The 57,671-nt window shown below is 30.8% G+C and carries 49 protein-coding genes (2 of these 49 cut by a window edge); 5 read left to right on the forward strand and 44 right to left on the reverse strand.

All coding sequences use genetic code 11. The annotated features are described in order from the left end of the window. The 13 genes from ACJDT4_RS15755 to ACJDT4_RS15815 form a co-directional block, all read right to left on the reverse strand. A protein-coding gene (locus ACJDT4_RS15755) for an ABC transporter ATP-binding protein (RefSeq protein WP_406788532.1) crosses the window boundary here: on the reverse strand, positions 1–531 show its start. Its footprint begins 1,221 nt before the window's first position; 531 of the gene's 1,752 nt are visible here — the first part of the coding sequence; it begins with the start codon at positions 529–531; the stop codon falls past the left edge of the window. Positions 532–605: 74 nt separating this feature from the next. Further along, positions 606–1,229, reverse strand: coding sequence for a TetR/AcrR family transcriptional regulator (locus tag ACJDT4_RS15760; protein ID WP_406788533.1), 624 nt, complete (start codon positions 1,227–1,229; stop codon positions 606–608). Positions 1,230–1,362: 133 nt separating this feature from the next. After that, positions 1,363–3,075: an ABC transporter ATP-binding protein gene (locus tag ACJDT4_RS15765; RefSeq protein WP_406788534.1), complete on the reverse strand. Its 1,713-nt coding sequence runs from the start codon at positions 3,073–3,075 to the stop codon at positions 1,363–1,365. Further along, a complete protein-coding gene (locus ACJDT4_RS15770) occupies positions 3,069–4,835 on the reverse strand; it encodes an ABC transporter ATP-binding protein (RefSeq protein WP_406788535.1) in 1,767 nt (588 codons plus the stop codon). Before ACJDT4_RS15770 ends, ACJDT4_RS15765 begins: the two co-directional genes overlap by 7 nt. Positions 4,836–4,949: 114 nt before the next feature. After that, positions 4,950–5,537 carry a TetR/AcrR family transcriptional regulator gene (locus ACJDT4_RS15775; RefSeq protein ID WP_406788536.1) on the reverse strand — a complete coding sequence of 196 codons (588 nt, stop codon included), beginning with the start codon at positions 5,535–5,537 and terminating at the stop codon, positions 4,950–4,952. A 275-nt stretch (positions 5,538–5,812) separates the two neighbouring features. Further along, complete coding sequence (locus tag ACJDT4_RS15780; RefSeq protein WP_406788537.1) at positions 5,813–6,295, reverse strand: hypothetical protein; 483 nt, start codon at positions 6,293–6,295, stop codon at positions 5,813–5,815. 172 nt (positions 6,296–6,467) lie between these two features. After that, the gene (locus ACJDT4_RS15785) at positions 6,468–7,856 is read right to left on the reverse strand and encodes an ABC transporter ATP-binding protein (RefSeq protein WP_406788538.1); all 1,389 of its coding nucleotides are present in this window, start codon (positions 7,854–7,856) and stop codon (positions 6,468–6,470) included. A gap of 118 nt (positions 7,857–7,974) precedes the next feature. Then, positions 7,975–8,652 (reverse strand): energy-coupling factor transporter transmembrane component T, encoded by a 678-nt coding sequence (locus ACJDT4_RS15790; protein ID WP_406788539.1) that lies wholly within the window; start codon positions 8,650–8,652, stop codon positions 7,975–7,977. Continuing rightward, positions 8,653–9,231, reverse strand: a complete 579-nt coding sequence (locus ACJDT4_RS15795; RefSeq protein ID WP_406788540.1) for an MptD family putative ECF transporter S component — start codon at positions 9,229–9,231, stop codon at positions 8,653–8,655. It lies immediately after the preceding gene. Positions 9,232–9,418: 187 nt separating this feature from the next. Beyond that, entirely contained in the window at positions 9,419–11,164 is a 1,746-nt protein-coding gene (locus ACJDT4_RS15800) for an ABC transporter ATP-binding protein (protein ID WP_406788541.1), read from the reverse strand. Then, positions 11,157–12,917 (reverse strand): ABC transporter ATP-binding protein, encoded by a 1,761-nt coding sequence (locus ACJDT4_RS15805; protein ID WP_406788542.1) that lies wholly within the window; start codon positions 12,915–12,917, stop codon positions 11,157–11,159. The genes ACJDT4_RS15800 and ACJDT4_RS15805 overlap by 8 nt, the downstream gene beginning before the upstream one ends. Positions 12,918–13,025: 108 nt before the next feature. Then, a complete protein-coding gene (locus ACJDT4_RS15810; RefSeq protein WP_406788543.1) occupies positions 13,026–13,976 on the reverse strand; it encodes a helix-turn-helix domain-containing protein in 951 nt (316 codons plus the stop codon). 27 nt (positions 13,977–14,003) lie between these two features. Continuing rightward, complete coding sequence (locus ACJDT4_RS15815) at positions 14,004–14,372, reverse strand: metal-dependent transcriptional regulator (RefSeq protein WP_406788544.1); 369 nt, start codon at positions 14,370–14,372, stop codon at positions 14,004–14,006. A 233-nt stretch (positions 14,373–14,605) separates the two neighbouring features. On the opposite strand from ACJDT4_RS15815, the gene ACJDT4_RS15820 reads away from it, so the two are divergent. Then, complete coding sequence (locus ACJDT4_RS15820) at positions 14,606–15,298, forward strand: hypothetical protein (RefSeq protein WP_406788545.1); 693 nt, start codon at positions 14,606–14,608, stop codon at positions 15,296–15,298. Between the two features lie 34 nt (positions 15,299–15,332). Here ACJDT4_RS15820 and ACJDT4_RS15825 read toward each other — a convergent pair whose 3' ends face one another. After that, entirely contained in the window at positions 15,333–16,058 is a 726-nt protein-coding gene (locus ACJDT4_RS15825) for an ABC transporter ATP-binding protein (protein ID WP_406788546.1), read from the reverse strand. Beyond that, a complete protein-coding gene (locus ACJDT4_RS15830; RefSeq protein WP_406788547.1) occupies positions 16,051–17,208 on the reverse strand; it encodes an ABC transporter permease in 1,158 nt (385 codons plus the stop codon). Before ACJDT4_RS15830 ends, ACJDT4_RS15825 begins: the two co-directional genes overlap by 8 nt. A 591-nt stretch (positions 17,209–17,799) precedes the next feature. Here ACJDT4_RS15830 and ACJDT4_RS15835 point away from each other — a divergent pair. After that, the gene (locus ACJDT4_RS15835; RefSeq protein WP_406788548.1) at positions 17,800–18,450 is read left to right on the forward strand and encodes a hypothetical protein; all 651 of its coding nucleotides are present in this window, start codon (positions 17,800–17,802) and stop codon (positions 18,448–18,450) included. Positions 18,451–18,559: 109 nt separating this feature from the next. Here the strand turns inward: ACJDT4_RS15835 and ACJDT4_RS15840 are convergent, their stop codons facing one another. The 11 genes from ACJDT4_RS15840 to ACJDT4_RS15890 form a co-directional block, all read right to left on the reverse strand. Then, complete coding sequence (locus ACJDT4_RS15840) at positions 18,560–19,084, reverse strand: methyl-accepting chemotaxis protein (protein ID WP_406788549.1); 525 nt, start codon at positions 19,082–19,084, stop codon at positions 18,560–18,562. A gap of 174 nt (positions 19,085–19,258) precedes the next feature. Continuing rightward, the gene (locus ACJDT4_RS15845) at positions 19,259–21,868 is read right to left on the reverse strand and encodes a winged helix-turn-helix domain-containing protein (protein WP_406788550.1); all 2,610 of its coding nucleotides are present in this window, start codon (positions 21,866–21,868) and stop codon (positions 19,259–19,261) included. A gap of 77 nt (positions 21,869–21,945) precedes the next feature. After that, entirely contained in the window at positions 21,946–23,370 is a 1,425-nt protein-coding gene (locus ACJDT4_RS15850; RefSeq protein ID WP_406788551.1) for a HAMP domain-containing sensor histidine kinase, read from the reverse strand. Next, positions 23,367–24,053, reverse strand: a complete 687-nt coding sequence (locus ACJDT4_RS15855) for a response regulator transcription factor (protein ID WP_406788552.1) — start codon at positions 24,051–24,053, stop codon at positions 23,367–23,369. The genes ACJDT4_RS15850 and ACJDT4_RS15855 overlap by 4 nt, the downstream gene beginning before the upstream one ends. Before the next feature lie 16 nt (positions 24,054–24,069). Then, positions 24,070–24,966 (reverse strand): DegV family protein, encoded by an 897-nt coding sequence (locus ACJDT4_RS15860; protein WP_406788553.1) that lies wholly within the window; start codon positions 24,964–24,966, stop codon positions 24,070–24,072. A gap of 157 nt (positions 24,967–25,123) precedes the next feature. Then, the gene (locus ACJDT4_RS15865; protein WP_406788554.1) at positions 25,124–25,888 is read right to left on the reverse strand and encodes an ABC transporter permease; all 765 of its coding nucleotides are present in this window, start codon (positions 25,886–25,888) and stop codon (positions 25,124–25,126) included. After that, a complete protein-coding gene (locus tag ACJDT4_RS15870) occupies positions 25,885–26,802 on the reverse strand; it encodes an ABC transporter ATP-binding protein (protein ID WP_406788555.1) in 918 nt (305 codons plus the stop codon). Before ACJDT4_RS15870 ends, ACJDT4_RS15865 begins: the two co-directional genes overlap by 4 nt. After that, positions 26,802–27,002, reverse strand: a complete 201-nt coding sequence (locus ACJDT4_RS15875) for a PLDc N-terminal domain-containing protein (protein WP_406788556.1) — start codon at positions 27,000–27,002, stop codon at positions 26,802–26,804. Before ACJDT4_RS15875 ends, ACJDT4_RS15870 begins: the two co-directional genes overlap by 1 nt. A 2-nt stretch (positions 27,003–27,004) precedes the next feature. Next, complete coding sequence (locus ACJDT4_RS15880; RefSeq protein WP_406788557.1) at positions 27,005–28,123, reverse strand: helix-turn-helix domain-containing protein; 1,119 nt, start codon at positions 28,121–28,123, stop codon at positions 27,005–27,007. Positions 28,124–28,289: 166 nt separating this feature from the next. After that, entirely contained in the window at positions 28,290–29,492 is a 1,203-nt protein-coding gene (locus tag ACJDT4_RS15885; protein ID WP_406788558.1) for an FprA family A-type flavoprotein, read from the reverse strand. A 19-nt stretch (positions 29,493–29,511) separates the two neighbouring features. Further along, a complete protein-coding gene (locus ACJDT4_RS15890; RefSeq protein ID WP_406788559.1) occupies positions 29,512–31,419 on the reverse strand; it encodes an acyl-CoA dehydrogenase family protein in 1,908 nt (635 codons plus the stop codon). A 389-nt stretch (positions 31,420–31,808) separates the two neighbouring features. On the opposite strand from ACJDT4_RS15890, the gene ACJDT4_RS15895 reads away from it, so the two are divergent. After that, positions 31,809–32,438, forward strand: coding sequence for a class I SAM-dependent methyltransferase (locus tag ACJDT4_RS15895; RefSeq protein ID WP_406788560.1), 630 nt, complete (start codon positions 31,809–31,811; stop codon positions 32,436–32,438). A gap of 459 nt (positions 32,439–32,897) precedes the next feature. On the opposite strand, the gene ACJDT4_RS15900 is transcribed toward ACJDT4_RS15895, so the two are convergent. The 9 genes from ACJDT4_RS15900 to ACJDT4_RS15940 form a co-directional block, all read right to left on the reverse strand. Then, positions 32,898–33,605 carry an ABC transporter ATP-binding protein gene (locus ACJDT4_RS15900; protein WP_406788561.1) on the reverse strand — a complete coding sequence of 236 codons (708 nt, stop codon included), beginning with the start codon at positions 33,603–33,605 and terminating at the stop codon, positions 32,898–32,900. Next, positions 33,598–34,755: an ABC transporter permease gene (locus ACJDT4_RS15905; protein ID WP_406788562.1), complete on the reverse strand. Its 1,158-nt coding sequence runs from the start codon at positions 34,753–34,755 to the stop codon at positions 33,598–33,600. Before ACJDT4_RS15905 ends, ACJDT4_RS15900 begins: the two co-directional genes overlap by 8 nt. A gap of 342 nt (positions 34,756–35,097) precedes the next feature. Then, positions 35,098–35,358: a YkuS family protein gene (locus ACJDT4_RS15910; RefSeq protein ID WP_406788563.1), complete on the reverse strand. Its 261-nt coding sequence runs from the start codon at positions 35,356–35,358 to the stop codon at positions 35,098–35,100. 115 nt (positions 35,359–35,473) lie between these two features. Further along, positions 35,474–35,701 carry a small acid-soluble spore protein Tlp gene (gene tlp, locus ACJDT4_RS15915; protein ID WP_406788564.1) on the reverse strand — a complete coding sequence of 76 codons (228 nt, stop codon included), beginning with the start codon at positions 35,699–35,701 and terminating at the stop codon, positions 35,474–35,476. A 217-nt stretch (positions 35,702–35,918) separates the two neighbouring features. Further along, on the reverse strand, positions 35,919–36,518 hold the full coding sequence (locus ACJDT4_RS15920; RefSeq protein ID WP_406788565.1) for a hypothetical protein: 600 nt from the start codon (positions 36,516–36,518) through the stop codon (positions 35,919–35,921). 20 nt (positions 36,519–36,538) lie between these two features. Continuing rightward, positions 36,539–37,243, reverse strand: coding sequence for an LrgB family protein (locus tag ACJDT4_RS15925; RefSeq protein WP_406788566.1), 705 nt, complete (start codon positions 37,241–37,243; stop codon positions 36,539–36,541). A gap of 2 nt (positions 37,244–37,245) precedes the next feature. Beyond that, on the reverse strand, positions 37,246–37,590 hold the full coding sequence (locus ACJDT4_RS15930; RefSeq protein ID WP_406788567.1) for a CidA/LrgA family protein: 345 nt from the start codon (positions 37,588–37,590) through the stop codon (positions 37,246–37,248). 230 nt (positions 37,591–37,820) lie between these two features. Further along, complete coding sequence (locus tag ACJDT4_RS15935; RefSeq protein ID WP_406788568.1) at positions 37,821–38,996, reverse strand: class I SAM-dependent methyltransferase; 1,176 nt, start codon at positions 38,994–38,996, stop codon at positions 37,821–37,823. Between the two features lie 290 nt (positions 38,997–39,286). Next, positions 39,287–40,687: a tetratricopeptide repeat protein gene (locus tag ACJDT4_RS15940; RefSeq protein WP_406788569.1), complete on the reverse strand. Its 1,401-nt coding sequence runs from the start codon at positions 40,685–40,687 to the stop codon at positions 39,287–39,289. Positions 40,688–40,882: 195 nt separating this feature from the next. Here ACJDT4_RS15940 and ACJDT4_RS15945 point away from each other — a divergent pair, with 195 nt between their 5' ends. Then, complete coding sequence (locus ACJDT4_RS15945) at positions 40,883–41,056, forward strand: hypothetical protein (RefSeq protein WP_406788570.1); 174 nt, start codon at positions 40,883–40,885, stop codon at positions 41,054–41,056. Positions 41,057–41,080: 24 nt separating this feature from the next. On the opposite strand, the gene ACJDT4_RS15950 is transcribed toward ACJDT4_RS15945, so the two are convergent. Together ACJDT4_RS15950 and ACJDT4_RS15955 are read right to left on the reverse strand one after the other, a co-directional pair. Continuing rightward, positions 41,081–42,832 carry an ABC transporter ATP-binding protein gene (locus tag ACJDT4_RS15950; RefSeq protein ID WP_406788571.1) on the reverse strand — a complete coding sequence of 584 codons (1,752 nt, stop codon included), beginning with the start codon at positions 42,830–42,832 and terminating at the stop codon, positions 41,081–41,083. Next, the gene (locus tag ACJDT4_RS15955; protein WP_406788572.1) at positions 42,832–44,559 is read right to left on the reverse strand and encodes an ABC transporter ATP-binding protein; all 1,728 of its coding nucleotides are present in this window, start codon (positions 44,557–44,559) and stop codon (positions 42,832–42,834) included. Before ACJDT4_RS15955 ends, ACJDT4_RS15950 begins: the two co-directional genes overlap by 1 nt. Positions 44,560–44,998: 439 nt before the next feature. Between ACJDT4_RS15955 and ACJDT4_RS15960 the strand changes: the two genes are divergently transcribed. Then, positions 44,999–45,826 (forward strand): MerR family transcriptional regulator, encoded by an 828-nt coding sequence (locus tag ACJDT4_RS15960; protein WP_406788573.1) that lies wholly within the window; start codon positions 44,999–45,001, stop codon positions 45,824–45,826. A gap of 282 nt (positions 45,827–46,108) precedes the next feature. Here the strand turns inward: ACJDT4_RS15960 and ACJDT4_RS15965 are convergent, their stop codons facing one another. The 7 genes from ACJDT4_RS15965 to ACJDT4_RS15995 form a co-directional block, all read right to left on the reverse strand. Beyond that, on the reverse strand, positions 46,109–50,602 hold the full coding sequence (locus ACJDT4_RS15965) for a hypothetical protein (RefSeq protein ID WP_406788574.1): 4,494 nt from the start codon (positions 50,600–50,602) through the stop codon (positions 46,109–46,111). Next, positions 50,586–51,350 carry a DUF6063 family protein gene (locus ACJDT4_RS15970; protein ID WP_406788575.1) on the reverse strand — a complete coding sequence of 255 codons (765 nt, stop codon included), beginning with the start codon at positions 51,348–51,350 and terminating at the stop codon, positions 50,586–50,588. The genes ACJDT4_RS15965 and ACJDT4_RS15970 overlap by 17 nt, the downstream gene beginning before the upstream one ends. A 2-nt stretch (positions 51,351–51,352) precedes the next feature. After that, positions 51,353–52,858 carry a hypothetical protein gene (locus tag ACJDT4_RS15975; protein ID WP_406788576.1) on the reverse strand — a complete coding sequence of 502 codons (1,506 nt, stop codon included), beginning with the start codon at positions 52,856–52,858 and terminating at the stop codon, positions 51,353–51,355. Between the two features lie 4 nt (positions 52,859–52,862). Then, positions 52,863–53,933: a Wadjet anti-phage system protein JetD domain-containing protein gene (locus ACJDT4_RS15980; RefSeq protein ID WP_406788577.1), complete on the reverse strand. Its 1,071-nt coding sequence runs from the start codon at positions 53,931–53,933 to the stop codon at positions 52,863–52,865. Positions 53,934–54,080: 147 nt separating this feature from the next. Beyond that, positions 54,081–55,796 carry a methyl-accepting chemotaxis protein gene (locus ACJDT4_RS15985; protein ID WP_406788578.1) on the reverse strand — a complete coding sequence of 572 codons (1,716 nt, stop codon included), beginning with the start codon at positions 55,794–55,796 and terminating at the stop codon, positions 54,081–54,083. 726 nt (positions 55,797–56,522) lie between these two features. Then, the gene (locus tag ACJDT4_RS15990; protein ID WP_406788579.1) at positions 56,523–56,906 is read right to left on the reverse strand and encodes a (deoxy)nucleoside triphosphate pyrophosphohydrolase; all 384 of its coding nucleotides are present in this window, start codon (positions 56,904–56,906) and stop codon (positions 56,523–56,525) included. Positions 56,907–57,147: 241 nt separating this feature from the next. Then, positions 57,148–57,671, reverse strand: the 3' end of a protein-coding gene (locus ACJDT4_RS15995) for a glycoside-pentoside-hexuronide (GPH):cation symporter (protein WP_406788580.1). The gene runs 874 nt beyond the window's last position; the window shows 524 of its 1,398 coding nt (coding positions 875–1,398); its start codon lies beyond the right edge, outside the window; it ends in the stop codon at positions 57,148–57,150.

The raw sequence follows: 57,671 nt of genomic DNA on the forward strand, positions 1-57,671 counted from the left end.
AATCATGCCAATTGGTAATGTAGCAATTGATATAAGTGCCAGCCTCCAATCAATTGTAAAAAGAAAAACAAGAAGTATAATGGGTGAAAGAATATTGGAGGTCATTTCAGGTAACAAATGGGCTAGTGTTGCTTCCATACTTTCAATTTGATCAACTAAAATACTTTTCCATCTTCCTATAGATTGATTTTGCAAGGTCCCCATTGAAAGATTCGATAGTTTATGTATACATTTGTTTCTTATTTCAGCTAATACCGTAAAGGTTGCTTTATGGGACTGTGAAGTTGAAAAAGTTGTAAGTAGTACTTTTCCTATGCTCCCTGCAAGAGCTAAAATAAGCCATGGGATGCAGCTATTCATTTCTGTTGTACCATTTAAGAGCATAATAATAATTTTTCCAGCACAAAAGTACGGTATAAATCCTAGCATAACTCCTAAAACTGCTAGTACAATAGCAAACTTAAGCCTTTTGTGTTCTGACTTTGCCAGTGTCCATATTCTCTTTAATGGACTTTCTTTTTTTTGATTCATATATCCTCCCTTTGGTTAGCTATTGCTAACCTTTAAACTTAAAAATTGCAGGTATCCCCCGCTTTTTAGCCTTTTTATTTTTGCCAGTTGTAAATTTTCGCAAAACCAGCATAATAAAACTCTCTAAGCTGTTTTGCATAGAGCATGCCAGCTTCTTTTTCCATATTATGACGCACAATTTCAAATATTCCAGAGAAATAAGCACTATTTACAATATGTAGAAATTCTGAACTTATGTTTCCACTTCTAAGAGCATTATCTCCAGTGACCTCCATATACTTAACCGTATACTCCATTTCAATGTTAACTAATTGATCTACAAAATCAGAGAACTCTGTACCTTCAGAACATTCTAAAAGTAATTTAAAAACATCATAATGCTTATAAATATACGCTACAAATTCTTCTGCATGTATTCCATTATACTCAAGCATATTCTTTTTTTGATAATCAGCATCTTTCTTATGAAAGGATTCCTGAATACTTAAAAACCAATTTTTTAGTTCCTCCACTACCGGAGAAACTATAGAATAAAACAAGCCCTCTTTACTATGAAATCGAGTATAAATAGACCCTGTACTGGTACCAGCCTCTTGTGCAATTGTACGTAAAGAAGCATCTTTAAAGCCTTTACTTAAAAATTCTTTTTTAGCACATTCATAAACTTTTTCATAAACTCCCTCAATTTGTTTTGCCATAACTTACTCCTTCCATATTCAAAACAGTGTTTCATAACATTGTTTTGAATATAGCATATATTTATTCTGATGTCAATATTTAATTTTAGAGGATACATTATTATTATGCTCCATAAAATATATTTTGCTGCATTTACATACTAATTTGCCAAAACTTTTGATACGCTCCCTGATTTTTTATGAGCTCTTCATGTGTTCCTGATTCAACTAATTTTCCATCCTGCATTACTAAAATTTGATCAGCTTCTCGTATTGTTTTTAAACGATGTGCAATTATAACTAATGTTTTATTCTTAACCAGTTCATTAATGGCCTGTTGTATATATACTTCATTGTCCGGATCAATTGCAGAAGTAGCTTCATCTAGTAAAACAATAGGTGCATCTTTTAAAATTGCTCTTGCTATAGAAATTCGCTGTTTTTCCCCACCTGACAAATGAGAACCACTTTCTCCTACTATAGTATTATAGCCATCTGGAAGTGCTGTGATAAAGTCATGACAGCTGGCTTTTTTAGCCGCAGCTTCTATTTCTTCCTTTGTTGCATCCGGTTTTCCATATCTAATATTAGCTTCTATTGTGTCATTAAAAAGATATACATTTTGAAAAACAATTGAGATATCCTTTAGCAATGCATCACACGTAATATCTTTTATATTTACTCCACCAATTTTTATGCTTCCTGACTGAACATCCCAAAAACGGGCTATTAATTTTGCAACTGTGCTCTTTCCAGAACCAGAAGCTCCAACAATAGCTGTCATTGTGTGTTCTGGTATTTTGAATGATACATCTTTAAGGATCTGTTTTCCATCTTCATAGGAAAAATAAACTTTATCAAAAATCATATCATGATGCTCAAGTTTTAAAGCTTTACTATTTTCATCAATGCGAGGAAAGTCACTAATTTCTTTCATTCTATTTATTGTATTTTCAATGGTGCGGATTACGTTTGCAGCACCTGACAACTCTTCAATAGGTTTAAAAATTTGAAATCCTGCCAAGATCATTAAAACGCCCGTCTCCATAGGAATGATTTTATTCAATGTAAGTATCGGTACTAGCAAAATAACAGCTGCCATACCTATGCGCAAGGTCAAATCCAATAAAACATTCCATGGAAATACTTCCATCTCCAAATCATAAGCTGCATCACAATAATTTCTATAAGCCTTCTTAGTTCCTTTGGCATTTTCTCCTCCCATTGAAAACAATTTAAAAACAGTAATGCCACGTATAAATTCCAAAGTAGCAGAAACAGCATCGGCTTGGGCCTTTTTGTGTAATGTGATTACCTTAAGCCCCTTATTTTGAATTACACTCATAATTAACAAAGCTAATATCGTAATGAAGAAAAATACAATACCTATATGCCACTCAAATATTAAAAGTACAATGCAGGAAACCACTGCTGAAATTATTCCATTAATGATCCATTCTAAAAGAACATTCGCCGTATGCTCATAATTTGAAATATCATTTGTTAATACAGTTGTTACCTCTCCCAAATTCTTTTCTTGAAAAAATCCCATTGGAACACTTTTCAAATGATCCCCAAGGTAAATTCTTTTTGAAGCTGCCACATCATTTCCTGCACATTGCTGTAATCGCATTGTAATTGTTTTTGTAATAACTCCTCCAAGTAGTCCAACTGCAAATATTCCTGTACACATCCATAATGTTTCTACAGATAATTGTTTATTTACAAGATCTTTAAAAAATAAGTAAATCCCCATGTATGGAAATGAAATAAAAATAGAATGCAAAAATGCTGTAATTACACTATATTTTATGCTGCTTTTATTCTTTCCTGCCAATTTCATGATTTTCTTAACAATTCTTAGCATGAAATCACCTCTCCCTTAATACTCCAACCTTCTGCTCCAATATGATTATTCCACATAGTCTCATATACTTTACAATCTTTAAGTAATTGTTCATGGGTTCCTCCATCTATTTTATTTCCTTTTTCCATTACAATAATCTGGTCTGAATCCTTAATGGTAGAAAGCCTATGTGCTATGGTAACTAATGTCTTTCCTTTTGTTAATTCTCTAATGGCATCCCCAATTTTCTTTTCATTTTCAGAATCTATGGAGGCAGTTGCTTCATCCAATATCACAATTGGCGAATTTTTGATAATAGCTCTAGCAATTGCAATTCGCTGCCTTTCTCCACCAGATAGTAAACTTCCAGCATCTCCAACATTCGTATCATATCCTTTTGGCAATCGTGCAATAAACTCCTCGCAGCATGCTTGTCTAGCTGCAAGCATCACTTCTTCATCAGAAGCTCCCGGTTTTCCCATTTTTATATTTTCTTTGATTGATGTATTTGCTAAAAAGTTGTCCTGTGAAACGAAACTAATCTGATTCATTAATGTTTTTAATGGAATTTCTTTTATACTCACTCCACCAATCTCAATTTTCCCCGCATTTACATCCCAAAAGCGTGCAATGAGTTTTGCTATGGTGGATTTTCCACTACCTGAAGCTCCTACAATTGCAGTAGTAGTAGCTGGTTTTACATCAAAGGATATTCCATGTAAAATTTCGGTATCACCATATCCAAAAGATACATTTTTAAGGGAAATTCTATTATCTGCAATTTGTTTATGATTGTCAGCTTCAAAAATTTCTTTGGCACCAAGTATTTCCTGTATTCTGGTATTGGCGGCACCTATCTCAGTAATATGATCACTAAAGGTTATTACCTTCATAAGTGGAGCCACAATACCAAGAGAAAGAACCATACACATTAAAAATGTTTCAAGAGTTATAGAACCGTGCATTAGCAATATTCCACTAACCGGAAGTTCAAAACAAATAGTTGCCGGTGTAATAACACTATATATACTCAAGTATGGATGACAATGGCGATACCAGTTTACTAACACATCACGATAATGTGTAACAGCTCCTTCATAATTCTTCATAGAAGATGCTGTCTCATTATATGACTTTATAACTTCCATTCCATTGATATATTCAACAATTGTTTCATTCATTGCTCGATTGCCGTCTTGAGTTAATTTAAAAATCTTCATGGCATCTTTGCCAAGCATAAATTTCCATGCCATAATACCAATAATAATTGAAACCATAGAAACCAAAGCTATTCTAAAATCAAGTATAAAAAGGAAAACAATTACTACTAAAGGTAAAATCAAATTTGGTATGAGTTCTGGAATCATATGTGCCAAAGCCTCCTCCAATTGATCCACCTGATCAATTACCGTTTCTTTATATGCTCCAGAGGTTTTTTCTCCTATGTATCCCATGGAGGCATTCTGTATTTTATCTGTAAGTGCACATCTTATATTACAAAGTATCCCAAAAGCTGCTTTATGAGACAACCTTGTTGATAAACCTGAAAATACTTTTTCAAGTATAAGTGCTGCTGCTACCACTAAACTTTTTAATGTAATTTGCTTTATTGACGTATTGAAAGACAACATAAGTATTAATATTTTTCCAATTACTATGTAGGGAATAATTCCAAATATTGCTGCAAAAGCAGAAAGTATAGTGCTTCCAATCATTTTTTTCTTTTCCTCACCTGCGAAGTGAAATATTTCAGAAATTGGATTTTTATTTTTCTGTTTCATTTTTAATCACGTCCTCTCTAAATTATAGAAACCTTAGTTCATATATTTTACAAGTTAGTTTTGGCTAACTACATGGTTTAATTAAAGAGTCCCCATAGGACCCATTAACAAATATTACTCTTTTTCAAAAATATAGGAAAATAAAAGTTCAAGTACTGCATCTAGCGTTTTCCTAAAATCTTCTTTATGAAATGCTTCTCTTTCTGTCTGCATTACCGCAAGCATTTTCATCAAATTAGCTATTACTCCATACTCTAAATCAGTTTTAACGCCTTCCATGTGAACTATAAGTCCATTAATTGTTTTTATTTCTCTCTCCATGTCTGGCACAAATGCCTCCGGAACAATTTTTGATAAGTCACTGCTATCCTCCAAAGTAAGGTACTTATAAATAGTTTCTTCACCAGTCATCAAATACCTTAAATAATCCTTTGCTTCTGAAACAGTCATTTTTTCTCTGCCATTTAAAATTTCAAGTAAGTAGTTTTTTCCTTTTTCTCTTTGATAACGTATTATTTCAAAAATAAAATGTTCTTTGGTCGAAAAAAAATTATAAAATGTTGTTCTTCCAATTCCAACTGCTTCTGTAACCTTGTCCACAGAAGCATGGGTTACACCATACTCACGAATTAAATTAAATCCAACTTCTAACATTTGCTTCTTAAGTGCTTCTTTTTCTTCCTTAGAAAACAATATTGGCATGTAAATATTCTCCTTTCTATTTTTAGCGACAGTTTTTTAAATAATTGTCGCATAATCTTTATATCATATCTATAATACAAATGTCAAGTTTTGCTATGTTTAAAAAAGGAAGATGCCAATTTCTTAATTACAATTAGCATCTTCCTTTAAAACGTTGCGTTACCACACATTAATTTAAATATTTTCCTTATAAAAAAATGGCAGTATTAAATATTTATAATTCATACATACCTGTTAACTGCAAAATACAAATATATATTTCATTCTCTCACCTATTATAAAGATAAAATTAATGCATCAATTAATGCGACAATTATAAAAACAATAATTCCCTTTAAAAATGATCTAATATGCTTTTTAGGATTTCTATACACAACATCTAATTTTTCCGTTCCTTTAAACCTTATTCGTTTTGTATTTCTCCACCAAATCATATCAATAAAAATGAGATCAAAAGCGTTAACAACTTGTCCTAAAATTAGAATATTTATAAAATTTTGCTTAAAGCTATTAGTTTTTATAATAACCCCAAATAAACATAGCACTATAGAAAATACAAAAATATTTGATATAAAAGACATAGTTGAACTTTTCCTTATAATTTTATTTTTCAACCTATCATCATTAATTATTAATTGTTGTATTTCATCTGGATATGAATCAAAACTTCTTATATTTTTTTCATCGCTGCCAGTTCCTAAGAAACAAATTGCAAAAAAAATCAAACATAAAACAATGTTTTCTATCAGCAATTCCATTACATAGCCTCCCAGTTATATTAAGTTAGCTTAATCTAACTCAATATTATAGCATATTATTAAAAAAAAGCTATTAAATCTCTATCTTGTGTAATTAATAAAAATTGCAAAAATGTTACTTCAATAGACATAAAAGACACTTAATTGATTTTAGTTGTTAATTTTTTATTTTTCACAATTTATTCATAGTAAACATTTTTGTGCAGGTAAGATTTAAAAATTCTGTATCATGACTTATAATTAAAATTATATGCCCATCCTTTGAAAGCTTCTTAATCATTTTACTTACCTCACCCATCTGACAATAATCAAGTCCACTCGTAGGTTCATCAAATATTATAACTTTTTTCTTGCTCAAAACTCCAGTTGCAACAGCCAATCGCTGCTTTTGTCCACCAGAAAGGGCCATTGGATGTAAATCTTTAAAATCATATAAATTAAATATTTTTAGCACATTTTCAATATCTTCATTGCAAGTTTTGCCCATTGAAAGTTCACATTCTCCCCATACACTATCGCTAAAGAGCTGATGATTAACATCCTGCATTATCATATAACAAAGTTTATTTCTTTTTTTACAGTTCATAGTTTTTCCTTTAAAATATATCTTTCCTTTTACCTCTTTAATAAGCCCAGAAATACACCTTACTAAAGTTGTTTTTCCAGCTCCATTATGACCTATAATGCCAACTATATCACCTTTATTTGCAGAAAATGAAATATCATCAAAAATCACATTATTATTAAATGCACAAGATAAACTTTCTATGCACAAATCATCAGTTCTATTACAAATAACCTTTTCTCTTTCTATTAATTTTTCCTCTAGAGTAGTTCTAAGTCCCATTTTTACTCTATTTTCATCACTAATAGCTAAAAATTCTTCTCTTGTAAACTTAAAAGTAATTTTACCATTGTCCACATAAAATACTCTATCTATTAACTCTGATAAATAATAAATTCTATGTTCCGCAATTAATATGGTTTTTCCTTGAGCTTTTATATTTTGAAGCTGTTTTTTTAAAACTTCAACAGCCTTTAAATCTAAATTTGCTGAGGGCTCATCAAGCACATACACATCGGGATTTATAGCATATACTGAGGCAAATGCAAGGCTCTGCTTTTCTCCACCAGACATATCAAATACACTTCTGTGACGGAGCTTTTTAATTTTTAAGCTTTCTGTAGTCTCATCAATTCTATTCCTAATAAAATCGTAACTTGCACCTTCATTTTCCAATCCAAAGGCAAGCTCGCTATCTGAATCAACATTAAAAAACTGCGTCTTTGGATTTTGAAATACAGAACCTATTTTTTTTGACAATTCATATATTGGAGTATTTTGTGTATCCATATTCTCTACTAGCACTTTACCAGAAACAAATGAATTTTCAGCAAAATATGGTATAAGACCGTTTATAAGCTTTGTAATAGTGGTTTTGCCGCATCCACTTTTTCCACATAATAAAATACATTCCCTTTGCTTCATATGAAAATTTATATCTTTTAAAATCTCTTTATCTTCTGTATACCCAAAAGATACATTTTTAATATCAATCATTATACTTAACCTCACATTATAGATAAAACGCTTCAACTATTGAAATTCATGTGCACCATAATTCCAAGAAAATGGCATTTTGGTACAAATAAATTTCAAGTTTCAAGGTGGTTTATCTTTAAAAAATAAATATTGCTAAAACAAATGCTAATCCAATAAAAATACACACGTAATCAATCACTTTAAACCTTAAAACAATATAACTAGTTTTTGCACATGGATTTTCTATACCTCTAGTTACAGCAGCTGCTGAAAGCTCATCGGAAGCCGCAGCTGCTAAAACTATAACTGAAACTATAATTCCTTCAAGCTTTTTAATTCTGCCAATATTTCTAAGTTTCATTGCATCTTTTATATATTTTATTTCTCTTTTAACTGTAGGAAAATACCTTAAAGTAATTGATAATGGCACAATAATTTTCCAAGGTATTTTACATTTTTGCATAGCTGTTACTAAATATTTTGCTGGTATCCTCTTTATCATTAAGGAAGCTGCCATAAGGCATGGAAAAAACTTTCTAAAAAATATAGGCATAAATAAAAGCAAATTTTCTATAACTTCTGGAAGCATAGGTATAATGTAATATTGAAGAATCATAACTACTGCAAAGCAAATTATCCACTTTAAAGCTGTCATCTCACATTTAGAGTATACAAGTAATACAGCAAGTGAAAAAATAATAGCTATTTCAACATAAATAGATTTATTAAAAAATATAGCTGTATTAGCTGCAAATAAAATAATAATTCCTGTCCTCGGATCAATAGGCACTTCCTTTTCAAGTTCCTGTATCATTTATACTATTCCTGCCTTTTCAAAGTGCTTTTTAAATAAAAATTTTGCAATGAGCGAGCCTATAATACCTCCCACAACTGGTGCCGCAAACATAACTATAAGCATGGTTGGAGATGAAATTGATTTAAGTGTACTAACATAAGCCTCAGGCATACCCTGCTTAGAAATTCTAGTAAAAAAACTTTCTTTAAATAACCATATTGGAAGTGGTGATCCTGTCATTCCTAATGAAAAAAACACAAACGCTGCTGTATTTCCAGCAAAACTTTTATATTTTGTAATAAATCGTGCTGCTTCAGCAAAAATACAAGCCAAAGTAAAGGTTAAAATAATCAAAGCACTAATTTGACCCGTTGCAAAATATATAAAAGCAGTAATAAAGCCCATAATGAAAACTGCAAATGGTTTTTGAACCTTAGATACCATTATCATAAATGGAATTCCTGTAAAAAGCGAAAGAATTCCCGGATACAGTATCCATATATACGGTGACAATCCTGATGTAATCATAAAAGCAAAATTAATAACAAAATAAATAGCTGAGAAAATTCCTATTGTTATTAAATCTTTTCCCCTCAAAGATTTTTTTCTTTTGATGTTGATACCATAAATAAGTACCCTCCTAAAATTAATTTATTATTTCTAATAAAATACCGGTAATTTATATAGTACGTAGTTAGCTTCAGCTAACTACGTACTATATTACTATCAATTTTACATATTTTTTATTCCAATCAGCCGTAATTGTTCCATTTAGACAACATCTTTAAATGTTCCAGCTTTCAGCTTTTTCTCTAATACCTATAAATCTTCTGTACAACCCTTTTTCCTTTATAAGCTCTTTATGAGTACCTCTTTGTACAATATTTCCCTGCTCAAGCACTAAAATTTGATCTGCATTTTCAATAGTAGCTAACCTATGTGCTATGATAATTATAGTTTTACCATGAGTTAATGCATTAATAGCCTGCTGTATATAATACTCATTTTCAGGATCAACACTTGCTGTAGCCTCATCCAAAATTACTATTGGTGCATCCTTAAGTATAGCTCTAGCAATGGATAATCGTTGTTTTTGTCCCCCTGAAAGTGAAGATCCTCCTTCTCCAATTACTGTATCATAACCATTTGGGAGTTCCATAATAAAATCATGACAGCAGGCTTTTTTTGCTGCTTCAACAACTTCATCATAACTAGCTTTTGGATTGCCGAACTTTATATTGTTAAGAATAGTATCATGAAACAAATATACCTTTTGAAATACCATACTTATATTAGAAAGCAGACTTTCACAGGTTATATTTGATATATCCTCCCCTCCAATTAAAATTTTGCCACTGTTTGGATTGTAAAACTTAGACATAAGACTATAAATTGTAGTTTTTCCACTTCCAGATGGTCCAACAATTGCAGTAGTTGTATTTTGAGGAATATTAAAAGAAACATTTTTTATTATAGTTTTTTCATCGTATCCAAATGAAACCTTGTGAAATTTAACATCATAAGCTTTCAATCTTACATCCCTGCTATCTTCATCAATAAACTTGGTATTTTTTATAGACTCAATTTTGTCCATAGTATTATCTATAAGTTCTAATACATGAGTTGCATCATTTACTGTTTCTACACTTCCAAAAATACTAAAAGAAAATATTGTCATCATTATCATGTTAGAAATTGACAAGTCACCCCTCATAGCTAGATATGATGACAAAATTACAATTAACACAGATGCTGCTTTCAGTATAAAAAGATGTATACAATTATATGGCGTATACTGTTTTTCTATTTTTATATTTATTTTTTTGCTATCCTTATATGCCTCACGAATACTCTTAATAGCAGCTCCCTGTTTTCCAAAAGCCTTTACAATTGGAATACCGTGAATATACTCTATAGTAGCACCTGTCATTTTTTCTTGCGCTTTTAAGTGAAGTGGTGCATTTTTTTTGCTTTTATTTCCCAGAGCTTTAAGAGTTAACGCGGAAAATATGATTCCTAAAAATGATATAATTGCTAAAGGTATGCTGTAAAAGCAAAGGCAAAATACCATAGTAAAAGCAATTATATATCCATTTACAACTGTATCTATCATTTTCATCCCATAAAGTTCTACAAATGAAAGATCTGTCGTAACAGCATTTACTAAATCTCCAGAGCTGTTATTTTCAAAAAATCCAAGTGGAACACGTTTTAAAATATTGCCTATGTTAATCCTCTCTTTACATGCCATTTCATACCCTATACTTTCTTGAAGTACAGCTTTTCTATAAGCAGTAAAAAATCGTAAAAGCACTGCAATAATTAAAAACACAAATATTTCCCATATCCAGTTTACATCAAAGGTTCTTTTTCCATTTTGAACATCTAATATAAGATTAAAAGTTGATGCTGCTGCCATAATAGGCAAAGCAGTAAATATAGCATTAAAAAATGAATATATAAAACCCTTATACAATCTACCTTTATAATCGCCAGTCCAATTTATAATTCGTTTAATTATTCTATACATACTCTCTCCCCTTTCCTGCCGCCCAATTCTTAGCCCCTATATGCCTTTGCCACATTTCTTTATAGAGCTTGCAGCTATTAAGAAGCTCCTGCTGTTTACCACTTTGTTCAATCTTTCCATCTTTAAGAACAACGATTTTATCTGCATTCTTTATAGTTGAAAGTCTATGGGCAATTATTATTAGGGTTTTTCCTTTAGTTAAAGCAGAAATAGATGCCTGAATTTTATCTTCATTTTCTGTGTCCGTAAATGCTGTTGCTTCGTCTAAAATAACTATAGGTGCATTTTTTAACATCGCCCTTGCTATAGCAATTCTTTGGCGTTCTCCCCCTGAAAGTCTGCCGCCTGCTTCTCCTGCTGTGGTGTTATATCCATTAGGAAGATTATTTATAAATTCTTCACATTGGGCAAGCTTTGCAGCCTTATATACTTCTTTGTCAGTGGCATTTGGATTACCAAGACGTATATTTTCAAGTAAAGAGCAGTCAAATAAAAAATTATCTTGAGTAACAAAACTAATCATACCATTTAACTCATTAAGTGGAATTTCTTTTATATTTACGCCTCCAATTGTAATACTTCCACTTAAAACATCCCAAAATCTTGCAATAAGCCTAGCAACCGTTGATTTTCCTCCTCCTGATGGACCAACTAATGCATAAAAGCTGCCTTCTGGAATTTTAATATTTAAATTATTAAGTACCTTTTGCTTTCCATCATAAGAAAATGAAACGTTTTTTAATTGTAAATCATGATGTTTAAGCATTACAGTTTCATTACTATCTGGAAGTTTTTCAAGATTCAAAAACTCAGATACACCATGAAGAGCATACTCAATTGCTTTAATATCATTTACCGCTGTTGTAAACCACATAAGAGGTGTTATTATGCCAAGACTCAAAATAAGACATATAGCAAACTGAGCTAAATCAATGTTTCCCTTATAATATAGATACATTCCCATAGGCAATGTTCCAAATAAAGATGATGGAAGCACTGTTGATACAAAATTCATAGGTTTCCAGGTACTTTTAAACCATTCCAATGTGTAATCTTTAAAAGAAGTTATTGCCTTTACATATTTTTCATAAGAAGCTTCTCCTTGACTAAATGCTTTTATTACTTCAATTCCTTCTATATACTCTACCATAACGCTATTTACATAGTTATTTGCCTCCATATAATCCTTATATTTTTCATTAAAATTTCTCATTACAATTACAATAGCTACCGCAGCTATAGGTACTGTTACAATAGCTGACAATGCCATTCTAAAATCAATAGAGAATAGATATATAAGAGCTGCCACAGGCAAAAGAAAATTTGATATTCCTTCTGGTATTAAATGTGCTAAGGGTAATTCAATAGTTTCTACTCTATCAACTACAACATCCTTCAATTTTCCAGAAGTTTCACTTAAAATTCTCCCAAGAGGTGCTTGCATCATGTTTTCTGCAATTCTAAGCCTAAGCTCCTCCAATATGGTATAGGCTGAAATGTGTGACAATAATGTTGATATTCCGTGAAAAAGTAATTTTATAAAATATCCAAAAAAACATATTAGTGACCAAAACAATACTTCATGCATATCAGGCCTTTCATTTAAAAATAAATAAAGTATTTTATATACCCCTAAATATGGGACAAGTCCAGAAAATACACTTATTATTGCAAATAAAGTAGAAAAAATTAGTTTAAATTTGCAAAATGAAGCTGCACTTAAAAGTGTTTTTACCCAGTTTTCTTTTTTCATAATTAACCTTCCTTCAAAAAAAATAGATTAGTTAGTGACTACTAACTAATCCGTATTATACTATTATTTATTTAGCATTTTGGCTCCACTATGACAAATTTATACCAATTAGACAATTGATTTTCTATACTGGAGAGGCGATTTTCCAATAACCTTTTTAAATGCTGCTGAAAATTTACTGTGACTTTCATATCCAACAACTCCTGCAATAAAATCAATGCTTTTTGTACTTTGGCGAATAAGCTCTGCTGCCTTATTCATTCTAAAATTTCGCATATAAGCATAAATAGACTCCCCAAATACACCTTTAAAACAAATTTTCATAGAAGTAAGTGACATATCAAACTTTTTAGAAAGCTCCTCTAATGTATAATGCACTTGAATATTTTCTGTCATCAGCTTTTCAATTGCTTTTACCTTTTCAACCTGTACTTTATAAAAATAAGGATGCTTGTCAAGCTTTCCAGAAACATCTAATACAGAAAGATATAAAAGAAGTTCTAACACTTTAACTTTAAAATAATATCCTTTTATTGTACTTGGTACATTATATAATTCATAAAATATATGTTCAATACCAGGCTGCGCTCTAAGAACAAAGGAGGTTTCCCTATTGCAAAATTTTTCTTGCAGCTTTGCAAGCTTAAAAGGAAAACCACCTAATGCATCTTTTAAAGTTTTTTCAGCTTCTTCTTTGCAAATTAAAATACTTATTCCATAATAATGCTTAAGGGGAAATTCAAATCTACCGTTGTGATCTCTATGATTATCTATTCTCAAATCTCCAGCTCCAAGGTACAAGCAAGTATTATTTTCCATATCCCATTCTATTCTTCCTTCACGGCAGTGTTCAATAAAAAGCGTATCCTTATCAGAATGGAATTCAGAATAACAATTGTTCATGTGAAAATCATTATATGATAACGCTATACCAGGGAACACTTCATATAAGGTCATTGTTCCCATGCCAGTATCATTTTTCATTTCAAATACTCTGCAACTATCACTTTTAGAAAAAGCAGTTACATTACTCCCTAAATACATACCTTCATAATGCATTGTTTTCCCCCTTCAGTAGTAAAAATACTATTTAGAAACATTCTTCAAAAAATTTTTAATTCCCTGAAAGGTCTCATCACTTATAATATGCTCAATTCTACATGCATCTTCTTCTGCTATTTTTTCATCTACCTTTGCAGTTTGAGCCAAAAATTTAGTTAAAAGCTTATGTCTCTCATATATACTTTTAGCTTTTTCTTCACCTTTATTTGTGAGAGTAATGTATCCATTTTCATCTATTTCAATATATTTATCCTCTTTTAATATGGCTACTGCACGACTTACACTTGGCTTACTAAAATCAAGTCTTCTTGCTATATCAATAGACCTTACGCTGCCAGTTTCATTTTTCAATATCAAAATTGTTTCCAAATAATTTTCTCTTGACTCATACATTTTTATCCTCCTAAAAATAAACAACAATAAATAAAAATCAATAATTACATTATAGCATAAAAATGTATTCTTCAATGTAGCTACATTTTACTAATATCACACAGTTGTAATTAAAAAAGTAAAATAGTATGTTTTTTGTTAACACTAGAATAATATTATTTTAAATACTATTTATTATATACATACCTATACGATAATTATAGCAATATAATAAACAAGGAGGTAATATTAACATGGATGTTACAGGAATCAAAAACACAGGCATACAAAGTTATCAAAGGGAAGCTAGTACACAAAAAAATCAAGGTAAAACCAATACCGAAAGCGCTGAAGCTAAGTACTCAGGAGCAGACACATTTATCAAATCTACAGAGGATAATACAGAGCCTGAAACTTACAAACCTATAAAAAAGAAACTTTCACCAAAAGAAGTTCAAGAATTAAAGGATGCTGAAAATGATTCTAAAGCAGATCTTATAAAAAAATTTATACAGGACACTATAGATAATCAAAATAAGCTGCTTGGAAAATCCACTGAAAACTCACAACCTGAACTATCAAAAACAACTTCAGATTTGCTCACTAAAATATTCGGCTCTTTAGATAAGGCATATCCGCCTATGTCAACAACACCAGAAGATGCGGAAAAAGCAATATCAAAAGGCGGTGCTTATTCTGTGGAAGCAGTGTCAGACCGTATTATGACTATGGCCAAAGCTTTAGCCGGAGATGATAAGGACAAGTTGCAGCAAATGAGAGATGCAGTAGAAAAAGGCTTTGCACAAGCAGGCATAGATTTTAAAAGAGCAACTACTAGTGATCTTCCTCAAATTTGCAAAGACACTCATGATGAAATTATGAAGAGATTTGATGAGCTGCAAGGAAAAACCGACACACCTAAAGAAGATAATTCTAAAAAAAATTAGACTATAAAGGATGTAGTTTTTAATCTTTAAAAAGCTACATCCTTAAAACCAAACACCTATAAGAAGGCCACTTTTCTTTAAAGGAATCCCCAATTACTTTTCCATCTTTTATCTCTACAATTCTATCCGCTTTTTCCGCAATTCTATTATCATGAGTAATTACAATGAATGTTGTTTTCATTTTTTCATTAATTCCTCTTAATAATTTATATATATTTACTGTAGCTTCAGAATCTAAATTTCCTGTAGGTTCATCTGACAATACAATTTTAGGATTATTTATAAGAGCTCTTGCAATAGCCGTTCTCTCCTGCTGTCCACCAGAAATATTGTTTGCAAAATTATTTTTCACTTTGCTTAATCCAACTAATTCTAAAAGTTCATTAGCTCTTTCTAATATCTCCCTAGAAGGCTTTGAATTTCCAATCATATATGGCATCATAACATTTTCAAGAACAGTAAACTCAGGAAGCAAATAATGAAATTGAAATATAAATCCTATAGTTTTATTTCTAAGTTCCAAAAGTTCATTTTTTTTCATAGTATCTGTTCTTACTCCATTAATATAAATTTCACCTGTTGTTGGCTTATCTAAAGTTCCCATTATATTTAACAAAGTACTTTTTCCGCTTCCAGAGGCACCTATTATAGAGTTAAAGGTTCCCTCCTCAAAAGAAATATTTACATCCTTTAGAACTTTTGTCTTTATAACTTTTCCATAAACTTTACTTACATCATTTAAACTAATTATATCAGGCATTTCTAATCACCTCTATCGGATTTAATTTTGACGAACTCTTTGCTGGAATAAGTGAAGCTATAACTGCCGATAATACCGCAAATGTTGCAGATAAAATTATAAAGTTATAGTCAATATAAAGTTCGACAAGTGGTGTACCATCTGGATTTAATACAAATTTACTAAACATATACCCTAAACCAAGACCTATAGCCACTCCTATTATTGCTCCCATAATCCCTAGTAATAATCCTTCAAATAAAAATATAAAGCTTGCCTCTCTATCCTTAATTCCCATTGCTTTAAGTATTCCTATTTGCTTATACTTTTGAACCACAGTTACAACTAAAACGCTAGATATGCCTAAAATAACCGATATCATTACAAAAACTTGAATCATAATACTGGAAGCACTTTGACTATTTAATCCGCTTAAAAGAGAAGCATTTTGAGCTTTCCAATTATCTACTTTCAAATCCTTACCAACTTTTTTAGAAATACTATCTGCTATTTCATCTGCTTTAAATACATCTGAAACCTGCATTTCTATTCCAGTAATTTTATCTCCTGAAGAAAACATACTAGCCTCAGTTTTTACATTAGTAACTAACCAACTTTTATTTATACTAGCTACCTTTAAATCATAAAATCCAGTTATCTTCATTTTCTTTACTTGGCCTGAATTTGTAATTATATCTATATTGTCATTCAAATTCAAACCCAATTCACTTTTTAAATCTTTCCCTATTACTGTTTCAAAATTACTAGTTGGAAATTTCCCTTCATAAATACTATTTTTAATATTATAAATTTTATCAAAATTATTAATCTCAACACCTCTGATTAAAACAGAGTATGTCTTGTTTTGCAATTTTATAAGTGCTGGATTGTCCAAAACCGCAGAAACATTTTTTATTCTATTATCTGACTTCTTCACTTCATCAACTAAACTTCCATAATTTTCTATAAGCTTATCCGAAGAATTTGAAGTTATAGTAACTTGAGAAGAATTTCCAATGGTTTTATTTATAAGGCTTTTTTGTAGCCCCTGTATTAATGATCCTATAAATATTTGTACAGATACCCCAATCGCTATGCCTAAAACTATTAATGCAGTTTGGCCTTTTGTAGACTTTAAAAATCTAACAGCAATTTTAAATGGCAGTTTCAATTTTTCCCCTCCCCTATATATAGAAAATAATCATTGCGTTTTAATAACTATTATTAGCAATATAATAAAACATATATGGAAATAATTTAATAGTTATTTTAAAATGAAAATAGTGAAAAGCAATATCTAAAACCATGGTCATTGCTTTTCACTATTTTTTCATTATGATATCATACTATTTAAACATAATTAGAAGTATAAATCATAATCCCATATTTCTTTCTTTATTGTTTAACTTCAGCGCTAAATAACTTTCCCCATAATCAAATTTACTTAGCTTTTAATAATTGTACCATTAGGTAACAGTTTATCACTTCCCCCATTTTTTATACTAATACTTTATCATTTTTCATTATTTTACAATTATTTTTACCATTTTCCATTTATTTTCATACAACAAATTTCGACTTTTAGCAAAATTACCCTATCAAAGGAAATTTTAAAAATCACCTTATAAATAAGGCAGTAGTATTTTCAGCTTAAATGGGTTCTCTATTGTCCCAAAAGTCAAAATATACATTCCGCTACTACAGTAATTTAAAATATATACGATATTAAATATATGTATAAACTATACAGGAAGGGATTATTATGGATTTATCTTTAAACTGCAAAAAATCAACTTATAACGCTGAAGTAAATACTACAGATAAATGTAGAAGGTCATCAAACAATTGCACTAACACAGTTGAGCCTTCAAACACTTCAAATTTAAAAAACACAGCTGACTCAAGCATATCTGATGATGCTATGACAGCATATAAATTTTTAAACCGCATAAAGGATTCTGCAAAAGATATTAAAGACTCTTCTTTTGCATCAAAGTATACTTTTGAATATGAAGCAATACAAAACGAAATCAGTGCTGATATCTATGGAACAAATACAGATAAATATAAAAATTTGCTAGATAATGCATTTAAAAATGCAGTTACCGAGGCTTCTATTCCTCCTTTCAACTCCCCTAGCAAAGACCTTAAAATAAAAATGTCAGCTTCTAATCTACTTGAGTGTGAAAAACAATCTGAAACGGCCACAGGTCTTGTTTGGATGTTTAAAGCTGAACATAAAAGAATTTTAAAAGAAATAGAAGATTATAGAAAAAAGAAGAATCATGAAATGGTAACTTCACTAACCCAATTAGGTAATACCTATAAACAGGTAATAGATAATATTTCTGGTACAAGAGATATACTAAAAACTATTATGAATGATAATCTTAATGATGATCCAAACAAGTAATTTATTTACTTACAAGAACTAGAGATTACCAAAATTTCCTATGTTTAATGCGGCAATCTCTAGTTCTTGTATATTAATTCACCTTCCATCTTATAACAATATTAGTATTCTACTCATTTAACTTTTCAGTAAACTGTAGCAATTTTTGAGCTAACTCATTAATGCTTTCACTGCTTGATATTAGTTGGTCTGCTTGAGCTGCTTGACTTTCACTTGCATTTGTAAATATATTTATAAAATTTAATATACCATTTATATCATTTTTTATTTCATCTAAATTATTACCAATATCAACAGCTGAAGACTTACTTTGAGCTGCAAGATTACGTATCTCCTGTGAAACAACAGCAAATCCTTTACCATGCTCACCAGCTCTTGCAGACTCTATAGCAGCATTTATTCCAAGCATATTAGTTGTCTTAGAAACTCCTTTTATGTACTTTAAGATATCATCCATTTTATTAAGCCCATTTGAAGACTTATTTGCAAGTTCACCTATACTATGACTATTTGCAGCTAGTTCCTCCGCCGAATTTGCCATTTCCCGTGCAGATGCAGTTAATTGTTCTGCAAATTTGTTTAAATTACTTGTTATTTCAGCAATATCTTTTTCTTGTACTTCGGTTAAATCCATATTTATCCCCTCCAATTGTGTTATATAGTATCAAGTATCTTCATTTTACATATAAAACACAGCCTATACATCACCCAAAAGGGTGAAAAAAAGGATGATTATCAAAATCATCCTTTATCATAGCTTGAAATTAAAAAATTGAAATCTACAACTTTTTAGTTTCAAGCTATTTATCTATATTAATTTTAGCATTTTTGCCTTAGCTACTGCTCTTGTTCTGCTGTGAACATCAAGTTTTGTATATATATTTAAGAGATGTGTTTTGACCGTATTAACTGAAACAAAAAGTTTTTGAGCTATTTCTAAATTTGTAGCACCATCACATATAAGTTTAATAACTTCTATTTCTCTTTTGCTTAGCATCTCATTTGAAGAATCAGCTTTTATACTAAAGTTCGGCTCAAACTCAGATAATAAAACATCAATAAACGTACATATATCATCGTTACGTGTATATTTTTTTAGCTTACTCAGCATATTTTTCATCCATTTTCCTTCACCAATAAGACTTCTTACCAGCTTTTGCTTCCAAGCTAGAGCTACTGCTTTTTCAAGCTCACTTATAGCTTCTTCAATATGCCCATTTTTTTCGTAAGCCATAGATCTTAGAATCATTACCTTTGTTAATAAAGCATTAGCATCATATTTTTCAGCATTCTTTTCAAGTGAATTTAGTATTTTTCTTGCTTTATCCATCTTTCCTTCATAAATATACAGCCTTGTCTTAGCTATATAAAACTCAGGATAGAGCATGGTCATGTCCCCTTTTATTTCAGATGATATATTAATTATCCACTTCGAAGCTTTTATAATCTCGCCTCTTTTAAGGTAATTTTCCGTATTAAGACTTCCTACTTTTAACTTCATATCAAAAAACTCACTGCTAGAAAAATATTTTTTAAGCTTCTCTAAAGTAAGTTTGTATTCCTTAGAAAGCCCCTTTGCATTATATGTTTTGACAAGCATAAAATAATTTTCAGTTATTGTCCATGTATCTTCTCCATCTAATCCTAATCGTAAACCCTCCTTAGCCATAGCTGCTGATTTTTCAAGTTCATTCCATTCATAATAAACATCTGATAATTCAGCATATAAAAGACCTGCTACAGGAAGTAAAATATCGCCTTCTATCTTAAGCTTTGAGATTAAGTCTTTGCATTTTTTCTCAACCTCTTTATGCTTTCCCTTAAGTTTATCTCCTATAAATAACAGCTTACTTGCAACCACCTCAATATACCCTTCGCCAGTTTCAGTGCTTATTTTCAAACATTCTTTTAAATAATATTCTGCCTCTGCAACCTCACCTTTAAAAAGATATCCCTTTGCTATATTAAAAATCATAAGTTGGGTCAAAAACTCTTTTGGCTTTAGCTCTTTAATAACATTTTTACAATCATCTATTATTTTATCTATATTATTTATATCTACTATATTGGTAGAAGTTAAAGCTAATATTTCCGCTTTTGCTAACCTGTTTATATTGGCACATTCCTCCGCCATAATTATATACTGTGAAGCTTCACTTGCTTTTCTATCCGCTGATGCTGCCCATGCACTATTCATAATTAATCTAGAATTAGCTTTAACTATATCCTTAGGAAGCATTTCATTCCATTTACCAAGCAGCTTAGCTTGCCCACTGCAAAGTATTTCACTGCTAATCTCTTCAATAAGGCATACAGCTTTCTTAAAGTTTTCTCCCTTTATATAATTCTCTACTGCTTTATTTACTTGCTTATTAGCTTCATACCATTCAGCTGCTCTGTTAAATAATTTATGTATAATATCATCGCTTAGTTTATCTAGCTGTCTTTTCAAAAAACTTCTAAATAAATTATGATAACGAAACCATTTTCTTTCACCATCAAGGCTTATTAAAAATAAATTTAACCTTTCAACTTCTTTAATAATGTCAATACTATTATTAATACTAAGTAAATAATTACCAAATTCAACAGAAAACTGATCAACAATGGACGTGGACATTAAAAATTTTTTTGTATTTTCGCTTAAGCTTAAAAATACTTCTTCCATCATATACTCAAACACAAAATTGTTATTTAAGCTTTTTTCACCAAAATTTTTAATAGTAAGTACCATCATTTGAATTCCTGCAGCCCAACCTTCTGTTTCTTTCCATACCTCACTGCATTTATCAAAAGGAGTTTTATTATCCAATGTTTTACAAACAAACTGAGTAGTTTCTTCATACGTTAACTGCAAATCGTATTGATTAATTTCCAAAATACTATCTGCCGCTCTAAGTCTTGAAAGCGTGAGTTTCGGAAAAGTTCTGCTAAGAATCAAAAAATGTAAGTTTAAAGACATATTCATTATCAAAAACTTTATATTTTTAAGTATGCTATCATTTGTTATGACATTAAAATCATCAATAACCATAAGTATTTCCCCATCAAATTTACAAACAGTATTTATAAAATGAGAAATATACAGTTTATTAAACATTGCTGCTTCACTTCTAATGTCATTTATACCTGGCATTTTCTTATACAAGGACATAAAAAAATAACTCCAAAAGCATTCCGGATCATTATCATCTTCATCTAATGACAACCAAGTTGTGATTAGTTTTCTTTTTTTCTTTTCCGAAAGCCATGAAGTTACAAGCGTGGTTTTACCATATCCGGCTGGAGCTGTTACTAATGTAATCCTATACTCAAAACATGTATCTAGCTTTCTAAATAGTCTTGGTCTTTTAACCACTTTTGAATCTATGGTTGGAATATTAAATTTAGTTGTAATTAGTTGATTTTCTTTATACATAAAAATCTCTTTTCTACTATAGCTTTTGTGATTAATTTTACTACAAAAGTTGTTCACAGTAAATGTAAAAGGAATTCTTAAGTTAAGTTAACGCCTTCTAAATCAAAACTAAAGCAAGTTTCATTTTTTCCATCACTCTTTACACTAATATTCCCATTCATCCTTGCAATTACTTCTCTCGCTATAGATAAACCAAGGCCTGCCCCTTCTTCTTTATGGGATTTATCTACTTTATAAAAGCGATCAAATATCAATGCTAAATCTTCCTCATTAATTATTGATCCTGTATTATGTATAGATACTACAGCCCTTGCATTTTCATATTTCGCTGACAGTGTAATCGTACTATTTTCCTTAGCAAATTTTAAAGCATTGTCTATTAAAATAGTAATTACTTGACCAATACGATCAATATTTCCTTTTGCGTATATTGGCTTTTCACTTTTCTTTACAACTAGCCTCATATTCTTTTCTTGCACTAAAATTTCAAACTTGTCCTGCTCATCATAAAGTATATTTGAAACATCGACAATCTGCATGTCAAAAGGCGTATTCCTTGACTGCAATCTCGATAATTCAAACAAATCATTTACGAGTCTATTTAATCTTTCAACTTCATTATAAATAATTTCGTAAAAATGCTTTCTCTTTTCATCATCTTTAACCATTCCTTCTTTAAGTGGAATAATCAGCCCTTTAACAGCTGTAAGAGGTGATCTTAGCTCATGGGAAACATTAGCCACATAATCCTTTCTAGTCTGTTCAAGTCTTACAGCTTCCGTAACATCACGAAAAAGCAGTACTGTACCTACAATACCGTTATCTTCAGAACGTATTGGTGAACCTGAAATCAAAATACTCTTTTCTTTAAAGGAGCATGTAGTTATTTCTGTTTTTTCATTTTCAACCGCCGCCAAAGATATTGTACGCATTATTTCATATAAATCATCTTCTAATTCTTCCAGCTTACTTTGATTTCCAAACATTTTTTCAAAAGTTGTATTCTTCAAATTAACTTGCTGAGCTAAATCAAATCCCAATAGTCCATCACTCATAGAATTAAGTATCTGCTTTAGTAGGTCTCCCTCAATTGTAAGTGAACTAATTGTTTTGGATAATTCTGCTGCCATTTGATTTAGTGTAACTGCCAGCTGGCCCATTTCTCCGCTATAATTATCTTTTGCCCTAACTGAAAAATCCCCCTCCGACATAGCAATTGCAACTTTCTTCATTTCTACCAGTGGACTAGCCATCTTTCTAGATGCATATAATACAATTGGGCATACCACTACTAAAGTAATGAGCATAGAGCAAAGTATTCCTGTGTTTACTCCAAATATTATTTTATTAGTGACCTTTACCCTATCTTCTATGTAACTTCCATAAAAGCTATACAGTGTAATGGTTAATCCTATTGATGCTAGTATAAATATTATCATTACAAAAAAAATAATTTTAACAAAGGAACTACTTATATTTAAATACTTTTCTCTTTTCTTCATATTCCATCCTCAAATTTATATCCTACACCATAAACGGACTGTATGCGTTCTGCATAATCCATAGGTAAGTGTGAGCGAATTCTGTTAATGTGAGTATCTATTGTTCTTCTGTCTACATAAGTATAATCTGCACCCCATACTTTGTCCAATATCTCATCTCTTGAAAGTGCAACACCTGGATTTGATATTAGCATAAATAATATTTCAATTTCCTTTGGGGTTGCATCAATTGAAACATTATTTAAAAGTAATTTGTAGGTTGAGGCATTTACTTCAAGCTCCCGAAACCTAACAATGGATGCCAACTTTTTAACATTTATATCTTCTAATCTTCTAAGTACAGTTTTTACCCTTGCAACCACTTCTCTTGGGTTAAAAGGTTTTACAATATAATCATCAGCTCCAAGTTCAAGCCCTAAAAGAATATCAATTTCTTCTCCCTTAGCTGTTAGCATAATAATTGGAATTTTAGATACTTTTCGTATTTCTTTGCATACTTCAATTCCTGATAAACCAGGCATCATAATGTCTAAAATAACTAAATCAAATTTACCCTTCAAGGCTTTTTCTAAGGATTCTTTTCCATCATATACACTTGTATATAAAAAATTATCTGCTTCTAAATATATACCAAGAGATGTATGAACTGCTATATCATCATCGCATATAAGAATACTTGCCATTTTAATTTCTCCAATCCTACTCAGTTACAAATACTGCAATTCCTATTAATCCGGGACCAACATGTACACCTAACACTGGACTTATTTGTCCCATTATTTTTACTATACAATCAGGAATTAATTCTTCCAGTTTATCTTTAATATCTGGTAATTCTATTCTATTTCCACTGCACATAATTGCAATCTCTGCTTTTTTCCCCCTACTTGCAAATTCCTTTACCAGTGCAACCGCCTTGTTAATACACCTTTTAGAACCACGTTCCTTTCCAGCAATACAATATATGCCATCTTTATCACAGGTAATAATTGGCTTTATGCCAAGTGCCGATCCAAGCATAGAAGCCACACGCCCAATTCTGCCGCCTTTTCTTAAATATTCTAGAGTTTCAACACAAAAGAAAACTTTTGAATTACCATACTCTGCCTCAAGCAACTGTATTGTCTCTTCGTAATCCTTTCCTTCTTCTAAATGATTTGCCACTGATATTGCATACATACCGCTTGCAATAGCTATATTTTTCGTGTCAAATAAGTATGTCTTAATCCCTTTTTCTTTAAATTCATCACTAACTAATCTAACAAGATTAAAAGTTCCACTTAAATTACTTGAAATACTAATGGATATAATTTTATCATACCCATCCTCAATTATATTATTAAACACTTCTTTTGCATCTGCATATTCCGGCAGAGAAGTAGTTGGAATTTCTACGCTTAACTTTTCATATATTTCTTCTGGTGAAATATCAATTCTATCTCTATAAGACTGTCCTTTATAATTTATTCTAAGTGGCAATACGTAAATTGGATATTTTTCTAAATACTCCTCTGGCACATCACAGCAGGAATCAACCAAAATTGCGAACCCATAATTTTTATTTTTTAAATTATTACTTTGTATTTTGCTATCCATTAAATATAACATTCCTTTCATAAAACCTACTACTATCATTCGTCTTAATTATATTTGATATACAAAGTAAATTCTACAAACTTAACATTTGTTCACATTTGTTTGACCCAAACTGTGAATTCAACGAAAAATACACTAAAAGCATAGTTATCAATATCTAAATTTGCTTCTTATTAAATATTGAAATAGCTCCTATAATACAAGCTAATATTAAAACACTTGAAATAAAGATTGGATAATATAATTCCGATACCTTTACAGAATTAGTTAGTAACGCTACATTATTAGAAGAAAGAGAAAAAGGATTATATTTTTGAAGCTTAGGAAATACATTAAGAAGCATTAAAATTGCAATAGCTGCACCTGTTATAAAAAGGCATCCGTAACTACTTTTTACAAGAGACCCTCCTAATAAAATTATTGCCGATAAAAGCACTCCAAATAGCCATAAGCAAAATACTGAAAGCAACAAATTATGCATTTCATGGTTTTTAAACAAGTATGCTGTATATATGAAAGTCATTGCAAAGGCTAACGCATAACTTGTCGTCCAAATAATTATCATAGCGGTGAATTTTGATAATATAACTGTACTTCTATTTAAACCCTTCGTAAGCATATTAATTAACGTCCCTTTAGACAACTCATTTGCTAAAACACCACTAAATATTAATGCAGCAACAATTAACCCCATACCAGAAATATTCTTAAAAAATTGTTTCCAGGCATCAATTGCAGTGGGCTCTGGCATAGTTATCTTCATTCCATCTTGATTAGCATAAGAAATAAGCTTTGGCATTAATTTTGCTGCAAGAGGACTCATCATTCCAAAAGCAAAGAAAACAGCTATAATGATAAAAAACTTGTATGTCCTAACACTTTCAAGAAGTTCTTTTTTAAAAAATGCAATATAATTCCTCACTTTACTACCTCCATAAACAAGCTTTCCAGTGTTGGCTCCAGCATTTCAAATTTAACTGGAGTTATTTGCTTTTCTGATAATAAATCAATTAAAAACTGCCCACCATTTTTTATATCTGAAGCTTTAGCTATAACCTCAGCTCCAGCTCTTTTTAGCTGCACTTTTAAAGCCTTTAATTCTTCACACTCATAAAAACAAACCGCATCTTTTTCACTCATGAAATCTATAACAAAAGAATCTCTTCTATACTGCTCTTTTATCTCCGAAAGCGTTCCTGAAAGTACAATTTTTCCTTTATTTAAAATAGCAACATGATCACAAATACGCTCAACATCAGAAAGAATATGCGTTGAAAATATTACTGTAGTTTTTCCTTTTACAGAGAGCAAAATATCAAGAATTTCCTTCCTACCAATTGGATCAAGTGCCGAAGTAGGCTCATCGCAAATTAATAGTTTTGGTTCATTTAAAAGTGCCTGCGCAATTCCAAGCCTTTGCTTCATACCTCGGGAAAAGCCTCCAATTCTTCTATTTACATTTGAAATTCCAACTAAGGAAAGAAGTTTTTCGCTTCTTTCCTTTATTTGATTTTTTGTAAGTCCAGTAATCTCGCCGCAAAGCTTAAGGTACTCTGTAGGTTTCATATATCCATAAAATTCAGGAACATCTGGAAGATAACCTACATTGCGATTAGTTTTCGTTTCACCATAGTTTACCTTTTCACCGCACACATAAATGTTTCCACCGTTAGGCTTTAAGAGTCCAAGTACCATCTTCATAGTAGTAGTCTTTCCAGCTCCATTTTGCCCCATAAAACCAAATACTGAATGTTCTGGAACTTGTAAATCTAAACCATTAATTACTGTATTACTTCCGAAGCTTTTGTAAAGTCCACTTACCTCTAAAACATTCATTATTCATCACCTCTACCTATTGTAAAATAAACAATAGGACCTATAAATTCAAAAATCAGCACTACTATTATCCACATTACTTTATTTCCAAAACGATAATTGGGATGTTTTAATACATGAATAAGAGCTGCAACTGCCAAAGCAATTTCTATAATAACAAGTGGAATTATAAAAGGTAAATATTCGGAAAGATTGCTCATATTTATGCCTCCTCACAATTATTTCTTAACTTTTCTACTATACTTTTAAAACGCGAATTATCCTTAAGCACTGCAAAATTTGGATTACCTATTACAGAATTAAGCATGTTTTGTTTTATAGTTTTTTCGTCAGTTACAGGTTTTACTCCTAGATCAAGCTGCAAAAGCCAATCATCTAATAAATCAAAGAAATCATCTCCATGGAGTTTAATTGGATAAATATCACCTATTGAAATTTCCGTATATTTATTTAGTATATCCAGAGCCTTATCCTGCTCTCCTAAACTTGCATAACCCTGAGCTGCATATATATAAACCTTTAATAAAAATGTTGGATGAAGTTTTTCCATATTAAAAGCTTCTATAATTGCAAACACCCTTCGAAATATTTCTTCATATTTCTCTTTATCATTAATATAAAAAGTACTGTAAAGCTCAAAGGCATCAATTAAGCTCAATGTATATTGATACATACTAATCTGCAAAGTTTTTTTAGCATCCTCATTTTTACCAATCATTTGATATGCCATTGCTACTATGGTTTCATTAGGTATCATTACCCTATTATTTGAATCCTCCAGTAATTGGAGTGCACCTTTTGGATCATTAGTATATAGGCAACATACAGCTTCTATATTGAGTGCCTGCCTAGATAATTCTACATCTTCGCTTTCGAGCTTTACCCTTACAAAAAGCTCCTTTGCTTCCTGTAATAAAGCTTTTTGACTCTCTCCATCCTTTAAAAGCAAACTATGATTGAGTAAAAGAATTCCCATTTGAAGGAGCAGTGGAAAACATGAATAGTATTTTTTTATAATTTCGCGACAGTGTTTTATAACTTCATCAAAGGGTTTCTCTGCAAAATCTGCAGCTAGTTTATGATAAAGCTTATTTATATCTTCTTTTGTCATTTGCGGTTCATATCCAATTAATTCATCAACACTAATGTTAAAGTACGCTGCAAGCTGCGGCAAAAAAACAATATCAGGATAACTTAAACCCGTTTCCCATTTTGAAACCGAAGCCTTTGAAACACCAATATAATTTGCAATCTCTTCTTGGGTTATTCCCTTTTCTCTTCTTTTACTTACAAGTACCTTTGCCAAATTTATTTCTTTCATAGGATCTCCTCCTTATATATATACACCATTGTAAATTTCCATAGTTGAATTGGTATAGCTATATTGTATGCAAAAAAAATCAACCACTCAATAGATTTGTGGTTGATTTAAGTTAAAAAAGTCAACTAATAAGAAACAAATACTCAAACTTTAAATTACATTTAGCTTACTTATTCATGGAAGTAATAATAGCATCTACAATATTGTCCATTGATGAAGCATCATCTTCCTTCATAGCTGAACTTACTGTAGCTTCACTATCTAAAACAGTCATTTCCTTCATTTCATCTAAAAGCTCTCGCATAAGCTTAGAGGCTTGAGGGGCCCATGAACCATTTTCTATAAATGCAAAGGTACGTTTTTGAAGGTTTAAAGCTTTCATATCCATTATATAATTAAGCATAGGTGGATATATTTTTAGGTTATAAGTCACAGATGCAAGAACTACATGACTGTATTTAAAGGTTTCTGAAATTAAGTACGATACATGAGTTTTTGAAACATCATACATAGATACATTTGTCATTCCCTTTTTAACCAGCCTAGTTGCCAAATCTGTTGCTGCCGCCTCTGTATTTCCGTACATTGTTGCATAAACAATCATTACACCTTTTTCTTCTGGTTCATAGCTGCTCCACTTGTTATATTTATCTAATAAATATCCAAAATCATTACGCCATACCAGGCCATGCAGCGGACAAATAAATTTTATATCCAGTGTGCCTGCTTTTTTCAGCAGTGCTTGAACATGTGGTCCATACTTACCTACAATATTTGTGTAATACCTTCTAGCATCATCAAGCCAGTCACGGTCAAAATTCACCTCATCATTAAATAATTTACCATCCAAAGCTCCAAAAGATCCAAAAGCATCCGCTGAAAATAGAACACCATTTGTAGTATCATAGGTAACCATAGCTTCCGGCCAGTGTACCATTGGGGCAGAAACAAAAGCAACCACATGCTTTCCAAAAGACATTGTGTCTCCTTCTTTAACCTTTATTACCTTATCATCAATATGAAAACCAAATTGATGCATAAACATAACTGCCTTTTCTGTACATATAATTTTTGCTTCTGGATAACGAAGAGCAATTTCCTCAATGCAAGCCGCATGATCAGGTTCAACATGATTTATTACTATATAGTCAAGCTTTCTGCCCTTTAAAACAGCTTCAATATTTGAGGTAAATTGACGGCAAATTGACCAATCAACTGTATCAAAAAGTACTGCTTTTTCATCTAAAAGCACATACGAGTTATAAGAAACACCTCTTGGAATAGGATGAATATTTTCAAAAAGAGCAAGGCGATGATCATTTCCACCAACCCAATAAAGATCTTCAGTTACTTTTCTAACACAATACATAACTAATCCTCCTTTATTATTATACTTCTATAAACATATCTTTTTCTTCTCCACAAGCAGGGCAGGTCCATTCTTCTGGTAATTTTTCAAACAGAGTACCTGGAGCTATTTCTCCTTCTGGATCACCTATCCCAGGATCATATTCATAACCGCAGCCATTGCAAACATAGTGTTTCCATGTTGGAACGACCTTCTTTGGAACTGTTCTCTTCATTTTTTTCATTGGAGGAGCCTCCTTCTTTGGCTGTCCATTATCTAATGCCGCTGTTAAAAGTGGAAGTATTTCTTTTAAATCACCAATAATTCCATAATCTGAGTTTTTAAAAATCTTAGCATTCGGATCATTATTTATAGCTACAATTGTTGTTGCATCCTTTATACCCTTTAAATGTTGACCTGCACCCGAAATACCGCAGGCAATGTACAAATTTCCATTAAATTTTTGACCTGACATACCGACATAGCGATTAAGTGGCACATACTTAAGTGTTTCAGCCACAGGACGTGAAGAACCTACAGCTGCACCAGCCTGAACTGCTAAATCTTCTATAAGTTTCATGTTTTCTTTCTCTCCTATGCCTAAACCTGCACTAACCACTCTTTCAGCTTTACTAATAGGAGTATCTATAGGAATTCCTACAGTAAAATCATAACCATCTTTTTTAAGCGCTTCTACCAGTGCAGCTACTTTTTCAGAGGAACTTCCATCCTTAAAAATAACTTTCTTACGATACCCTGTAGCAGGCCCTTGCTTATGGACCCTTCCTCCACTTTCGCTCTTTGGCATTTTACCGATTATGTGAGCAGCAATAACCACACGCTGAATTTCATTAGTTCCTTCGTAAATTGTACAAATCTTCGCATCTCTATAAGCGCGTTCGACTTCCATCCCTTTAAGATAGCCACTTCCACCAAATATTTGCAGAGAATCGTTTACAATTTCAAGACAAACATCTGAAGCATATTGTTTTGCCATAGCAGCTTCTACAGTATATGGTTCATGATTTCCTTTTAATTCTGCTGCACTATAAACAAGTAATCTGGCTGCTCTAAGTTTAGTTGCCATATCAGCTAACTTAAAAGCTATAACCTGCTGCTGACATATTGGCTTACCAAATTGAACTCTTTCCTTTGAATATTCAAGTGCATTTTCATAAGCTCCCTCAGCTATTCCAAGCGCCTGCGCTGCAATACCAATACGTCCACCATCCAAGGTAGACATAGCAATTTTAAAGCCTTCTCCCTCTTTGCCAAGCAAATTTTCTTTAGGTACTTTAACATTGTTAAAAATCAATTCGGCAGTAGCAGAAGATCGAATTCCCATTTTGTCATAATGCTTACCAAAACTAAAACCTTCCCAGCCTTTCTCAACAATGAAAGCACTTATACCGTGAGTGCCAATATCAGGTGTTGTAACAGCGAAAACAACGTAAATATCAGCCTCGCCGCCATTTGTTATAAATATTTTTTCACCATTTAAAATATAGTAATCGCCATCTAAAACAGCTGTTGTTTCTGTAGCGCTAGAATCACTTCCTGCATTTTCTTCTGTAAGTCCAAATGCACCAAGCTTTTCTCCTTTTGCTAGTGGAACTAAGTATTTTTGTTTTTGTTCCTCTGTTCCATAAGCAGCAATTGGATATGTTCCTAGAGATGTATGAGCAGAAAGAATTACACCAGTACCACCATCTACTCTTGATAATTCTTCAACAGCAATTGCATAGCTTATTACATCAAGACCTGCTCCACCATACTCTTTTGAATATGGAAGTCCCATCATTTCCAAATCTTTTAGCTTCTGAACTACTTCTTTTGGAAATTTATTTTCCTGGTCAAGCATAAATGCAATAGGTTTAACTTCTTCCTCAGCAAACTTTCTAATTTTTGCTCTTAAATTTTCGTGCTGCTCTGTAGTTTTAAAAAACATAACCACCCCTCCTCTTATTAACACGGTCTTATGAATATCTTCATATATTAACCATATAATAAAATATATTCCTAAAAAGTATATTCAAACCGTATGATTTTATTATATACCTAATTGGTATAGTTTTCAATATAAATAATAATTAATATTAAAAACTATTCTATATTTATAAAAATTACAAATCAACTTTTTAAGCTGAAGCTTAAAATACTTTAATGCCCAATACAAACCAAAACCTAACACATTATAATAAAATATCCTACTCTTCCACTATTCTCTTTTATTAATTAATGTGTTAATGCAAAAAATAATAATTGCGATATGATTAAAAAGGTTATATAATATAATGATAGTGATTATTATTGTCATTTATGTAGGAAGGTGAATTTATGAGTGAACTTGCTAAAAGATTAAATCAATGTAAAAAACCAACTGGAGAATTAGGTAAAGTTATAGTTGACGACATGAATGAAAGACATTTTGAATTAACCAGTTGGGGACTAAAAAAAGCACATATTAAAGATAACGACATCATATTAGATATAGGCTGCGGCGGAGGCAGAACAGTAAATAGGCTGGCCTCTATAGCAAATGATGGCAAGGTTTTTGGAATAGACTATTCACTAGATTGCGTGAAATGGTCAAAAGATTACAATAAAGACTTTATACAAAATAATAAAGTTGAAATTCTTCATGGAAGCGTAGAAAAACTGCCATTTGAAGATAATAAATTTGATATTGTAACCGCAGTAGAAACTATTTACTTCTGGCCTAATATATCTGAAAGTTTTAAGGAAGTAAGAAGAACACTAAAGCCCCTTGGAAAGTTCATGGCGATATGTGAAATGTATTCCAGTGAAAGATTCAAAAAAAGAAATGATGAACTCGTTTCTATATCAAACATGAATTTATATACTCCTGGCGAACTAGAAGGATTACTAAAAGATGCTGGTTTTAGTAACATAACTATAGATTTGGTTGAAGAAAAAAATTGGTTATGCTGCATATGTGAAAAATAATGCGAAGTAACAATGCTTCGTCACATTAAAAAAATTCTATAAATCTAAGTGGCGATTCTAAGTGAGTGCTTGCTTAAGGTATAGAAGGATAATGGGCAAAGCCCAAACCTCGTGCATGTTTACTCGCTAAAAAAAAGCTCAAACATATTTAAAACTCTAAGTATTTTATGATTTTTGAGGCAAGATTTATTAGAATTTTTTTAAATTGTTCCTTCAGCATTGTTACTTCGCTCCCACAGTGGTGCAAGGAAAAAATCCCTCCGTACCTCCGGAATTTTAGGCTTGAATCTTTGTAAGCAATTAAATTTTTATAATATTATAATATGATTATTAAATTCTATTGATTAACCATGTTTATAGAGAGTTTTTTGTAGAGAAACGGAGAAAAAGTCACCTTGTATTTCCGGGGTAGCGAAGTAACAATATTGAAGAGATGATTTAAATTAAAGCTAATAAATCTTATAAAGAAGAATTTAATTTTTCGTTTAAAAAATCTTTAGCTATTTTTCCATCTTTAATTTCTAAAACTCTATCTGCCTTTTCGGCAATTCTATTATCATGGGTAATTATAACAAAGGTAGTTTTCATTTCTTTATTGATATTTCTTAATAGATTATATATATTTTCCGTTGATTCAGAATCTAAATTGCCAGTAGGCTCATCAGCTAATATAAGTTTAGGATTGTTCATAAGAGCTCTTGCAATTGCTGTCCTCTGCTGCTGGCCGCCAGACATATTGTTTGCAAAATTGTTTTTAACCTGTGCAAGACCAACCAGCTCTAAAAGTTCATTAGCTCTTTTTTTAATTTCTTTTGAAGGCTTTGAATTTCCAATCATATATGGCATTAGAACATTTTCAATGGCGGTAAATTCAGAAAGCAAATAATGAAACTGAAATATAAATCCTATAGTCTTATTTCTAAGTTCCGCCAGTTCATTTTTTCTCATAGTATCTGTTCTTATTCCATCTATATAAATTTCTCCTTGTGTAGGCTTATCCAAGGTTCCCATTATATTTAGCAAAGTGCTTTTACCACTTCCAGATGCTCCTATTATTGAATTAAAAGTTCCCTCTTCAAAAGAAAGATTTATTCCTTTTAAAACTTGAGTTTTTACCAAAGTACCATAAGTTTTAGTTATATTATTTAATCTAACTATACTATGCATTTCTAATCACCTCTATTGGATTTAATTTAGATGAGCGTTTTGCTGGAATCAAAGCAGCTGCAACCGCAGATAATATAGCAATTAGAAAAGATAAAGCTATAAATTTATAATCAATATAAAGTTCAACTAGCGGTGTTCCATCTGGGTTTAGTGCAAATTTGCTAAACATATAGCTTAATCCTAATCCAAAAGTCACTCCTATTACTCCACCTATAATTCCTAGCAATAGCCCTTCAAATAAAAATATATAGCTTGCCTGCCTATTCTTAATTCCCATAGCCTTCAGTATTCCTATTTGCCTTGACTTTTGAATCACAGTTACAACTAAAACACTAGCTATACCTAATACCACAGAAATCATTACAAAAAACTGAATCATTATACTAGAAGCATTCTGTCCACTTAATCCACTTAAAAGAGAAGCATTTTGATCTTTCCAATTATCAACTTTTAAATTTTTGTCAATCTTTTTTGAAATTATTGAAGCTATTTCATCAGCCTTAAATACATCAGAAACCTGCATTTCTATATCTGTAATTTTGTCTCCTGTAGAAAATATATTACTTGCAGTTTTTATATTTGTAATTAGCCAACTTTTATTTATATTAGATGTCTTTAGATCATAAAAACCTACTACCTTTAGCTTTTTTATTTGTCCAGAATTTGTTATGAGCTCTATACTATCATCTAATTTTAAATTAAGTTCTTTCTTTAAATCCTTGCCTACTATAACATCAAAATTATTACTCGGAGCCTTCCCTTCATATATACTACTTTTTAACTTATAAATTCCATCAAACTGCTTAAGATTCATTCCTCTGACTAAAACAGAATAAATTTTATCATCGGATTTTATAAGAGCTGGATTGTCAGAAACTGCAGAAACATTTTTTATTCTATCATCAGACGCTTTAATTTTATTAACTATATCCTCATAGCCACTTATAAGCTTATCAGAAGAATTTGAGCTTACTGTAATTTGAGAAGAACTACCTATTGTTTTATTTACAAGGCTTTTCTGAAGTCCTTGAATTAATGAGCCTATAAATATCTGTACTGATACTCCTACAGCTATTCCCATAGCTATGAGTATTGTTTGTCCTTTTGTTGATTTCAAAAATCTTAGTGCTATTTTAAATGATAATTTCAATTTCATCCCCTCCCTTATAATGTATATTATAAAATAATAGTTATTAATTAGTATATATTACTTATAGTATACTAGGTTTCAAAATAATTCAATATGTTTTACAAAAATATATACAGGAATTTTAAAAATACATAATAACTTATTACTTTTAGTTTTGTACCATTAATTTTATCGTAAAACAAAATTTTATAAAAAGCAAAAATCCCCAAGCACATTTTATGCTTAAGGATTTTATTACAATTATAGATATATCATCTCAACTATTAAAATTCATGTGCACCATAGCACCAAGAAGATAACATTTTGGTACAAATAAATTTCAAGCTTCAAGATGGTTTATCCTTATTTAGTTGTTTTCTGCTGAATCATGCTCTTTACTTCTTCTCCAGTTAATCCACTGGCATTAATAACAGGAATCTCTGTTGAAGTATTGCTAAAACCCATCATGTTTGTATTAAGATCTGATGTTACAATTACATCTAACCCTTTGCACTTACAAACATTGCTTTTAAGATCTGCACCTAAGGTTTCTACTGAATATCCTTCATCTTTTAGATAGCTGGCAATATTGGATAATCCCTCTTCTACACCAATCTTTTTCATATGTTATCACCTCATTTTTATTTTTCCCACTGTCAGGCAGCGATATACATAATTATTTAAACCATAGCAAATGATAAAACTCTCGTCACTATAACTAGTACTTTTAAACATAAATTTACTCGTAGCCTCTTTTTTTATCTGAAGCCTCATCTTTGATTTCTGCTCTAAATTGACCAAGTGCTTCTTCTCTTCTCCTATTTTTTGCCTTTAAGTCATCCCTGTTTTTTTCACCATCCACCTTTTCAATCATTTCATTTGCCTTATGAATATTTTCAATAGTATTATCTATATTTTCTTGAATTCTATCCACATTATCTCTTCTATCATCTGGATTTACTTTCATAAATAAACATCTCCCTTAGTTAAATTATTTTTTTCAATGTTTATTATGTTCAAGAAATATAAGGATTATTCTACTTATAAATTCACTTTAAAATTATAGCTCCTATGCCCGCTGCAACGCCAGGATTAAGGAGCTTTTTCCATTAATAATATTAAAATAAATACTTACCAAACTATATTTTTTATAATCTAATCAGTTGACAATTGTAATCTGTACTTTAGTTTAAGGTTTCAGAACAGTTTGCTTTTAAATAATCAATCAATTCATTATAATTTTTTTCTGCCAGCTGCTCCCTGTTTTTTGACTTTTCTATTTTAGTATTATGTGTATTGATGTTTTTCTCAAAGTCTTCCAGTGTTCTTAAAATAGCATTTTTAAAAAGTGGAATAGCATCAATTATCTTTTTTATTCCATACACATATTCATGGTCACTGATGCTAAAACATTGAAATAGTCCAGAAGTTAATCGCCCATCAGAAAATATGTAAATATATCTATCTTTCATTTCATCAGATAAATCTACTTCAATTTTATGCTTATACAGTCTAAAAATAATGTTACCATTTTTAATAAATATAGGGAATATACTAGAAAAAAGTGCCGTTATCCTGTTATCTTCTCCATCAACAAAATCAGAAATATCATCTTCATTAATTTTTTTTATAATTTCATTGGTAAATATACTGTTTTTTATCTCTTTTCCAAGCTTTAACTTTAGTCTTTGTTCTTTTTCTTCAACTAATAAATTATCAATTGAAGCAAATAACTTATTAAATGTGCGCACGCTTTTTTTAGAATTATTTTTATTATCAGTCACGCTAATACCTCCACAATTATTTACTTAAAAAATGATGAAAATAAATTCCACAATAATGGTGCTATAATTACTGTTATAATTCCTGAAATAGCGATGGTTAGACCGCTCATTGCCCCTTCAGCTTCTCCTATTTCTAAAGCTTTAGCCGTTCCAACAGCATGTGATGCACTGCCCATAGCAATTCCCATGGCAACCTTATCATTTATTTTTAATATTTTATACAAGAATGGCCCAATAATAGAACCAAATATTCCAGTAATTATAATAGCTACAACAGCTATTGATGGTATGCCCCCTAATTGCTTTGCTAGCGCCATTCCTATAGGTGTTGTTATAGATTTAGGTACCAGCGATTTTGTAAGCTCACTTGAAAGACCAAATAACTTCGAAAGTGCAATCACACACACAATTCCAGAAACAGTACCACACAAGATACCTGCTATAATAGGTACTGCATTTTTTTTAAATAAAGAAAACTTCTTATATAACGGTAATGCTAAAGCCACAGTTGCAGGAGCCAAAAAGAAAGAAACCACTTGTCCCCCATTGTTGTAGTCACTATATTCAATATTAAATTTCATCAAAAATAAAATTAAAATTATTATTGCAATAAGTAGTGGATTAAAAATTGATAACCTAAATTTTTGTTTAATTAAAGCACCTATTTCATAGGCAATTATAGATATTAAAACTCCAAATATCGGTGAAGTCACTATTCCCTTCATCTTTAGCACACCTTTCGTAAAAATTTAACAACATAAGCAGTTACGACCCAAACAACAATAGTAGAAATGAAAATGATAACAGAAAATGCAATAACCTTACCTTTAAGCATATTAAAAGATGTCATTAATCCAACGCCAGCCGGAACAAATAGAAATGACATAAATGATATTAAGATTTCACATATATCCTCTATCATTTCAATTTTTATTATTTTAAAATATAGAGCTAAAAAAAGTAATATTAATCCGATAACCGTACCTGGTATAGGTAATTTAAAGACTAGCTCTAAAATTACTCCTAAAAAATATGCCCCTAAAATAATCATTAGTTGCTTTAAATACTTCAAAAAATCACCTCTTTTATAAATTTAATCATTGGTATATTGATCTGACCCTGCATACTGATATAATACATGTTTCTTATTAGTTCACTTAATATATTCTTTATAGGCTCAGATCTAATCCCATAATTCTGATTACCATTTATACCTGCAAAATTAATCGTTAGAATTGGTTGTGCACCAGAGTTGTATAGTAAGTAAGAAGGAGGAATTTATTTAGTACTCAATATTACTTCCTATTTATACATATAATCTCTAGTCCACTCTAGATTGTTATTTACGCCTTTATTAAAGAGAAATTGATGAATAGTTATATTACCACAGTTAAAAGATGCTGCACAAGAATTTAAATATAACCTCCACATTCTTATAAAAGTCTCATCCTTAGTTTTTCTTATTTCTGGTAGTGCATTTTCAAAATTTTCTGCCCAGTGCTCTAAAGTTCTTCCATAATGGAGTCTTAAATTTTCCACATCGATTATATTAAAGCTTTTTTCTGCCATACAACTAATGAGTTCTGCGATTGCTGGAACATACCCCCCTGGGAAAATATATTTATTTATCCACGTATTAGTTCCTCCAGTTTTTACACCAGTTATACAGTGAAGTAAAGATACGCCCTTGTCATTTAATAATTTATCTAAAGCGTCAAAATACTCTTTAAGATGATCCTTCCCTACATGTTCAAGCATACCAACACTTACTATCTTATCAAATTTCACATTCCTTAATTCTCTATAATCCGCAAGTCTAACTTCAACCAAATCCTCTAAGCCTTCATTTTTTATTCTTTCTTTAACTTTATTTAACTGTTCAGAGCTTAAGGTTATACCCATTGCCTTAACCTTATACTGTTTTGCTGCCGAAATAATAAGTTCACCCCAACCACAGCCTATATCAAGTAAAGTTTCTCCTTCCTTCAAATCTAGCTTTTTTAGAATATGCTGAACTTTATTTTTTTGTGCCGCAGTTAAAGAATCATCTTTAGATTTAAAGTAACCACAGGAATATGTCATAGTATCATCTAACCACAACTTATAAAAATCATTTCCTATATCATAATGAAACTCAATATTTTCCCTACTATTTTTTATGTTATTAGTAGCCATTTTTAGTAATCCTGCATATTTATCACCATTACGCAAAAAACTTTCTTGATTGTTGTATAAAGATTCTATAACCTTTTGAACACTTCCTTCAATATGTATTTTCTTAGTCATATAGGCTTCTCCAAAGGTTAAAGAAGGATCCTTAATAATATCAGATTTAGGAATAGGTTCATTAAATATTATTTTAAATTTAACTTCTCCCTTCCCGTAAACTTCTGAACTTCCATCCCACAGCTTTAATTCAAAAGTATCTGAAAATAAATTTTTAAACAATGTTTTATAAAATATCTTGTCAATAATCATGACTGTCATCTCCCTATTAAAATCTCACAATACTGGTTTGCTGGTCTGACCGCTAAGTGATAGCATATCATATATTTTCTATCAATTCAACTAATCCATTATCAATTATGACCATTTTTGCTATAATTCTATCGTTTACTTAATTATTTACTCTTATATAATTCCTAATGCTTAATAATTAATATAAGGTTGTATTTAATTAAGCTAAAAATATTACTTATATTAAACACAACCTCATAAAATGAGAACTACTACTATTTTTTCAACCTATACATTATTTTATAATTTTCTTATAAGTTTTTCCCACAACATTTCTTATATTTTTTTCCGCTGCCACATGGACAAGGATCATTTCTACCAATTTTAATTTCTTCCCTTACAAAAGGTTTTTGCACTTCAATGTCATCATATCCATATTCGTCATCATCTTCAAATTGAAAACCGTCATAAAAGTCACTTTGACTGTTTATATAAAAATCATTAACTTTATCTAATATATAGCTATACTTATCATACTTCTCTTCATATTCTTTTCTTAGTTTTTTCCTACTGTCAGCATTTCTAACTTTAGTAAAAAAATCCAATTTAATTTCATATAAATTAGGGTATTCTTTTTCTAGTCTTTTAATAGAAGCTTTATATTTTGAAAAATACTCCATTACTTCATATTCATAGGCATATTCTATTGCTTCTTTATCTTTTCCAGCAAATTCATTATCAGCAATAACAGCCATAGAAATAACAGCTTTTATTCCCTCTTCTATATTGTTGTCATTGTCCAATTTATTTAAATCTTCTTCGTATTCGCTTATCACTTCTATTTCATTTTTAATTTTGGAAATTTTCTTGTTTTCTGGTAAAATTTCAGCAGCTTTTTCTACTATATTATGAGCCTCTATATCTTCATCCATATTAAATAAATATGAAGCTATCTGTGTCAAACTACGGGCAATACTAGCTTTCATGTCTTCATTATCTTTAGCTAATTTATCTAATATATCTAAATAATCTTTAACTTTATCCTTCATATCAAAGTTTATATGAAGCATTATTAAAGATAAGTATATTGATAGGCTGTCACTCGGATCTTTAAATATTTGCAGTGCAGTATCCAAAGTTTCCTTTGCCCCCAAGTAATCCTTAGTTCCTATGTAAACCTTACTTAAGTCAAACCATAACGCAATATTATTTTTATCAAGTTCTATGGCTTTTTTATATTCTTTTATAGCTTTTTTGTTCCAGCCTCTCAAAGAATATGCATGTGCAAGCCCCCGTGGGAAAGCAAAATTTTGAGGGATTTCTTCACAAAGTTCTTCATAAAGCTTAATTGCTTTTCCGCTGTTATTATTTTTTAAGTACGTCTCTGCAAGTAATGCTTTAAATATATAAAGCTTATAATCATGTTTAAGAATGTCTTCAAGTTTTCTTATTGCAGAGGAGAATTTTTCTTCTTCAATAAACTCAACTGCAGCACAATAGCTATTTTTTATAAAGTCTGGCAAACTATCTATGCTATCATACTGACTGCGTGTCCCTTCATCGCCCAAATTCTCGTATGCTTCTCTAATATCCATAAACTTTTTCTCATACTTATCACGAGGATATTTTCTAATCATTTGGAAATACGCTTTTTTTATCTCACTTTGAGAAACATCGGAATTTACTTCTAATATTTCATAATAATTTTTCACAACATCACCTATTATTTATATTTTTTAACAATTCCTCTAAGTCCTAAAAGCTATAATAATCCCTATAAGATAAACCCATCAAAGAGTATACCACATAAACCTTTATTTTTACAGTTCCAAATAATTCTTTGTATTTTTATGAGCCGGTTGGGCAAATTACTTTTATAAAAACAAATTGTCTGGAGTGATGCTACCATGCCTAAGAATATAAATTTAGATAGAAGATTAACAAAATCTCCAAAAGAACCCGATGAAGAGATGCGCGAATTAAATACCATGCTCGCTTATGGTTCTATAAATTTAGGATTAAACAGTGTACCAGAAGAAAACGCATCAGAGAAAAGGGTTAGGGAAGATTTAAAAAAATAAGGAAATTGCAGCACCAAATTAATTTTATCTAGCAAATTGTGCATTATAAAGCTGCTCATAATCCCCTCCCTTTGCTAATAGTTCTTCATGAGTTCCCTGTTCCACAATGTTTCCATTACTCATTACTAAAATCAAATCTGCATTTTTAATTGTAGATAATCTATGAGCAATCACAAAAGAAGTTCTTCCCTTCATAATATTTTTCATAGCATTCTGAAGCTTTTGTTCAAGCCTTGTATCTACGGAGCTTGTAGCTTCATCTAAAATAAGAATAGGTGGATCACAAAGAACAGAACGAGCTATTGTTAAAAGCTGCTTTTCTCCCTCCGAAATGTTGCTTGCTTCTTCGTTCAATATCATATTGTAGCCACCAGGAAGCGTAGTAATAAAATGGTGAACATTTGCCACCTTTGCCGCCTGAATAATTTCTTCTTCACTGGCATTTTCTTTTCCATAGGCTATATTTTCTTTAATAGTGCCATTAAAAAGCCAGGTATCCTGAAGAACCATTCCAAATTTTGCTCTAAGGTCATCTCTTTTCATTTTTTTAATATCTACACCATCTATTTTAATGCAGCCGCCAGTAACATCATAAAATCTCATAAGCAAATTAATTAATGTAGTTTTTCCAACACCAGTAGGTCCAACTATTGCAACCATCTGTCCACTTTTTACTTTAAAATTCAAATCATGAATTAAAGCTTTATCCTTTGTATAAGAAAATTCTACATTTTCAAAGGATACATTTCCACAAATATTCTTTTGCTCTTTTACTACTTCCAATCCTTCTATTTCTTCTTCCTCATTTAAAAACGAAAATACTCTATGCACTGCTGCTATAGACGATTGAATAGCTCCAGCCAATTGTGTTATTTGAGACATCGGCTGATTTACCTGCCAGATGTAACGAACAAACGCCTGAAGCTGTCCTACCGTAATTACTCCAGCAATTGCATAAAACGCACCCCAGATAACTACAATACCAATTCCAATATAGGTTACAAAGGCAACCAGGGGATTCATTAGACCACTTATAAATTGAGCTTTAAATCCACTTTCACACAGTTCTCCATTAGCATTTGTAAATTCCTTTATTGCAGCTTCCTGTTTTCCAAACAATTTAATTTCATTAAACCCTGTAAATTTTTCCTCTACAATACCATTTAATCTACCAAGTGCATCCTGCTGCTTTTGAAACAACGGTTGCGACCTTTTTGTAATTACTTTAGATATAATAAGGGAAACTGCTATAATGACTAATGAAATTACAGCCATACGACTTTGAATCTTAAACATCATAAATATTGCAAGACTGAGGCCTAAAGCAGCATTTAAAATTTGAGCAAAGCTCTGCTGAAGCGCATTTGAAATAGTATCCACATCATTAGCCGCACGGCTCAAAATATCTCCAAGTGAATTCTTATCAAAGTATGAAATTGGAAGCCTTGAGATTTTTCCATGTACTTCCTTTCTCAAATCCACCATAGCACCCTGTATGGCATCTGTAAGCAAAAATTGATAAGCACAATTGCTTAAAGCCCCCCCTGCATATATGAAGATTAAAGTTATTATAATTTGATTTATTTTTGTAAAATTAACCGTCCTCTTTGCTGTAACATCAGAAAATAGCTGCGTTGTTATCATACCTTCAAAGGTAGGGCTTAATGCTACAAAAAAGGCAGATACAATAATTAATAATACTGCTATAATAATTTTCATTTTATATTTTTCAAGATATGGTATTAAACATTTTATACCGTTACCCTTCTTTTTCATTATTCAAGCTCCTCCTTTGACATCTGACTAGCTGCTATTTCATAATAAATATCACAGCTTTTTAAGAGTTCATTATGAGTTCCAATGCCAACTACATTTCCTTCGTTTAATACAATAATTTTATCAGCATTCATAATTGAAGATACCCTCTGAGCTACAATTAAAGTTATAGAATCACAAATTTCACTTTTTAGACTCCTTCGAAGTTTTGCATCCGTTTTGAAATCCAAAGCAGAAAATGAATCGTCAAATATATAGATATCCGGCTTTCTTATAATTGCCCTTGCAATACTCAGCCTTTGTTTTTGTCCTCCAGATAAGTTTCTTCCGCCTTCTTCTAACTTTTCCTCAAATTTATCCTTTTTATCTGTTATAAATTCATAAGCCTCTGCAATTTTGCTGCTGTGCTCTACTTCTGGCTGCACGGCATCATGCTTTCCATAACGTACATTTTCACTTATACTCCCAGAAAACAGCACAGCTTTTTGTGGAATAAAGCCAATTTTTTTGCGAAGAGATGCTAAATCATATTCTCTAACATCTACTCCATCTATTTTAATGCTTCCTTCGCTGATATCATACATTCTAGGTATTAGGTTAATTAACGTACTTTTACCACTCCCCGTACTTCCAATGAAAGCAACTACATCACCTTTCTTAGCCTTAAAGCTTATGTCATTTAATACAGGCACTTCGCCATCTGGATACTTGAAGGTAACATGATTAAATTCTAAAGTTCCACTTCCATCTCCACTCATAACTGCATTTTTCGAATTTTTAATGCTTGGCTCTTCATTTAATATTTCTTCAATACGCTTAGCACTTGTTTCTGCACGAGGATACATTACAAATACAATTGAAAATAGCATAATAGAAAACATAGCATGAAACATGTATTCCTGAAAAGCCACTAACTTTCCAACCTGCAGCGTTCCATTATTTATCATTTTACTGGATAAAATAAATACAATTATAACTGCAATATTTAAAAGCATAAAAAATGCCGGCTGAGAAACAGACATAAGCTTAAATAGCTTTTTTGCATTACAGGCATATTCTTCATTTGCTTTAGAAAATCTTTTAGCTTCGTACTTATCCTTTCGAAATGCACGTATAACTCTAACTCCAGTTAAATTTTCTCTTAAAATTCTATTTAGCCTATCCATACCTTTCTGCTGTCTGGCACTTATTGGGTCACTGGTTCTAGCAATTAAGTATACTCCAAAGCAAATAACCGGAATACATCCTCCAATGATCATTGATAAGGTTAAGCTTGTATTTATTACCATAAACATACTGATTAAAATCATAATTGGTGTCAATAATGCCGTCCTAAATATTACATTAATAAACTGCATCAAGATAAAAGCATCATTAGTGGTTCTAGTTATCATACTCGATACACCAAACTTATTGTACTCGGTATGCGAAAATTCCTGAGCCTTTTTAAATATATCATTTCTTATATCCCTTGTAATTGACGTGCTTACCTTTGAACTGCAATATGCTAATACAATGTTTCCAATGCCACCAATAACAGCTACTATCAAAATAAGAACGCCCAGCTTATAAATATAATTTTTATTATTAAGTGCAATGCCCTTGTCTATCATATTAGAAACAATAGTAGGAATTCCAAGCTCTGCTGCTGCAAACCCAAACACTCCTAAAATGTTTAAAAGCACATATAGTTTATACTTCTTTAAATAGCGTAAAATTAATCTCATATCCAACCTCTCTTTTGTTATAGATAAACAACGTGAAACTTGAAAGCTTGAAATTCCAAGTTTATTCTAGAAAACTAGGATTTGACTTAGAATACAGAGTACAATTGACAGAGGACAGTGAAGGACGATTTTTTTCCGCTATCGCTTTGAAAAATCTTAAACTTAATGCTCGGGCATGACTTAAAGTATAATATTCAGCGCATCTGATACTAATAAGTTCTAAGATTTACATGAGAGAAATGAAATGTAAATCATCCTTAACTGTCAATTGTCCTCTGTCCATTGTCAACTGATTAAAGTGTCCAAAATATTACTTGTAAAGTTTTAACATTAGCTATTTTAAGCTTTCAGCTTGTTTATCTATAGATACTTGCTTTAACCGCCGGCATGTACTATCATAAACTATAATGTTACCTTATAGTCAAGGGGAGATGATAAAATGCATGAGAAATATTTCACTACAGGAGAATTTGCTAAAATGTGTAATGTTGAAAAACATGTTTTGTTTCACTATGACAGCATTAACCTATTTAAACCTGCAATAACAAAAGAAAACGGTTACCGCTATTATTCATACGATCAGTATTTTACATTTTACGTAATAATAAATTTAAAAATGCTAGGAATGTCTTTAAATGATATAAAAATATATCTTGAAAATCGAAATCCATCTCTACTTTTAAAGCTACTGGAAGAAAAAAGTGTTGAAGTAGCTGAAAAAATCAAATGGTTTCAAGATCTACAAAAGACCATTGAAACCATGAAGCGTTCTACAACAGAAGCTTTAAATAGTGATGATACTATATGTCTAAAAGCTCTTCCTAAAGAAATTATTTTGAGATCAGATAATATAGAAAATACTTCTGGCAAGAGTTTTGCTAGCTTTATGCAGGAATATACCAAATTTTCTAAAAGCTTAGGAATCACAATTCAAGAATCCATAGGCAGTATTCTATCGGTAAAAAATCTGCAAAATAAAAAATTTTTTACGCTATCTTACTTATACATAAGATCAAATTCTTTTATCAAAGGCAAAACTGTAATCCGTAAGCCCGGAGTATACTTATGTGGATATTTTAAAGGAAGATATGAAGATACCTATGAAATATATACCAAGATGTTAAATTATGCAGACAAAAATAACATAACTTTAGGTGAGTATTCTTTTGAGGAATATCTTGTTTCTGATATTGCTGAGAAAGAACTAAATAACTATATCACGAAAATTATGATAGAAACTTGTGAAAATAAAGCAATCTGTAGATAGGCAACTTGAAACTTTAAAATTTTAGCTTCTAAATTGATCCTAAAAAATCAATATTGAACTTAGAGTACAGAGGACAGTGAAGGTTGACGCCAATTTTTAAAAATCGCCTATTTTTCTAGCTTAGCAAAGCTAATCATCATTAGTTATAATTAAAGATTTATCTGAGAGAAGCAAAAGATAAATCATCCTTAACTGTACTTTGTACTCTGAGTCAAATTCAAATTTCTAAGTATACACTTGGAATTTACAATTTTCAAGCCTTATGTTGTTCATTTATAATAACTATCCTCTAATTCTCCCCCCATGCACTACTCTTCCAACTACGCTGCCTAGATTTCCTTCTTCCTCCTCATTGTTAATTTTAAGAGCCCAAAAAACAGGAAATCTTTCGCTAATTTCTGTCTTTATAATTTCTGGTGCCGCAAAAGCTATAATTTGAAAATTAAGCTTATTTGCTATGGTAAATATAGGATCAAGCACATGAGCTCCTGAGGCTTTACCAAAAGGATTGTCCAGCATTAATACCGTCCATGGATTTTCATTGCCAAGAGTTTTCTTTTTATAATTCATAAGCATCATAATTATAAAGGTATTTATAGACAGGGTTTGTCCACCGCTGCCTTCGGGAGAGTCTCCTTCTCCAGCATTTACTGCTCCCCAGGTTGCATAATGATAATTCTGTGGTTTTGCATATAAGAATTCATTTTTCTCCGACATTTTGTATACTTCTAGGCTAGGATATTTTCCTCTTAAAGCTTTTGAGAATATTTTTTTATCACTCATAAGTTCATTTAGCATTTTGCTGTCAATATTATCAAAGTCTGCTCCCTTCTTTTCCAGCTTTTCAATACATTCAATAAAATATTCATTTAAAAGTACACTAATATCACTTTCTTCTTTGGGCAAAAGTTCATCTCCCTTGAGTCTTACAAGCTTAAAGGCATAATTATTTTCATTAACATATACCATTTTATTTACCATTTCTTTTAAACACTCTGATATTTTAATTGCCTGTCTTGCAGCTCTAGAAACCCACTGCTCCTTTGCCGCTTCTGCCTCAAGCTTGTCTATTTTTATTTGATTTATTTCTCTTTCTGCATGTTCCTTCATACTTTTAAAAGAATCCTTGTTGCTTGTAAAATTTCCTATATCGGTCTTATCACCTATAATTTCTTTGATTTTGTGCTTTAAAATTTCATCTTTTATATCATTTTTTAAAGCCTCTAAAAAAGCTTCAAAATTATCTTCTGCTTTTATAATATGATTTTTTATATTTCCATTTATATCTTTAAACTCCTGTATCCATTTGTCTACTTCATTTTTTTCGTTGTCTTTTATCTTATTCATATCGTACTCTGATGTCTTTCCTTTAAGTGGATCAATTTCAAAGTACTTAATCTCCGATATACAGTTATTTATGTTTGCCTTTCTAGCCTCTAAGGCTCTTAATATTTTTTCCGTTCTATCTAAATATTTTTTATTGTCATCTATGCCACTTTTTATTTTAAATTCCTTTTCTTCTAAATTTAAATCTTCCCATGCTTGAGCCGATTTTTTGTGTTCTTGAAGTATCTTACTTGCCTGCTTTTCTATATCCTTAATTACCGCTTCTATAAGACCCCCAAACCTACTTATATTTAGAGATTTTTCTTTAGCAATTTTTTCTTTTAGCTTTATTTCCTTAGTTAAATCATCAAATTTTCTTTCAACAAACCCTAAGGATGTATCTTCCAACTTATAATTTTTCCAGTTCAAATCAATTTTTTCAAGCTTTTTAACCTGTTTATCTATATTTCCTTGAAGTTCCTTAAACCTTTCTTTTTGCAAAGTAATCCTGCTATTTTTATCTTCCAATTTCACACTTAAGTTCTTTCTGTAAGAAATAATGTTATATATATCATCTTGCTCTGAAGCTTCATAATTTGGAGCTGTACTGCGCTGCAAATCATCTTTAACACCGGTTTCCTTAAACTCAGCATCTTCTACAATTTCCTTTATATCTTTTAATTTAAGTTCAACAAGATTAACCTTCCATCTTTCATAGTTTAAATTTTCAGCCTTTATATTTTCGTCTAAATTTTCCCTTTCTAGTTCCTTTTCCCTAAGCTTAGAATCTAAATTATTTAGTTCCTGCCTCGCCACTTTTTCTTCTTTTAGCTTTTCATCAATTTCATTTTTGAATTCTATAAAATTTTTAAGCTTTTCAATTTGAGAAGAAATTTTCTTAACGTTTTTCTCTGCATTTTCTTTACTATTTTTGCTTATATTAAATTTCTCTGTAGAGCCATTTATACCAGCCTCTGCAGCACTTATTTCACTTAAGGTATCATTAATACTTAGCTCAATTTGTTTAAGTTTTTGCTCTAACGCTGCAGAACCTTCAGTTTTAAACATAATGCTGGTATCATTAAGAATTTCTTCTATTTTTTCTATAGCACCTTCAACTACTCTTATATTCTCTTTTGTTTCAAGCTCTTTTTTGCTTAAACTTTCCTTCCAAAGCGCATAACTATTATTATCTTCTAAAAATTTTAAAGCTTTGTGCTCTATAAGCTTGTAGTTAACATTTTTAACTTCATTCATTTCTGTACGAACATAAATTGGAACCGATGCCCTTAGAAAAATATCTTTATCTATATTTCTTTCTATAGTTTCCCACTCGCTAATATTTGATATAACTAAACCAAAAGGCAGCATTGAATAATTTGAAAGCATCTTCTTTTTTTGTTCCTCATTAAGTGCCGCTAAAAACTGAGTGCCATAAATAACCTTTATTCCTAAATCTTCTATTTTATCTTTCACACTGCTTACATCATTATTGGCTATCCAGTATTCTTCCGTGTTTAAGCTTAAATCGATACTGTTTTCCCATAATTCCTTGTAAAGCTTCTTTACTTGAAGTTCTTTTTCCTCTTTAAGCTTCTTCAGTTCAAATGCTTTATTTTGAAGCCAATTTTCCGAATAAGTTTCCATCAAGGGATCAAGCTTGCAAACTTCTAAAACCCTTGCAAAAAGTTTTCCTTCTTCAGATTTTTTTTCATTATACTTTTCTTCAGTGTCTTTTTTATTTTGTCTATACTGCTTAATTTCAATCTCCAGCTTAGCCTTTTTAAACTGCAAACTTTTTATCTTTTCTTCCAGCTTTTCGCATTTACTGTTCAAATCTAAAAGCTTTTTATCTTCTTCTTCCTTTTCCTTTTGAATATCCTCAAGCAGCAGCTCTGGATAAACAATTCTAAAAGGATCAAACTCCGCTCCAAGTTCCTTTTCCTTTTTATCAAATTCTTTCTTTTTAACTTCAATTGTCTTTAAATTAACCTGTATACTCTGCTTTTTTTCATTTAAATTTTTAATTTCTACTTTTAACTTTGCTTCTTTATTCTTTAAAAAGGCTTCATAAGCTTTATATTGGCTGCTTATACTGCTCCACCCTACTTGTGTAACCTTCCATTTATCTTTAATTTCTTCTTCTACCTTATTTATTTCCTGCCGTATGTCTTTTAAATTTAGAGAATTCATAAGTTTATCAATTTCTTCACGGATAGACTTTCTCTTATATTCATCCTGTTCCATAGGAATACTAAGCTTATTTATTTCATATTTTTTCTTTTCTTCATTTAATTCCTCTATTTCGCTGTTCACATAGTCAAATTCTTTTTGTTCAAATTTCTTATCTTCTTCATACTCCTGTTTTGTTCTAATTTGCTTTGCGTATTCCAAATTGTCTTTTTCAAAAAGCAGCTCATGTTTTCTTATTTCTGCTTTATCTTTTTCCTTTTCCCAGATTTCTATCTCATTTAACACATTGTTTTGAATGCTGCTTAAACTGCAGTAAAGGTTATTTCCACTTATAATGCAATTATTTTTCTTGTTTTCATAGGTAATTCCCTGCTCTGCATCTAGTATTAAAGGATTTAATAAAGAAGATATGTTTTTATAATCCGCCTCTCTGTTTATAAGCACTGGAAGATTCTTTGTTATAGAAATATTGCTTTTAAACATGTCCCTAAGCACATTCTTGTTTTCTTCAAATTGACTATTTAAATTTTCAGAAATAGCTGGAATTATGTACTCATCAAAAATCCCCTTATTATCCCTTGCCCTTGAAAAATATTCTCCAACTCCGCCCTCTACTTTATTTATAAGCTTTAAAATAGACCACTCTGAACGGTATATTCCAAGTCCCGCTAAATACTGATAATACTCAGAATTTGTGCTTCTTGAGTCAGTCTCAGAAAACTTTCTGAAATCCCTTTTTTTATCCGCCAAAAATCCCTCTAAGGCTTTGTAACTCATTGTTTTTCTTTCATCTTTTAAATAAAGAGGAATATTTTCTACTGTATAAAAATCATCAACATAGTGCTCATGAGTATATAAAAAATACTTTATGCCTATTTTTTCTTCTTCTTTTTCCTCATCTTTATTGTCAAGCTTTTTTAGCGCAGTTATGCATATACCTGTCATTAACCATTTATCTGGAACTGTATCCAATTTCCACTCCAAAAGCACATGAAAAGTGTAGGGTTTAAATTGATTATTCTTGTTTAAAAACATGCCAGCAATCTTATTTCCATCATTTTTCCCCCATTTTGTATTTGGAAGCATTATCTGAGATATAAGCTGCATCAATACTCCCTTGCCACTTCCGTTGTTGAGAGTAAATAAAGTGTGATCTGGTTCTCCATGCTTTGTCAAATCAAAAATGCTGTTATCGTGACACTTTTTAAAATTATCATATTTGTTTCCTACTATTCTAATTTTAGTTAGTCTCGGCATTCTTCTTTTCCTCCTTTGCAACTTCTATAAGCTTCATAAATTCTTTATACCTATCTTGATTGTGATATACCTTGTCTAATCTTTCATACAATTCCGATTTTGGAATTAGTTTAAGTTCCTTAGTATTGTTATAAATAAGCTTTTGATCCGATAAAGGTTTTAATGCCTTATAAATAAAATTAAATCTATTATCCGTAGTATTTACCACATCAATATTTCCTTTGGTTTTACTATTTTTCATTGGCGAGAAATCTTTATTCCACACCTCATCAATTTCCTTAAGCGCTATACCCCATTCCTCACTAAAACCTATCTCTTCCTTTTCCCTTTTCATCCACGAATTTATAATTGTATTCACCAGATCTTCAAGTTTAGCATAGGATATCCCCTCTTCTTCCCATCTAATTCTTATGTTATTTTCTTTGTCTACTTCAGATAAAAATACACATATTATTAAGTTAGCTAAATAAAAATATTTTTTATTCTTTAAGTCCTTATATTTTTCTTTCATTTGAGTATAGGAATTTGCAAAAATAGATCCATTAGCTGAAGAAACCAAATGAAGATTCTCCATGGTTTCTATTATCATAAGATCTGCTTCCGCTGCCATGGTTTTTACTATCTGTCTTATCTCGTTATCATTTGAATATTCCTCTGCAAGAGGCTCTTTAACAGATACAATGTTTTCTTTTAAAAGCATGAAAAATAATGAAGCTGCTTTCTGTATATTTTCCGTTGTATATGCCATTATTAATCCTCCAAATTATTTTTAATATATATTTTGTACGGTGATATAAATAAATTTTGTAGACTTAAAGGTCTCTTTTCTTCCTCTAACTTTGAAGCAACTGTTCTGCCAATAAGCTTTTTATATTTTTCATTCTTTTCGCACAATTTATTAAACAAAATCATTCTTTCATCCATTTCATCGAATTCTTCAGCTGTTTCACCAAAAGTAAACTCTGTAAGTACAAACATCATAAATATCTCTGTGTTCTTCTTTTGACTTAACCAGCTTTCCTTAAGAATAACATCCATAGTTTGAAGCTCTGTAATACTAAAACCTTTTCCTTCCAAAAAGCCATCAAAAATTGGCTGCCAAAGTTCTAATATAAGCTTCCAGTCCACTTTCTTTTTATTTATAAATTCCTTTTCCTCTTCTTCACTTCGTTCATCTACATTAACTTCTTCACTTTCCTTTATGGACTGCTGTTCCTGCCATGCCCAATCTAATGGATATATAAAATCAAGCTTTGGCGATAAAAGCGGAGTTACTAAGCTCTCTAGAAAATCAAAGCTTGGCAATCCATTTTTAACAACTACATTTTGCCATATGTCCTTTTTAAAAGATACCCTAGAAGTTGTCCAAAAGCTTTCTGGATAATTTACTCTTATTTTCACTTCAAAAGCCATATTATCTACTACTATTTTTGCAAGTAAATTGTGAAGCACTCTAGCCTTTTCTACTTCTTCAAAAAGCCTCTCCCCATCTTTTCTTTTATCCTTAGGAAAATTATTTAGCCTATTCTTCCATGACAGCATATCTTCAAAAGTCTTCTTTTCATCTTCAAATTGACTTTTTATCTCCTGATCCGTTTTTCTTCTATCTATCTTTGTATCAAAAAATATAACCTGGGGATTCATCATAATATCATGTCTATAATCCTTTTCCCTGCGTATTAAATTTCTAACCCTTCCAATCAAGTTATTTACACTGCTTAAAGCCTTATTAAAATTTCCACTTTTAATTAATTGAAGTGTATAAAACTGCTCAACATCAAAGCCAAACTCCTCAAGCATTTCCCTTGTTATAAATATCATTTCCTGAGCTTCTTCTGTGAGCATATACACTGTGCTGCCGCCCTTTTCCCATCTTGAATGTTCTCTATCTGGCTTTAAATATCTAAATTTATATGGCTCATGCTCTCTTGTTTCTTCGTTATATATTGGGCAGTTAAATGGATCCTGTCTATTAGAATCTTTATACCACAGCACTCCATCAACAATTCTTTCTATGTTCTTATCGGAAGTTGTGAGCTTCATTTCTCTTAAAATATCAGAAACAATGTATATCATATCATTCCGTGTTCTGTTGGGGTTTTCTGTAATTTCTCTTCTAAATATGCTTAGTAAAAGATACAGGCAAATTTCGTGAGCATAAATATTAAGATCTCCTATGTCCATTCCTGTACCAAGCATTCTTATAACATTAATTTTTTTCAGCCTGTCCATCATTCCTGTTTGAACTAAATCCATCTTCCTATACCCCTCCTTCCAGCTTTAATAAATATTCATAAGTAATAAATTCTTGAGGAATTCTACAACTTTCCTTCCAAAGCTTTACTATATAATCTTTATATCCGCCGCAATTTTTTTCATCAAATTCATCTAAAATACATTTTAAACATTCTTCATTTTTCTGCTGATCCTTGCTTTTATATTTTTTATCTATCTTTATAATTTCAACATAAGCTTCCACAAGTAATTTTATATTTACATTATTATATTTGTCTTTAAGCGCTTTATATATAAAATATCCATCTGGGTCCATGTCCCCAAAATAATATACTAAAACTTCACTTGGATCAGCTATTTCATCTAAAAAGGAAAAGCTTTTTATAATTTTCTTTCCATAGCCAAAAATAAGTGCATCTGGTTCTATTCCAAATATTTTTATGCCCTTTTGCACTGCTCTTTTAAAGGAAAAAAATGTAGAGTGATTTTCAAGGATTATTATAATTTTAATCTCACTAACCCCTCTATTCCAATAGATAAACTGTTCACCATACTGCTTGGCTTTTATATCCTCAAGACTTAAAGAAAGCCTTTTAAGCACCTTGTTATCCTTTTTCCGATTATCACTGTCCGTTAAAAATTTTTCATCGTAAAAAAGCTCTAGGCATCTTTCCTCTACGCTTGCCCACTGCCTGCTTTCTTTTTCCTTCAAAAAATTATATATATTTTTTATGTACGTCCATTCTTTTTTAGTTTGATATTCTGGATGTTTAATATAAGTTTTAAAATTTAGTATATCAGAACATTTAATAATATCTTCATCCTTCCATAATCCTTCTACCTTAGAAGTAATTATAGTCCACCTTAATTTCATAGGCAGCTTAGCCATATTACTTTTAGAATTTGCAATTTCCCTTATGATTTTTTCTTCCTTTAATTTTTGCATCTCTTTATAAAAAGCCGCATAACCACCAAGTTCATAGTAATTACTTTGTCCACCACATTTTTCTATAACGAACTTTTCTAAAGCTATAAGTTCAAATTTCTTATTGTTTTTACATTTATTGTCAAAGAAAAGTTTTATATATTTACGCATTATATCTTTCCCTTCAATTTTGTATACTCTTAATATTATAACAAAAAAAAGAAGCATAATACTTCTTTTTTATTACTCATCTATAGACCTTACAATTATTTTAAGCAAAGTACTTTTTAACTATGCCATTGAGCGTCCTTCTATGAACTATGCTATCTTAAATTTTGATACCATCTCATTAAGTTTCTGGGCTAACAATGCTTGATTTTGAGCCGTTATTGCAACTTGTTCTGTTGCCTTGGACACTTCATTTACACTTGACTTTATTTCATCCGCATGTTCAGAATTTTTTTGCTGAGTTTCAGCCATAACTTGAGATGCATTACCTATTTCTCCAATTGTTGCTGTAAGCTCTTGTGACATGGCTGCTATTTCTTCTGATGATTTATTTATAAAATCGGAATCATCATAATACTTTTGTCCCACATCCTCAAAATCTCCAAATTTATTAATTACATCTTCGTTTATAAATTCCAGTACCTCATTACTATGCAAAGAAATATTTTTAAAAGCTTCTTGTACATTTACTATAGTCTTATCAATTCCAGCAACAGATTCAGATGACTGCTCTGCTAATTTTCTAATTTCATCTGCCACTACAGAAAATCCTTTGCCTGCTTCACCAGCTCTGGCTGCTTCTATTGCCGCATTTAAAGCTAGTAAATTTGTTTGCTCTGAAATATCCGCAATAGTATCCGCCATAACCTTTATATTATCTACTACTTTGCCTTCTTCTAGTGCAGCAACTATAACTTTTTTCTTATCCTCATATAATTTTTTTGTTTCAACTACAGATTTTTTTACATATTCACTGGATTTAACTGCTCTATTTTTAGCTTCATTAGAGTTACTACTTTCTTCCATAGTTTTTGATGATAATTCATTTATGTTAGAATTAACTTCTTCTACTGATGCATTTATCTCCTCAGAAGATGCACTTGAATCCTGAATTCCTATTACTATGTTACTTACAGCACTATTTATACTAGCCGCTTTTGATGATAATTCTTCAGAAGTTGCAGAAAGTTCTTCACTTGAAGCACTCATATCCCCAGCATTACTTATAATAGTTTTAATTAACTGTGCAACATTTTCTTGAGATAAATTTAGTGACTTTCCAACTTTTCCAAATTCATCATTACGGGTTATATCAATAGCTTCTGAAAAATCAAATTTGCTAAAACGTTCTGCCATTTTTTCAATTTTCTTAAGTGGATTATCTATATGCCTTGCCATAAGAATTCCAAGAAAAATTGATACAATTACACTTAAAACAATCATTACTATTGATAAATATAAAGCACTTTTAAAAACTTTTTCACTCTCATTGTAATTATTTTGCGCCCTTTTAAAGCTAGAATTTATTTCACCATCTAATAAAGAAAAAACAGCTTTTTTATATTTAGATACATCTTGATAATGCTTTTCAGCACCAGCATAATCATTTTGTTTAACTAGATCAACAAATTTTCCTCTGGAAGTTCTCCATTTGTCTAAGCAAACAGTTAGTTCAGAATACATATTTTTACTTTCTTCGGCAACAATAGCAGATTTATAACTTTCTAAAATACTATTATCCTTAGTTTCCAAATTATTAATTTCTTCAATAGTATCATTCATGCTGCTTCTATTGTTTTTATCTCTTAAAAATAAAACATCCGCTCCTAATTCGGTTACATTTATTTTCAATTCCTTTAGTGCATTAGTTCCTTTTAAATCAATATTATATGTATTTTTTAATTTACTATTTATATTATTACACTTGCTTACAGTAATTACACCAACTATAAAAGTAAGTAAAGAAATGATAATGAATACCAGCATTAATTTTTTAAACATTTTCATATTTGATATTATCTTCAAATTATTTCACCTCTAATTGTAATTTAAATATAATTTTTATAAAATCAGCCCCTCCTTATTTAGTACAAAATTCAAATAAATTACCACAACTTAAAACTAAGGAAACAAATTGTGTATTTTGTTTCCTTACGTAATACATACAAGTTATTTATTATTAAGGATTATCAAAAAATAATTAATGAAGTTTAGCTGCTACTTTTATAAAATTTTATGAAACATTTTTTAAGAAACGTATTTGTCTTATTTAGTAAAAATTTAGGATAAATGGTTTTATACTGTATAATTAAATGTTATAATGTATATGTTGCATTTAGAAACAAAATACACAAATTGTTTCCTTCCACTTTTATGCTTTACATGAAAAATAAGTCATAATTAATTGCTATTTCAAATGTAAAAATAAACACTAATTTAGACAAAAATAAAAAATGCAGAATTAATACTCTGCATTTTCTATATACCTTTAATGTCAATAAAGCTAACGTCTTTGCTTTCTTCTATTTTAGTGATTTTTTATGTAATCTTACTTAATTCATCTACGAATGCTGGTCTCTTTTTATATAAAACACTCAACTCATTTTTTAATTCCTTCTTCATTATTACCTTTTGGAACATTTAAAAATAATGCTAAATCTAATTTTATATCATTTATTGATACTATATAATTTTTATTATTAGCCACAAATAAAAAGTGATATTTTAAAAGCTATAAATATCACTTCAGTGTTATAATTTTTTAAGACTTTCAACAACAAATACATCTGCTGGTACCCAATTAAGCTTAAAAAGTTCATCTAATGGTACCCATCTAACTTCATTATGAGCATTTAAATGGAGCTTTCCTCCACATACCTCGCATAAAAAGCAGTGCATTGTAAGATGAAAATTTGTATAATCATAATCAATGGTAGTTACATATTTAGAAATTTTAATATCCAGTTCTAATTCTTCTTTAATTTCACGGATAAGTGCCTCTTCTCTTGTTTCTCCGGGTTCTATTTTGCCACCTGGGAACTCCCACATATCTTTAAAATCGCCATAACCGCGGCGGGCTATACATATTTCGCTGTCACGTTTTATAATTGCTGCTACCACTTCTATTGTTTTCATTTATAATCACCCCTGCATGCTTGTTAATTATACTACAATTTCACATGTAAATAAAATTTACATACGTTCACTTTTAATTAATAAAATTTCATTATCATTATAAAACTTTTTCTTCTTCATTTTATTTATGACATATTTCTCATTAAAATCTAAATATTTGTATAATAAAAGGTTCAAGCTAAACAACTTGAACCTTAATTCATACAGCAAACTATTACTATTTATTTTTCATGCAATACTCTTACTGTCCATTTTGTCCTAATGATGCTTCTAATGACTTTACTATTTCAGCATGTCTCTTCTCTGTTAATTTGATTTTGCATAAGAATATAATACAAGATACAACCATTAGAGCTGCTGGCAAATAAAAAGCCCACATTTTAAATGTAAGAATACCTTTTGATGTTATATCCTTTGCTTGTGCATTTCCAATCATACCACAAGATACTGATACAAAACCTACAATACCATTAGATAACGCACCCGCAATCTTATCTAGCAATGGACGAAGAGATAAAGTTACAGCTTCATTACGAACACCATTTTTCCATTGTCCATACTCAACTGCATCACTTATTGTCATTAGCACTGATAAGAAAATTAATTGGTATGGGAAATAGAAGAATACTAAACCTACAATAATAACTGCCAATAAACTTGAGGATGCTACTGAAAATAATAAATATCCAATTAACATTGATACTATACCAATTGCGTAAACGTATTTTCTTGAAATAAATTTAGTTATAACTGGATATAGTGGAA

The organism is Clostridium neuense (genome assembly GCF_045310695.1).
Classification (GTDB): Bacteria; Bacillota; Clostridia; order Clostridiales; family Clostridiaceae; genus Clostridium_S; species Clostridium_S neuense.

Coding starts and splice junctions, on each gene's coding strand:
- ACJDT4_RS15760 (WP_406788533.1), bottom strand. CDS start 1,229: ATGGCAAAACAAATTGAGGGAGTTTATGAAAAAGTTTATGAATGTGCT.
- ACJDT4_RS15765 (WP_406788534.1), bottom strand. CDS start 3,075: ATGCTAAGAATTGTTAAGAAAATCATGAAATTGGCAGGAAAGAATAAA.
- ACJDT4_RS15770 (WP_406788535.1), bottom strand. CDS start 4,835: ATGAAACAGAAAAATAAAAATCCAATTTCTGAAATATTTCACTTCGCA.
- ACJDT4_RS15775 (WP_406788536.1), bottom strand. CDS start 5,537: ATGCCAATATTGTTTTCTAAGGAAGAAAAAGAAGCACTTAAGAAGCAA.
- ACJDT4_RS15780 (WP_406788537.1), bottom strand. CDS start 6,295: ATGGAATTGCTGATAGAAAACATTGTTTTATGTTTGATTTTTTTTGCA.
- ACJDT4_RS15785 (WP_406788538.1), bottom strand. CDS start 7,856: ATGATTGATATTAAAAATGTATCTTTTGGGTATACAGAAGATAAAGAG.
- ACJDT4_RS15790 (WP_406788539.1), bottom strand. CDS start 8,652: ATGATACAGGAACTTGAAAAGGAAGTGCCTATTGATCCGAGGACAGGA.
- ACJDT4_RS15800 (WP_406788541.1), bottom strand. CDS start 11,164: ATGTATAGAATAATTAAACGAATTATAAATTGGACTGGCGATTATAAA.
- ACJDT4_RS15805 (WP_406788542.1), bottom strand. CDS start 12,917: ATGAAAAAAGAAAACTGGGTAAAAACACTTTTAAGTGCAGCTTCATTT.
- ACJDT4_RS15810 (WP_406788543.1), bottom strand. CDS start 13,976: ATGCATTATGAAGGTATGTATTTAGGGAGTAATGTAACTGCTTTTTCT.
- ACJDT4_RS15815 (WP_406788544.1), bottom strand. CDS start 14,372: ATGTATGAGTCAAGAGAAAATTATTTGGAAACAATTTTGATATTGAAA.
- ACJDT4_RS15820 (WP_406788545.1), top strand. CDS start 14,606: ATGGATGTTACAGGAATCAAAAACACAGGCATACAAAGTTATCAAAGG.
- ACJDT4_RS15825 (WP_406788546.1), bottom strand. CDS start 16,058: ATGCCTGATATAATTAGTTTAAATGATGTAAGTAAAGTTTATGGAAAA.
- ACJDT4_RS15835 (WP_406788548.1), top strand. CDS start 17,800: ATGGATTTATCTTTAAACTGCAAAAAATCAACTTATAACGCTGAAGTA.
- ACJDT4_RS15840 (WP_406788549.1), bottom strand. CDS start 19,084: ATGGATTTAACCGAAGTACAAGAAAAAGATATTGCTGAAATAACAAGT.
- ACJDT4_RS15845 (WP_406788550.1), bottom strand. CDS start 21,868: ATGTATAAAGAAAATCAACTAATTACAACTAAATTTAATATTCCAACC.
- ACJDT4_RS15850 (WP_406788551.1), bottom strand. CDS start 23,370: ATGAAGAAAAGAGAAAAGTATTTAAATATAAGTAGTTCCTTTGTTAAA.
- ACJDT4_RS15855 (WP_406788552.1), bottom strand. CDS start 24,053: ATGGCAAGTATTCTTATATGCGATGATGATATAGCAGTTCATACATCT.
- ACJDT4_RS15860 (WP_406788553.1), bottom strand. CDS start 24,966: ATGGATAGCAAAATACAAAGTAATAATTTAAAAAATAAAAATTATGGG.
- ACJDT4_RS15870 (WP_406788555.1), bottom strand. CDS start 26,802: ATGAATGTTTTAGAGGTAAGTGGACTTTACAAAAGCTTCGGAAGTAAT.
- ACJDT4_RS15875 (WP_406788556.1), bottom strand. CDS start 27,002: ATGAGCAATCTTTCCGAATATTTACCTTTTATAATTCCACTTGTTATT.
- ACJDT4_RS15880 (WP_406788557.1), bottom strand. CDS start 28,123: ATGAAAGAAATAAATTTGGCAAAGGTACTTGTAAGTAAAAGAAGAGAA.
- ACJDT4_RS15885 (WP_406788558.1), bottom strand. CDS start 29,492: ATGTATTGTGTTAGAAAAGTAACTGAAGATCTTTATTGGGTTGGTGGA.
- ACJDT4_RS15890 (WP_406788559.1), bottom strand. CDS start 31,419: ATGTTTTTTAAAACTACAGAGCAGCACGAAAATTTAAGAGCAAAAATT.
- ACJDT4_RS15895 (WP_406788560.1), top strand. CDS start 31,809: ATGAGTGAACTTGCTAAAAGATTAAATCAATGTAAAAAACCAACTGGA.
- ACJDT4_RS15900 (WP_406788561.1), bottom strand. CDS start 33,605: ATGCATAGTATAGTTAGATTAAATAATATAACTAAAACTTATGGTACT.
- ACJDT4_RS15910 (WP_406788563.1), bottom strand. CDS start 35,358: ATGAAAAAGATTGGTGTAGAAGAGGGATTATCCAATATTGCCAGCTAT.
- tlp (WP_406788564.1), bottom strand. CDS start 35,701: ATGAAAGTAAATCCAGATGATAGAAGAGATAATGTGGATAGAATTCAA.
- ACJDT4_RS15925 (WP_406788566.1), bottom strand. CDS start 37,243: ATGAAGGGAATAGTGACTTCACCGATATTTGGAGTTTTAATATCTATA.
- ACJDT4_RS15935 (WP_406788568.1), bottom strand. CDS start 38,996: ATGATTATTGACAAGATATTTTATAAAACATTGTTTAAAAATTTATTT.
- ACJDT4_RS15945 (WP_406788570.1), top strand. CDS start 40,883: ATGCCTAAGAATATAAATTTAGATAGAAGATTAACAAAATCTCCAAAA.
- ACJDT4_RS15950 (WP_406788571.1), bottom strand. CDS start 42,832: ATGAAAAAGAAGGGTAACGGTATAAAATGTTTAATACCATATCTTGAA.
- ACJDT4_RS15955 (WP_406788572.1), bottom strand. CDS start 44,559: ATGAGATTAATTTTACGCTATTTAAAGAAGTATAAACTATATGTGCTT.
- ACJDT4_RS15960 (WP_406788573.1), top strand. CDS start 44,999: ATGCATGAGAAATATTTCACTACAGGAGAATTTGCTAAAATGTGTAAT.
- ACJDT4_RS15965 (WP_406788574.1), bottom strand. CDS start 50,602: ATGCCGAGACTAACTAAAATTAGAATAGTAGGAAACAAATATGATAAT.
- ACJDT4_RS15970 (WP_406788575.1), bottom strand. CDS start 51,350: ATGGCATATACAACGGAAAATATACAGAAAGCAGCTTCATTATTTTTC.
- ACJDT4_RS15975 (WP_406788576.1), bottom strand. CDS start 52,858: ATGGATTTAGTTCAAACAGGAATGATGGACAGGCTGAAAAAAATTAAT.
- ACJDT4_RS15980 (WP_406788577.1), bottom strand. CDS start 53,933: ATGCGTAAATATATAAAACTTTTCTTTGACAATAAATGTAAAAACAAT.
- ACJDT4_RS15990 (WP_406788579.1), bottom strand. CDS start 56,906: ATGAAAACAATAGAAGTGGTAGCAGCAATTATAAAACGTGACAGCGAA.